Origin of the sequence: Mesorhizobium sp. INR15 (assembly GCF_015500075.1) — a bacterium.
Taxonomy (GTDB): domain Bacteria; phylum Pseudomonadota; class Alphaproteobacteria; order Rhizobiales; family Rhizobiaceae; genus Mesorhizobium.
The window spans coordinates 1-55,215 of the sequence record NZ_CP045499.1 but is presented as its reverse complement, the minus strand read 5'-3'; the positions used below and the strand labels follow the sequence as shown (position 1 = coordinate 55,215).

55 protein-coding genes, 1 tRNA gene and 12 pseudogenes (1 of these 68 only partly in view) are annotated in these 55,215 nt (G+C 59.5%); 32 read left to right on the top strand and 36 right to left on the bottom strand.

Annotated elements, in window-relative coordinates:
* Window positions 1–18, top strand: partial view of a plasmid replication protein RepC gene (gene repC, locus GA829_RS34465; RefSeq protein ID WP_195180254.1) — the end only. Its footprint begins 1,188 nt before the window's first position; 18 of the gene's 1,206 nt are visible here — the last part of the coding sequence; the start codon falls outside the window, past its left edge; it ends in the stop codon at window positions 16–18.
* 57 nt (window positions 19–75) lie between these two features.
* Here repC and GA829_RS34460 read toward each other — a convergent pair whose 3' ends face one another.
* Window positions 76–1,242 carry an ATP-binding protein gene (locus GA829_RS34460; protein WP_195180253.1) on the bottom strand — a complete coding sequence of 389 codons (1,167 nt, stop codon included), beginning with the start codon at window positions 1,240–1,242 and terminating at the stop codon, window positions 76–78.
* A 246-nt stretch (window positions 1,243–1,488) separates the two neighbouring features.
* Between GA829_RS34460 and GA829_RS34455 the strand changes: the two genes are divergently transcribed.
* Window positions 1,489–1,929: a type II toxin-antitoxin system RelE/ParE family toxin gene (locus tag GA829_RS34455; protein ID WP_308462367.1), complete on the top strand. Its 441-nt coding sequence runs from the start codon at window positions 1,489–1,491 to the stop codon at window positions 1,927–1,929.
* A 5-nt stretch (window positions 1,930–1,934) separates the two neighbouring features.
* Window positions 1,935–2,270 (top strand): helix-turn-helix domain-containing protein, encoded by a 336-nt coding sequence (locus GA829_RS34450; protein ID WP_258052447.1) that lies wholly within the window; start codon window positions 1,935–1,937, stop codon window positions 2,268–2,270.
* Between the two features lie 25 nt (window positions 2,271–2,295).
* On the opposite strand, the gene GA829_RS34445 is transcribed toward GA829_RS34450, so the two are convergent.
* From GA829_RS34445 to GA829_RS34435, 3 genes are read right to left on the bottom strand one after another with little or no spacing between them, the layout of a single operon-like run.
* The gene (locus tag GA829_RS34445) at window positions 2,296–3,444 is read right to left on the bottom strand and encodes a site-specific integrase (protein ID WP_195180251.1); all 1,149 of its coding nucleotides are present in this window, start codon (window positions 3,442–3,444) and stop codon (window positions 2,296–2,298) included.
* A complete protein-coding gene (locus tag GA829_RS34440) occupies window positions 3,441–3,827 on the bottom strand; it encodes a type II toxin-antitoxin system VapC family toxin (RefSeq protein WP_195180250.1) in 387 nt (128 codons plus the stop codon). Before GA829_RS34440 ends, GA829_RS34445 begins: the two co-directional genes overlap by 4 nt.
* Window positions 3,827–4,084 (bottom strand): type II toxin-antitoxin system VapB family antitoxin, encoded by a 258-nt coding sequence (locus tag GA829_RS34435; protein ID WP_195180249.1) that lies wholly within the window; start codon window positions 4,082–4,084, stop codon window positions 3,827–3,829. The genes GA829_RS34440 and GA829_RS34435 overlap by 1 nt, the downstream gene beginning before the upstream one ends.
* A 167-nt stretch (window positions 4,085–4,251) precedes the next feature.
* Between GA829_RS34435 and GA829_RS34430 the strand changes: the two genes are divergently transcribed.
* From GA829_RS34430 to GA829_RS37815, 3 genes and pseudogenes are all read left to right on the top strand, one after another.
* The gene (locus tag GA829_RS34430) at window positions 4,252–5,304 is read left to right on the top strand and encodes a DUF1403 family protein (protein ID WP_195180481.1); all 1,053 of its coding nucleotides are present in this window, start codon (window positions 4,252–4,254) and stop codon (window positions 5,302–5,304) included.
* 5 nt (window positions 5,305–5,309) lie between these two features.
* Window positions 5,310–6,044 carry an SMC-Scp complex subunit ScpB gene (scpB, locus tag GA829_RS34425; RefSeq protein ID WP_195180248.1) on the top strand — a complete coding sequence of 245 codons (735 nt, stop codon included), beginning with the start codon at window positions 5,310–5,312 and terminating at the stop codon, window positions 6,042–6,044.
* A gap of 33 nt (window positions 6,045–6,077) precedes the next feature.
* Window positions 6,078–6,173: pseudogene (locus GA829_RS37815) on the top strand (IS6 family transposase); the annotation flags it as partial.
* 215 nt (window positions 6,174–6,388) lie between these two features.
* On the opposite strand, the pseudogene GA829_RS34420 reads toward GA829_RS37815, so the two are convergent.
* A pseudogene (locus GA829_RS34420) lies at window positions 6,389–8,304 on the bottom strand (AI-2E family transporter).
* Window positions 8,305–8,836: 532 nt separating this feature from the next.
* Between GA829_RS34420 and tnpA (GA829_RS34415) the strand changes: the two are divergent.
* The 4 genes and pseudogenes from tnpA (GA829_RS34415) to GA829_RS34400 all read left to right on the top strand — a co-directional run.
* Window positions 8,837–9,223 (top strand): IS66-like element accessory protein TnpA, encoded by a 387-nt coding sequence (gene tnpA, locus GA829_RS34415; RefSeq protein WP_195180247.1) that lies wholly within the window; start codon window positions 8,837–8,839, stop codon window positions 9,221–9,223.
* Window positions 9,220–9,567, top strand: a complete 348-nt coding sequence (tnpB, locus tag GA829_RS34410) for an IS66 family insertion sequence element accessory protein TnpB (protein ID WP_195180246.1) — start codon at window positions 9,220–9,222, stop codon at window positions 9,565–9,567. The genes tnpA (GA829_RS34415) and tnpB (GA829_RS34410) overlap by 4 nt, the downstream gene beginning before the upstream one ends.
* 45 nt (window positions 9,568–9,612) lie before the next feature.
* Window positions 9,613–11,257, top strand: a pseudogene (gene tnpC, locus GA829_RS34405) (IS66 family transposase).
* 153 nt (window positions 11,258–11,410) lie between these two features.
* Window positions 11,411–11,815 (top strand): annotated as a pseudogene (locus GA829_RS34400) (transposase); the annotation flags it as partial.
* Window positions 11,816–11,961: 146 nt separating this feature from the next.
* On the opposite strand, the gene GA829_RS34395 reads toward GA829_RS34400, so the two are convergent.
* The 4 genes and pseudogenes from GA829_RS34395 to GA829_RS34385 form a co-directional block, all read right to left on the bottom strand.
* Window positions 11,962–12,183, bottom strand: a complete 222-nt coding sequence (locus tag GA829_RS34395) for a hypothetical protein (RefSeq protein ID WP_195180245.1) — start codon at window positions 12,181–12,183, stop codon at window positions 11,962–11,964.
* 43 nt (window positions 12,184–12,226) lie between these two features.
* A complete protein-coding gene (locus tag GA829_RS34390) occupies window positions 12,227–13,393 on the bottom strand; it encodes a sensor histidine kinase (protein WP_195180244.1) in 1,167 nt (388 codons plus the stop codon).
* 731 nt (window positions 13,394–14,124) lie between these two features.
* A pseudogene (locus tag GA829_RS37810) lies at window positions 14,125–14,250 on the bottom strand (IS110 family transposase); the annotation flags it as partial.
* Between the two features lie 582 nt (window positions 14,251–14,832).
* On the bottom strand, window positions 14,833–15,315 hold the full coding sequence (locus tag GA829_RS34385) for a DUF982 domain-containing protein (protein WP_258052446.1): 483 nt from the start codon (window positions 15,313–15,315) through the stop codon (window positions 14,833–14,835).
* A 286-nt stretch (window positions 15,316–15,601) separates the two neighbouring features.
* On the opposite strand from GA829_RS34385, the gene GA829_RS34380 reads away from it, so the two are divergent.
* Both GA829_RS34380 and GA829_RS34375 read left to right on the top strand, forming a co-directional pair.
* Window positions 15,602–16,006 carry a host attachment family protein gene (locus tag GA829_RS34380; protein WP_195180242.1) on the top strand — a complete coding sequence of 135 codons (405 nt, stop codon included), beginning with the start codon at window positions 15,602–15,604 and terminating at the stop codon, window positions 16,004–16,006.
* Window positions 16,007–16,090: 84 nt separating this feature from the next.
* Window positions 16,091–16,594: a hypothetical protein gene (locus GA829_RS34375; protein WP_195180241.1), complete on the top strand. Its 504-nt coding sequence runs from the start codon at window positions 16,091–16,093 to the stop codon at window positions 16,592–16,594.
* 141 nt (window positions 16,595–16,735) lie between these two features.
* Here the strand turns inward: GA829_RS34375 and GA829_RS37090 are convergent, their stop codons facing one another.
* Window positions 16,736–17,230, bottom strand: coding sequence for a hypothetical protein (locus tag GA829_RS37090; RefSeq protein ID WP_258052445.1), 495 nt, complete (start codon window positions 17,228–17,230; stop codon window positions 16,736–16,738).
* Between GA829_RS37090 and tnpA (GA829_RS34365) the strand changes: the two genes are divergently transcribed.
* From tnpA (GA829_RS34365) to GA829_RS37710, 11 genes and pseudogenes are all read left to right on the top strand, one after another.
* Entirely contained in the window at window positions 17,219–17,632 is a 414-nt protein-coding gene (tnpA, locus tag GA829_RS34365; RefSeq protein ID WP_195180240.1) for an IS66-like element accessory protein TnpA, read from the top strand. The genes GA829_RS37090 and tnpA (GA829_RS34365) overlap by 12 nt on opposite strands.
* Window positions 17,629–17,982, top strand: a complete 354-nt coding sequence (gene tnpB / locus GA829_RS34360) for an IS66 family insertion sequence element accessory protein TnpB (protein ID WP_195180239.1) — start codon at window positions 17,629–17,631, stop codon at window positions 17,980–17,982. The genes tnpA (GA829_RS34365) and tnpB (GA829_RS34360) overlap by 4 nt, the downstream gene beginning before the upstream one ends.
* A 69-nt stretch (window positions 17,983–18,051) precedes the next feature.
* Window positions 18,052–19,167 (top strand): annotated as a pseudogene (gene tnpC, locus GA829_RS34355) (IS66 family transposase); the annotation flags it as partial.
* Window positions 19,168–19,224: 57 nt separating this feature from the next.
* Window positions 19,225–19,976, top strand: a protein-coding gene (locus GA829_RS34350; protein WP_195180238.1) for an IS5 family transposase whose coding sequence is annotated in 2 segments (ribosomal slippage) — window positions 19,225–19,555 and window positions 19,555–19,976 — 753 coding nt in all. Because the reading frame shifts where the segments join, the coding sequence is not laid out codon by codon here.
* A 14-nt stretch (window positions 19,977–19,990) separates the two neighbouring features.
* Window positions 19,991–20,461, top strand: a pseudogene (locus GA829_RS34345) (IS66 family transposase); the annotation flags it as partial.
* Window positions 20,462–20,772: 311 nt separating this feature from the next.
* Window positions 20,773–20,976 carry a hypothetical protein gene (locus GA829_RS34340; RefSeq protein ID WP_195180237.1) on the top strand — a complete coding sequence of 68 codons (204 nt, stop codon included), beginning with the start codon at window positions 20,773–20,775 and terminating at the stop codon, window positions 20,974–20,976.
* Window positions 20,977–21,106: 130 nt separating this feature from the next.
* A complete protein-coding gene (locus tag GA829_RS34335; protein ID WP_195180511.1) occupies window positions 21,107–21,322 on the top strand; it encodes a hypothetical protein in 216 nt (71 codons plus the stop codon).
* Between the two features lie 500 nt (window positions 21,323–21,822).
* A complete protein-coding gene (locus tag GA829_RS37085; protein WP_258052442.1) occupies window positions 21,823–22,146 on the top strand; it encodes an ATP-binding cassette domain-containing protein in 324 nt (107 codons plus the stop codon).
* 23 nt (window positions 22,147–22,169) lie between these two features.
* Complete coding sequence (locus tag GA829_RS37080) at window positions 22,170–22,481, top strand: oligopeptide/dipeptide ABC transporter ATP-binding protein (RefSeq protein WP_258052481.1); 312 nt, start codon at window positions 22,170–22,172, stop codon at window positions 22,479–22,481.
* Between the two features lie 106 nt (window positions 22,482–22,587).
* Window positions 22,588–22,836 (top strand): ATP-binding cassette domain-containing protein, encoded by a 249-nt coding sequence (locus tag GA829_RS37075; protein ID WP_308462373.1) that lies wholly within the window; start codon window positions 22,588–22,590, stop codon window positions 22,834–22,836.
* 17 nt (window positions 22,837–22,853) lie between these two features.
* On the top strand, window positions 22,854–22,910 hold the full coding sequence (locus GA829_RS37710) for a hypothetical protein (RefSeq protein ID WP_374940456.1): 57 nt from the start codon (window positions 22,854–22,856) through the stop codon (window positions 22,908–22,910).
* Between the two features lie 248 nt (window positions 22,911–23,158).
* Here GA829_RS37710 and GA829_RS37070 read toward each other — a convergent pair.
* Window positions 23,159–23,432: pseudogene (locus GA829_RS37070) on the bottom strand (IS5/IS1182 family transposase); the annotation flags it as partial.
* Window positions 23,433–23,587: 155 nt separating this feature from the next.
* The gene (locus GA829_RS34320) at window positions 23,588–24,127 is read right to left on the bottom strand and encodes a DUF2937 family protein (protein ID WP_195180235.1); all 540 of its coding nucleotides are present in this window, start codon (window positions 24,125–24,127) and stop codon (window positions 23,588–23,590) included.
* A gap of 771 nt (window positions 24,128–24,898) precedes the next feature.
* On the opposite strand from GA829_RS34320, the gene GA829_RS34315 reads away from it, so the two are divergent.
* Both GA829_RS34315 and GA829_RS34310 read left to right on the top strand, forming a co-directional pair.
* Entirely contained in the window at window positions 24,899–25,399 is a 501-nt protein-coding gene (locus tag GA829_RS34315) for a transposase family protein (protein WP_195180234.1), read from the top strand.
* A 96-nt stretch (window positions 25,400–25,495) separates the two neighbouring features.
* Window positions 25,496–26,218, top strand: a complete 723-nt coding sequence (locus GA829_RS34310; protein WP_195180233.1) for a hypothetical protein — start codon at window positions 25,496–25,498, stop codon at window positions 26,216–26,218.
* Window positions 26,219–26,243: 25 nt separating this feature from the next.
* Here the strand turns inward: GA829_RS34310 and istB are convergent, their stop codons facing one another.
* Window positions 26,244–26,999, bottom strand: a complete 756-nt coding sequence (gene istB / locus GA829_RS34305) for an IS21-like element helper ATPase IstB (protein WP_195180232.1) — start codon at window positions 26,997–26,999, stop codon at window positions 26,244–26,246.
* 14 nt (window positions 27,000–27,013) lie between these two features.
* Window positions 27,014–28,198, bottom strand: a pseudogene (gene istA / locus GA829_RS34300) (IS21 family transposase); the annotation flags it as partial.
* Between the two features lie 401 nt (window positions 28,199–28,599).
* On the opposite strand from istA, the pseudogene GA829_RS34295 reads away from it, so the two are divergent.
* Window positions 28,600–29,547 (top strand): annotated as a pseudogene (locus GA829_RS34295) (IS630 family transposase).
* Window positions 29,548–30,473: 926 nt separating this feature from the next.
* Here GA829_RS34295 and GA829_RS34290 read toward each other — a convergent pair.
* From GA829_RS34290 to GA829_RS34280, 3 genes are all read right to left on the bottom strand, one after another.
* Window positions 30,474–30,611, bottom strand: a complete 138-nt coding sequence (locus tag GA829_RS34290) for an EncA/B family entericidin (RefSeq protein ID WP_195180231.1) — start codon at window positions 30,609–30,611, stop codon at window positions 30,474–30,476.
* A gap of 289 nt (window positions 30,612–30,900) precedes the next feature.
* Complete coding sequence (locus GA829_RS34285; protein ID WP_195180230.1) at window positions 30,901–31,365, bottom strand: hypothetical protein; 465 nt, start codon at window positions 31,363–31,365, stop codon at window positions 30,901–30,903.
* An 11-nt stretch (window positions 31,366–31,376) separates the two neighbouring features.
* Complete coding sequence (locus GA829_RS34280) at window positions 31,377–31,595, bottom strand: helix-turn-helix domain-containing protein (protein ID WP_195180229.1); 219 nt, start codon at window positions 31,593–31,595, stop codon at window positions 31,377–31,379.
* A gap of 171 nt (window positions 31,596–31,766) precedes the next feature.
* Here GA829_RS34280 and GA829_RS34275 point away from each other — a divergent pair, with 171 nt between their 5' ends.
* Window positions 31,767–32,174, top strand: a complete 408-nt coding sequence (locus tag GA829_RS34275; RefSeq protein WP_195180228.1) for a hypothetical protein — start codon at window positions 31,767–31,769, stop codon at window positions 32,172–32,174.
* Window positions 32,175–32,373: 199 nt separating this feature from the next.
* Here the strand turns inward: GA829_RS34275 and GA829_RS34270 are convergent.
* Window positions 32,374–32,464, bottom strand: a tRNA-Ser gene (locus tag GA829_RS34270).
* 115 nt (window positions 32,465–32,579) lie between these two features.
* On the opposite strand from GA829_RS34270, the gene GA829_RS34265 reads away from it, so the two are divergent.
* Window positions 32,580–32,732, top strand: coding sequence for a hypothetical protein (locus GA829_RS34265; RefSeq protein WP_195180227.1), 153 nt, complete (start codon window positions 32,580–32,582; stop codon window positions 32,730–32,732).
* A 60-nt stretch (window positions 32,733–32,792) separates the two neighbouring features.
* Here GA829_RS34265 and GA829_RS34260 read toward each other — a convergent pair.
* From GA829_RS34260 to GA829_RS34240, 5 genes and pseudogenes are all read right to left on the bottom strand, one after another.
* Window positions 32,793–33,489, bottom strand: a pseudogene (locus GA829_RS34260) (IS6 family transposase).
* A gap of 242 nt (window positions 33,490–33,731) precedes the next feature.
* Entirely contained in the window at window positions 33,732–34,073 is a 342-nt protein-coding gene (locus tag GA829_RS34255) for a hypothetical protein (RefSeq protein ID WP_374940448.1), read from the bottom strand.
* A gap of 138 nt (window positions 34,074–34,211) precedes the next feature.
* Window positions 34,212–35,347, bottom strand: a protein-coding gene (locus GA829_RS34250; protein ID WP_374940362.1) for an IS3 family transposase whose coding sequence is annotated in 2 segments (ribosomal slippage) — window positions 34,212–35,077 and window positions 35,077–35,347 — 1,137 coding nt in all. Because the reading frame shifts where the segments join, the coding sequence is not laid out codon by codon here.
* Window positions 35,295–36,938, bottom strand: coding sequence for a pilus assembly protein (locus tag GA829_RS34245; RefSeq protein WP_258052441.1), 1,644 nt, complete (start codon window positions 36,936–36,938; stop codon window positions 35,295–35,297). Before GA829_RS34245 ends, GA829_RS34250 begins: the two co-directional genes overlap by 53 nt.
* A 548-nt stretch (window positions 36,939–37,486) precedes the next feature.
* Window positions 37,487–37,771, bottom strand: coding sequence for a hypothetical protein (locus GA829_RS34240; protein WP_195180226.1), 285 nt, complete (start codon window positions 37,769–37,771; stop codon window positions 37,487–37,489).
* A 52-nt stretch (window positions 37,772–37,823) separates the two neighbouring features.
* Between GA829_RS34240 and GA829_RS34235 the strand changes: the two genes are divergently transcribed.
* Window positions 37,824–39,068, top strand: coding sequence for an IS701 family transposase (locus GA829_RS34235; protein WP_374940447.1), 1,245 nt, complete (start codon window positions 37,824–37,826; stop codon window positions 39,066–39,068).
* Window positions 39,069–39,370: 302 nt separating this feature from the next.
* Here GA829_RS34235 and GA829_RS34230 read toward each other — a convergent pair.
* A pseudogene (locus tag GA829_RS34230) lies at window positions 39,371–39,553 on the bottom strand (IS110 family transposase); the annotation flags it as partial.
* A 235-nt stretch (window positions 39,554–39,788) separates the two neighbouring features.
* Here GA829_RS34230 and GA829_RS37705 point away from each other — a divergent pair.
* From GA829_RS37705 to GA829_RS34215, 3 genes are all read left to right on the top strand, one after another.
* Entirely contained in the window at window positions 39,789–40,514 is a 726-nt protein-coding gene (locus tag GA829_RS37705) for a spore coat protein U domain-containing protein (protein WP_374940446.1), read from the top strand.
* Between the two features lie 21 nt (window positions 40,515–40,535).
* On the top strand, window positions 40,536–41,246 hold the full coding sequence (locus GA829_RS34220) for a plasmid pRiA4b ORF-3 family protein (protein ID WP_258052439.1): 711 nt from the start codon (window positions 40,536–40,538) through the stop codon (window positions 41,244–41,246).
* A gap of 260 nt (window positions 41,247–41,506) precedes the next feature.
* On the top strand, window positions 41,507–42,907 hold the full coding sequence (locus GA829_RS34215) for an ISKra4 family transposase (protein WP_195180223.1): 1,401 nt from the start codon (window positions 41,507–41,509) through the stop codon (window positions 42,905–42,907).
* A gap of 615 nt (window positions 42,908–43,522) precedes the next feature.
* Here the strand turns inward: GA829_RS34215 and GA829_RS34210 are convergent.
* The 12 genes from GA829_RS34210 to GA829_RS34155 form a co-directional block, all read right to left on the bottom strand.
* Complete coding sequence (locus tag GA829_RS34210; protein ID WP_195180222.1) at window positions 43,523–44,416, bottom strand: c-type cytochrome; 894 nt, start codon at window positions 44,414–44,416, stop codon at window positions 43,523–43,525.
* A gap of 18 nt (window positions 44,417–44,434) precedes the next feature.
* Complete coding sequence (locus GA829_RS34205) at window positions 44,435–45,193, bottom strand: cytochrome c oxidase assembly protein (RefSeq protein WP_195180221.1); 759 nt, start codon at window positions 45,191–45,193, stop codon at window positions 44,435–44,437.
* A gap of 529 nt (window positions 45,194–45,722) precedes the next feature.
* Window positions 45,723–46,322: a cytochrome c oxidase subunit 3 gene (locus GA829_RS34200; protein ID WP_195180220.1), complete on the bottom strand. Its 600-nt coding sequence runs from the start codon at window positions 46,320–46,322 to the stop codon at window positions 45,723–45,725.
* Window positions 46,315–48,255: a cytochrome c oxidase subunit I gene (ctaD, locus tag GA829_RS34195; protein WP_195180219.1), complete on the bottom strand. Its 1,941-nt coding sequence runs from the start codon at window positions 48,253–48,255 to the stop codon at window positions 46,315–46,317. Before ctaD ends, GA829_RS34200 begins: the two co-directional genes overlap by 8 nt.
* On the bottom strand, window positions 48,252–49,232 hold the full coding sequence (coxB, locus tag GA829_RS34190; protein WP_258052438.1) for a cytochrome c oxidase subunit II: 981 nt from the start codon (window positions 49,230–49,232) through the stop codon (window positions 48,252–48,254). Before coxB ends, ctaD begins: the two co-directional genes overlap by 4 nt.
* A 5-nt stretch (window positions 49,233–49,237) precedes the next feature.
* Window positions 49,238–49,777 (bottom strand): c-type cytochrome, encoded by a 540-nt coding sequence (locus GA829_RS34185; protein WP_195179918.1) that lies wholly within the window; start codon window positions 49,775–49,777, stop codon window positions 49,238–49,240.
* A gap of 16 nt (window positions 49,778–49,793) precedes the next feature.
* Window positions 49,794–51,620, bottom strand: a complete 1,827-nt coding sequence (locus tag GA829_RS34180; RefSeq protein ID WP_258052431.1) for a PQQ-dependent dehydrogenase, methanol/ethanol family — start codon at window positions 51,618–51,620, stop codon at window positions 49,794–49,796.
* A 61-nt stretch (window positions 51,621–51,681) separates the two neighbouring features.
* On the bottom strand, window positions 51,682–52,806 hold the full coding sequence (pqqE, locus tag GA829_RS34175) for a pyrroloquinoline quinone biosynthesis protein PqqE (RefSeq protein ID WP_195179920.1): 1,125 nt from the start codon (window positions 52,804–52,806) through the stop codon (window positions 51,682–51,684).
* Window positions 52,803–53,099 (bottom strand): pyrroloquinoline quinone biosynthesis peptide chaperone PqqD, encoded by a 297-nt coding sequence (pqqD, locus tag GA829_RS34170; protein ID WP_195179921.1) that lies wholly within the window; start codon window positions 53,097–53,099, stop codon window positions 52,803–52,805. The genes pqqE and pqqD overlap by 4 nt, the downstream gene beginning before the upstream one ends.
* Complete coding sequence (pqqC, locus tag GA829_RS34165; RefSeq protein ID WP_195179922.1) at window positions 53,096–53,854, bottom strand: pyrroloquinoline-quinone synthase PqqC; 759 nt, start codon at window positions 53,852–53,854, stop codon at window positions 53,096–53,098. Before pqqC ends, pqqD begins: the two co-directional genes overlap by 4 nt.
* Window positions 53,851–54,789, bottom strand: a complete 939-nt coding sequence (gene pqqB, locus GA829_RS34160) for a pyrroloquinoline quinone biosynthesis protein PqqB (RefSeq protein WP_195179923.1) — start codon at window positions 54,787–54,789, stop codon at window positions 53,851–53,853. The genes pqqC and pqqB overlap by 4 nt, the downstream gene beginning before the upstream one ends.
* Window positions 54,790–54,910: 121 nt before the next feature.
* Window positions 54,911–55,006: a pyrroloquinoline quinone precursor peptide PqqA gene (locus GA829_RS34155; protein ID WP_195179924.1), complete on the bottom strand. Its 96-nt coding sequence runs from the start codon at window positions 55,004–55,006 to the stop codon at window positions 54,911–54,913.
* Window positions 55,007–55,215 lie beyond the last annotated feature (209 nt).

Genomic DNA, 55,215 nt, shown 5'->3' with positions numbered 1-55,215 from the left:
GCGAGAATGACGGGTTAGAATGAGGATGCATCCGGTCGAGGCAGGGAGGAAAATCGCGTGAAGGCAGCTCCGCAGTCAGGCAAGATCCACCAGAGCCTTCGCGAGCGCGCCCAGGGTTTTCACTTCCACGTCATCCTTGAGGGGGAAGCTTTCGGCACCGGGATAGACAATGAGGCGACGCGCCGGATTGACGTCCTCACAAGCCAGGTGAAAGCCCTTTTCAACCCTCGGCGCCAGGTTGCGCTTGATCTCGATCGCCCAAGGACGTTTGCCGGGAGCGGCCAGAAGAAGGTCGATCTCGGCGCCGGCAGCGGTCCGATAGAAACTCGCCACTGTACGCGCAGGTGCGACAGAAAGAAGATTTTCGATGACGTAGCTCTCCCAGCTGGGCCCGACAACGGGGTGTCCGGAAAGGCCGTTGAGATCTTGGATGCCCAGCAGGGCATGCACGATGCCGCTGTCGCGCACATAGACCTTCGGCGATTTTACAAGTCTCTTGCCGGTATTGGCGTGAAATGGAGGTAGCCGTCGTACCAGGAGAAGATCGACGAGAAGATCGACGTAGGATGTCACGGTCGGTGCGCTGACGGACAGGCCGGAGGCCAGCCGGGAAGCGTTCAAGAGACCAGCCTGATTGTGGGCGAGCATGGTCCAGAGCCGCTCCAAGGTCTGTGCAGGGATACGCGGTCCGAATTGCGGGACATCGCGTTCGAGGTAAGTTCGTATGAAGCTGCGCCGGAACGCCATGCTGTCGGCATCGGACGCTGCCAAAAAGCTGTCGGGAAATCCTCCTCTGAGCCATAGACGCTCCGTGTCCGCTGCTCCGACTTCCAGGACATCGAGCGGCGTCATTTCGACATATTCGATGCGGCCGACAAGGCTTTCGCCGGACTGCCGGAGCAAATCCATAGAAGCTGACCCCAGGAGCAGGAACCTGCCGGTGCGGCGACCGCGACGGCGGCCCTGGTCAATCAAGCCGCGCAGCTCCTGGAACAGTTCCGGCACACGGTGGATTTCGTCGAGGATGACCAGACGATCTTCGTAGGCCTTGAGAAAGAGGACGGGATCTGAGAGCTTGTTTCGATCTTCGCGCGACTCGAGATCGAGGTAAAGCGCGCCGGTCTCATCGCCGATTTCCAGCGCCAAGGTGGTCTTGCCGACCTGCCTTGGGCCGATCAAAGCAACCGCCGCCTGTCGTCCGAGCGCTTGCCTGACCAATGGTAGTGCTCTGCGAGATATCATCCTCGTAGATTAAAGGTAGGACTTTCAATTTGCAAGGGTACCGATCTAAATTTTGACCGATCGACCGCCTCGAATATCTCATTCGAATGGAGGAAGCAGGGGAGGGGAAGGTTCAAGGTCGGTGGACCCTAACCGTCATGTCGACATTTCCCGTTTCGATCGACATGTCGTCAAATCATGTCGACGAAATCGCAATCTCTCGACATATTTCGATCCCAGCAGGACCGTCGTCCAAACGCGGAGGCTATGAGCAAACGATCCTTTGAAAACGTCGATGCGGTGATCGCTCCGGCATTGACTCTGCCCCGCCAGCATCTCATATATAACCCATTGGGTCATAGGAAGTGCATGCAGACCGTCGCCGAGACACCGTTGTTCATCAAGCAGGCGGCTGAGCTGTTCAGCGACGATGAGCGGAAGGAACTGATCGACTTCCTCGCAGCTAACCCGCAGATCGGTGACGATATACCCGGCACAGGTGGCGTCCGAAAGGTTCGGTTCGGCGCCAAAGGCAAGGGCAAGCGCGGCGGAGCACGTGTAATCTACTATTGGTACAGCGACGATGCACCAATCTATGCGCTTCTTGCTTACGGCAAGAATGAGAAGGTCGACCTGAAACCCGACGAAGCCAAGGCAGTTGCAGCATTCGCTAAGGCGATCAAGGCAGCCTACAGGAGCAGGACATGAGTGAGATGACAAAATTTGGCGGGGATCTGATCCAGGCCATGTCCGAGGCTCTGGCCCATTCACAGGGCAAGGACGTCCCCGGCATCAAGGTGCACAACGTGGACGTCGGTACGGTCGATGCGAAAGCCGTCCGCAAGAAGCTCGATCTTACCCAGGACGAGATGGCGACTGTGCTGGGCACCAGTCCGTCCGGCTACAAGAAATGGGAACAGGGCAAGCGACAACCAAGCGGCGCTGCGCGCACCTTGCTTCGCATCATGGAAAGAGAGCCGGCAGCCGTGTTGCGTGCCTTGTCTATCGAGGAAGCGTCCTCCGATGCCCGCAACGCTGCAGCGAACTGACGGCAGGGGAGGGGACTTTTTATCTCTACAGCCCTGAAGCCTTGGTGAGATTGACCCGGAATCGGTCGCGGCGGCGCTGGTATTTACGGGTCATCTCAGCCGAGGCATGGCCTAGCTGCTTTTGCACATGGCGTTCGTCAACCTCTGCCGAAGAGGCGAGGCCGGCGCGCAATGAGTGCCCCGAGAATTTTTGGCCGCGTTCGCCTTCCGATAGATCGCCACGCACACCGGCGGCCAAGGCGGTGCGCTTGACCAGCCGCGCCACCTCCTGGCTGTTCAACCGCTCGGCGCCGATTTTCTTGCCTTGCCCGGTCGCCCTTCGAAACAACGGTCCGTGGGCGATGCGTGCGAATTTCAGCCAGGTCTGCAGCGCAACGACCGGGCAGGTGGTATCGGCAGAACCGCGGCCAATCTCGACCTCGCGCCAGCCGGTCTTTCCACGCAGCGTCACGAGCACACCTTTGTCGAGAACCTCTATCCAGCCGCAACCATTTTCCGTCTGGTCGCGGTCGACATCGAGGCCGACGAGTTCGGAGCGGCGCAACCCGCCGGCAAAACCCAGAAGCAACATGGCGCGGTCGCGCAGGCCGCGCAGCGTGCCACGATCGAGCGTTTCCAGCATGGCAATGAGATCTTCTGGCAGGATCGCTTCCTTCTGCCGGGGAGGGGAGGCGTGGGTGTTACGAATACCGGCCATCACCGTCGCTATGTGCCGATCCTTGCGGTCGAGCGGCTGGCCGCGTTGGGTATAATTCCATGAGAGCGAGGACAGCCGACGTTCGATCGTCGATACCGTTTTTTTGTCCCCTGAGGCCGTGCCAGCGGCCAGCGCGGTGATGTAGAGCCCGACGGTCTGCGGATCGGGCGGCAGCACTTCCAGATTCTGCCGCCGGCACCAGGCGCCAAAATGTTTCCAGTCGGCGGCATAGGCGCGGCGTGTGTTGGCGGAACTGGCCGCCTCGACATAGTCGCGCGCCCTGTCGGCAAGGGTTTCCAGATGCGCAGGCAGGCGACTTTTATCACCAGACCATTTCGCCGGCGAGGGAGGGGAGGAGGCATCAGCGGGTGGCTCCTCTGGCGCGCGGCCCATCTCCATGACGATGTCGACGACGTCGGGCAGGTCGTTGGTCTCGGAAGTCGTCGACGATCTTTGAGCGTAGCCAGCTTTGCTCATGCCGCCTCGATATCCGTCTGGGAGAAGTCGTTACCGATGAACAGCAGCGGTTCGTCTGCCCGCTTTGCCAAGGCGTAGGAAAGGCAATCGGCAAAATTCAGGGCTGCCGAATGCCGGCCCTTGCCGTAGGTCAACCAGGCCTGGGTCGCCAGATCGACCAGTTCGGAGTCGATAGGGATGACGTCGGCCTCGATCTTGCGGAGCCACAGGTCGATCTCGGCCAGAGCGTGTTCACCGCGCCTGCTGACCAGCACCATGCGTGCCTCGAGCACGCACGTCGCCGGGATGAGGCGAACAGGATCGACGACCAGCGCCCTTTCGAGCGTCGTGGCTTCAGGCTCGTTGCGCAGGATCGCGACGATGGCGGAGGTATCGATCACCATCAGTTCGGAATTCCGTGTTCGTCGTAGCCGATGATCTGCTCGTCGCTGCGGCGGTCGAGTTCGGGCAGCCGTGCCACGCGCTCGCGGATGGCGCGCAGCTCACCAAGCAGACGTTCTTGTGCCATATTGCTGTAGCCCATGCGGTGCAGACGCTCGGAGAGCGCCTGGTGAATGGCTGCGGTCTTGGAGAGGCCCTGGCGGCGGGCGAGTTCGTCGGCGAGCGCGACGGTGGCCGGGTTTTTGATGTTGAGGGACACGAGAGGCTCCAAAAATCTACCTTTGGAAGGATTTCTACCCCAAAAAGGAGCATCTGTCAAAACGAACGATAATGCAACATTATCGTTCTTTTATCCCGCACGACGGGCGCAGCGCTTTTTGTCCGTTTCTGTTGCCAAAAGCGCCGCCATGATTCATCGTGCTTTCGATGATTCTGCGTCCCAAACCCTTTTCGCGCCACCACGGCACGCTTGCCGGTGCCGCTTCGACCGCGCCGACGGTACCCGTGCCGAATTGGCTGCGCCGGGCCATCCCCAATGCGCAGAGCCCTGCAGGGAAAGGCTTTGGGCCAAATGCCCTTGAGGACGTCGCGATCGCCGCCGGCGCCGCCATCGGCGTGCTCGATGTGGCGGTCCGCCGGCAGGAGCGGTGGGCCGGTGCGTGGCGCCAGCGCCTGGCGCTTTCGGCGGCCGCGGCAACGGCAAAACAGCTGGGACGCGTCGAGGACGAAGCCGCCTTGCGCGACGCCGTGCTGCTCACTCGACCGGGCGATTTTTTTTCCGTCGGCCCCGCAGGGCTTTTGCTGATTGCCTGGCGCCGGCTGGCAGCCCGGCCTGGGGACGAATTGCTGACGGAGAAAAACCTCGCTGCGGTGCTGGAAGAGTTCGGCTACGCCCCGGATGATGAGGTGGTCAGCGATCTGGCGGATGATCTCCGGCAACTCGCGGCCGGCGTCGGGATGGTCGGGACGCTGACCGGCGCGTTCATGGCCGCTGAACGACACGGCTTTGCGCGCGCCGTCGGGGCATGGCTCGCCGACGCCCTGCTGGCGCAACGGCTCGGTTGGGCACACGCAGTGCCGCTGCTGGGCGCCGAAGCGGCCTTGGGCGCAAGCGCCCGCCCGCGTCAATCGCCAGCCAGTTCTGTGGTTACAGGCATTGAGACAAATCCTGAGCGTGCCAAAAGTCTGCTTGCCGCTCAGGCGCGCGCGGCACTGCGCGCCATCGATCTTTTTGGCGACCTCGGGCGTCCTGCGGAAAAACTGCTCGCTGTCGCGCCAAAGCTCAGGGCCAAGGGAGCAGACACGGTCGTCGACCGGTTGCTGAATGAAGATGCGCTGGTCGCATCACGCGGGGGCAAAAGAGAACAAAAAAGCGGCATGAGCGATCGTGGCCTGCGCCGACTGTTCGATCGGCTGGTCGAGCTCGGCGCCGTGCGTGAGCTGTCCGGCCGTCCGACCTTTCGCATTTACGGGCTCTGACGACCATGGCGGAGGCAGCGCGCAGGCGAGGCGGGAACCGGTCAGATGACCGTCGATCGGGCGAAAGGAGATCAGCTGACCAGCTGTTTGACCGGGAACTGGATCATCTGCCGGCGGAAGCCCGCTGGCGCGAATGGATGCATCGGGTTGAGGCAACCATTTTTGCCGCCAGCGAGCCGGTCGGCCGCGAACTGCTCGCCCGCATCGTCGGAAAAAATTGCAGCATAGATTTGCTGATCGACGACATCCGCGAAGAACTGCGCGGTCGGCCCTACGACCTGGTCGCCGTCGCCGGCGGTTTTCGGCACCTGACGCGGCCGGCCTATGCCGACGCCATCCGTGCGGCGGTTGGCCGCAATGAACGCACGGGCGATCTAACGCAGTCCGAAGTGCTGGTGCTGATGTGCGTGGCGTATTTCCAGCCGATCACCCGTGCCGAGCTGTCCTCCTTCTTCGGTAAGGAAATCAGCCGCGACCTAATCGGCCATCTGCGCGGCGCTGGCCTGATTGCCTCCGGGCCGCGCAGCCCGACGCCCGGCGCGCCCTATACCTATGTCACGACCAAAGAATTCCTGCTCGAGTTCGGCCTCGACACGCTACGCGACCTGCCCGATTTTGAGGCACTCGAGGATGCGGGGCTGCTGTCGAAGGAAAAGCTGCTCGCCGGGGATATTCCCGCAGGTATCGTCAACGGCGAAGAAGGGGCAGAGGACGCCGACGTTGAGAACCAATTGTTTTGAACTGGTCGCTCCAGTGTTGCGTGATCTTGGACCGGACTGCAGAGCTTCGTTTCAACCTTCTCCGCTGTTCGCAACCATTTCGTTCCACCTCGCTCCCTTCGCTCCGCACAGTCAACCCACCTCCATCGCCTCGACGTCGGAATGGAAATCCGTCGCGGCCGCAGTCACCTAAGGCCGCACCCGAGAGCTCGGTGCGTCTATCCAGAGTTTACGTGGCATTGCCGTGAGAGCTTCGCCCAGCACGAGACGGTGAACCACTCCAATCGCGAATATAATCGCGACGCTGTCCACGTCAGCTCAGCCGACGGCTTCAATTCTCTTACCTTGTTCCGGCCCCAGCTTAGCTAGCTCCCCGTCTCGGCCGCAACCTTCTTGGCGACAGCCGGGCGGCGGCGGAGGCGACGTTTGGCGGTCACTTTGAGTGCCACCGGCGCAGTCTTCGACAGCGCGTCCATGGCAGCACTCACCATGCCATGCGCGATAAAATCGGCATTAATGTCGGTAGCGAGCTTCTCAGCTACCTCCTTGTCGCTATTGCCGCTCTCCGACCAGAAGACGATGCCAACTCGCAGCGCCGCCTTGGCGCGCTTTAGCCGGCGCACCAGAAAGCGGGCGTGCTTGACGGAATCGCGATTGAGGAAACCGACCACGACGGTGTTGACCCCGCCGAGTTCCAGGCGGCGAATGCTCGCCGGTTCCATATCGGCAAAGCTCGCCTTGCCCACCCTGGCGCCCTGCACTTCCAGCACCTGCGCAAGCATTGCGGCGGCGGCATCGTCGAGCACACCGCGGCCGCCTACGCACAGCACCGACAGGCCGGTGCCGTCGGGCAGTTGGGGTTCGTCCTCGCCTTCCCCGCCCGATGCGGTGTCCTCGACGTCAGGTTCATCCTCCTCGTCCGCCTCCTCCTGCGCGCTGTCGTCTAGGTTGTCCACCAGCGTCAGCGCGCTAGCCGCCACCTGCCGCCTTTGCTGGTCACCCATAACGCCACGGACGCGATCCTGCTCGCCGAGCAGGAGAGCGGGAATGGCCACCTTGCCGTAGAAGTCGACCAGATATTTTTCCTCGAGGATCTCCTCGGCATGGTCGGTGGCTTCGTCCGGATCTCCGGCAAGCAGCCGCTGCTGGCGTGAGGCTCCAGCACCGGCTCGTTGCCGAATAACACGTCGAGGAATTCGAACTGTGGCACGTGGCGGCCGAGCACCACCAGACACACGGTAAGCGGCGTCGACAAGACCAGGCCCAGAGGTCCCCAGAGCCATGTCCAGAAAATCGCGGCAACTATGATCGCGAGTGGCGACAGTCCGGTGCGCGACCCGTAGAGCCAGGGTTCCACAACGTTGCCGGTGACCAGTTCCATCACCACGAACAGCGCCGCCGTCCACATCAGTAGCGACCAGCCCGGCGCCACGGCCAGCGCCAGGAACAGGGGCAGCAGCGCGCCGATGACCGGGCCGATATAGGGAACGAAGCGCAGCGCAAGCGCCAGCAACCCTCACAGTAGCGCATTGGGAATGCCGAGGATCCACAGTCCGATCGCAATCGGGATGGCGTAGACGATGTTGACGACCATCTGCATCAGCAAATAGCGGCCAACCCGCTTGCCGGCATCCTGCAGCGCCTGCGTCGTCCGGTGAAGGTCGCCAGAGCCTACAAGTCGGATGAAGCGGTCGCGCAGGTCCTCCCGCTCCAACAGCATGAAGATTACGACGATGATGATCAGGCCGGCCGACGCCAGCGGACTGATCAGAGGGCTGACAATGTTCTGCAGAACTTCCAGTGGCCTTTCGCGCGCGACGATCTCTACCGGCACCGGCTCTCGCTTCTGTGTGTCCGCGGCGGTGGGCGCCGAAGGCTCCTGCTTGTCGATCTCCTGGCCGACACGTTCGATGACACTGCTCAACCTGGGAACGATCCCGCCACCGACGCCGGTGTCCTTGAGCGAGCGGACTTTGGTCAGGATGTTGGTCTGGTAGACCGGGATGTTCTGCGCCAGTTCGCCGACCTGCGAGGCAACGATGAAACTGAACAGCCCAAGTGCCGCAAAGGCGCTGAGCACGCTCAGAATGACAGCTATCAGGCGCGGGATGCCGGCGCGTTTCAATGCGGAAACCACCGGCGCGAGCGCGAAGGTCAGAAGCAGCGCGATGGCGATCGGCAGGAAGACCTCGCGGCCGAAATATAGCGCCGCAACGGCGGTGACGATGGTCGCAACCGTCGGCAAGGCGGTACGCGGATGGGCTGTTCCGCCGGAAATCATATTTCCTAGTCCGCGGACGGACGAGGAAACGCTCTTCCCGTTGTTATCTGTCACTTCGCACCTCGACGTTTGCCTAGTCTGACCTCAGCTAACAATGTTAGCAGACGTATGGATGGAGATGCAGTTTCTTTCCCGTCCCTGAAGCACGCTGGCCCCCTTCATATAGATAAGTTCGCAATAGCCGATCTCCCCAGCGTGATCGGAAGCGGAAGCTCGTGATGTCCCCGCCGGGACGGCGGTTGCGGTGACCTCGTTGTTTCGGCTGAGGACAACTCTTCCGTACCTCGTTCACCACGTTGAGGCACCCGACCCGAACATCATCATGAGGCATTCGACCTCGGAAAGGACCATGACCCCGGCGATGGCAGAACACTTACAACCCGCAACTCAATCGGCATAAACACCAGCCCAGCCGGGAGCCTGGTTTGGGGCTCGTCCAAGCGTCGTTGCACACGTTGAGGCACTTCGAGCCGGGTACGCCTCCGAGGGCGGCCGCCTTGCGGTAATTTTGATGTCGTAGCTGACTGTCGGTATGGATATCCTTACTGATAGTCGTCATGTGAGCCGCCTTGAGATCGTGGAGACCGGCCGCCGTCGGCGATGGTCTGATGCGGAGAAGCTGCGGATCGTTGAAGAGAGCTTCTCGGGTCCTCGCCTGGCATCGGCGACGGCTCGTCGTCATGGGATTTCGAACCAGCTCCTGTTTGCGTGGCGCAAGGCGTATCGTGAGGACCGCCTTGGCGACATCGAGGGATTCATTCCCGCAGTGATCGTGCCTGAACGTCCTGTACGGAGCGGGGACTCGGGCTGCGGGCGGATCGAGATCGTGGTGGCGAACGGCTGGCGCGTTTTGGTGGATCGCGACGTTGATGTCGAGGCTCTGATGCGGATCGTGCGCGCGCTGGAGCAGCTTGGATGATCCCGGTTCCCAGTGGTGTGCGGGTGTGGCTTGCGACGGGCTACACTGACATGCGTCGCGGCTTCCCGGGCCTGTCGCTGCAGGTGCAGGAAGTGCTTCGCCGAGATCCGCTGTCGGGCCATCTGTTTTGCTTTCGAGGTCGCAGAGGCAATCTGTTGAAGGTAATCTGGCATGACGGCCAGGGCGCCTGCCTGTTCACGAAACGGCTGGAGCGAGGGCGGTTCATCTGGCCGAGCCCTGCCGACGGCGCGGTGACGATCTCGACGGCGCAGCTCGGTTATCTGCTGTCCGGGATCGATTGGCGTAACCCGCAGAAAACATGGCGGCCGACGCGGGTTGGCTAGCATTTAGCTTTTGAAATCGCAGGAAAAGTCTGATTCACTGGCTTCATGACGTTGAAGCCGGATGATCTTCCTTCGGACCTCGCAAGCGCCCTGGCGGCGCTACGGGCCGAACGCGAAGCACGGTTGCAGGCCGAGGCGATGGCCGCCCGCGCGCAGGCGAAATTGTCGGATACCGAGGCCCTGATCGCTCATCTGCAACTCATGATCGAGAAGCTGAAGCGCGAGAAATACGGCCAGCGGTCCGAACGCACGGCTCGGCTGATCGAGCAGATGGAACTTCAGCTCGAAGATCTGGTGACTGCGGCGAGCGAGGACGAGCTTGGCGCAGCCACTGCGGCAGCGAAAACCCACAGCGTATGTGCCTTCACGCGCAAGCGGCCGGTACGCAAGCCCTGGCCGCAGGACATCGAGCGCGAGCGGGTCGTCATTGATGCTCCCGCCGCTTGTACCTGTTGCGGCGGATCGCGGCTGTCGAAGCTGGGTGAGGATGTGACCGAAACGCTGGAGGAAATCCCGCGCCGCTTCAAGGTGATCGAGACGGTGCGCGAGAAGTTCACCTGCCGCGATTGCGGTAAGGTCAGCCAGGCACCGGCGCCCTTCCATGCCACGCCCCGTGGCTTCATCGGTCCGCAACTGCTGGCGACGATCTTGTTCGACAAGTTCGGCATGCACGCCCCACTCAACCGCCAGAGCATGCGCTTGAAGGCCGAGGGGATCGATCTGCCGCTGTCGACGCTGGCCGATCAGGTCGGCCACGGGGCCTTCGCCGTCATGCCGCTATTACGCCTGATCGAAAACCATGTGTTTGCTGCCGAGCGGCTTCATGGTGACGACACCACCATCCGTATCCTGGCGAAGGGCAAGTGCACAACCGGGCGCATATGGACCTATGTACGCGATGACCGTCCCTTCGCCGGGCCTGCGCCGCCGGCCGCGATCTATTACGCCTCGAGTGACCGGCGCGGTGAGCGTCCCCAGAAACATCTGGCTGGGTTCGCCGGCATCCTGCAATGCGACTGTTACAGTGGCTTCGAACCTCTGTTCGACCCGCAACGAAAGGATCACGCCGGCTTTTTGCTACGCCCATGCGCGCCGGGGATTCTTCGAGCTGGCCGATATCGAGAAACATGCCCGCAGCGGCAAGAAGGGCAAACCGGTCTCGCCGGTCGCGCTGGAAGCGGCCAGGCGTCTCGACGCGCTGTTCGAGATCGAGCGCGCCATCAACGGCTGCAGTGCCGACGAGCGGCAGGCTGTGCGCCAGGAGAAGAGCAAACCGCTTCTCGACGACATGCGCGCCTGGTTGCTCTGCGAGCGCGAAACCCTCTCGCGCTCAGCCGAGGTGCTGAAACCGATCAACTACATGCTCCGGCGCTGGGCCGATTTTGCCCGGTTCCTCGACGACGGCAGAATCTGCCTTAGCAACAACGCAGCCGAACGAGCACTGCGGGGCATTGCTCTGGGGCGGCGCAACTGGACCTTCGCTGGCTCCCAGCGAGGTGCCGACCGCGCTGCCGTCATGCTCACACTCATTACGACGGCCCGCCTCAACAATGTCGATCCGAAGGCCTGGCTCGCCGACGTCCTGGCTCGTATCGCCGATCTTCCCACTTCGCGTCTGCACGAATTGTTGCCTTGGGAATGGCTGCGTCTGCGGCGCGCCGGCACGATCCTCGAACAGCAAGCCGCCTGACCTTCACAAAACACCATCATAGAACCCAGCATCGCTCGCGCGAACCTACATCTCCTGCGGCCCTCAGCGTATGCGTACCGAGCCGGGAACATGATGCCGGCAAGGAAGGAAAGAAATGCTTGACCATTAGCCGCAATTAAAGGGCCGAGACACAGATTGTCAGACCGCAAGCGACACATTGCCGTCGATAAGGATGGGCGCCTGTTGATTGGTTGCGTCTCCACCGCCGATATCTCCGACAGTCCCGACGCTCAGGCGATCCTGGATGGTATCCGCAAGCGCTGGCCCTGGGTCAAGCATCTGATCGCCGACGGCGCCTATGACCGGCTGAAGCTCATGGACAAAGCCACCTATCTCGACTTCGTGGTCGAGGTCATCCGTCGATCCGACGACCAGAAGGGCTTCCAGATACTGCCCCGCCGCTGGTCGTCGAGCAGACCTTCGGCTGGACGACAGATGGCACGGCACCGCCTCGTGCGCGACTACGAGCAGCGCATAGATGTCTCGCAAGCCACGATCCTTGTCGCAATGGGCGCCAATTTCATCCGCAGAAACGCTCAGGTCTCTTACCCGAATTCAGGCTTTCGCAGCCTGACGCCTACACCGACGCCCACCGCTCGCCTTTGACTGCACTTCTCGGCGGCCGAGGTTGGCGATGGCGTATGCAGTCATGCCGCAATAGCGGCTTGTGATGGAATCTGCGGTCAAGAAAACCGCTTCCCCTTAAGCCCGACAGGCTTCAGCATCTCCGCCTTCTCATGGATCGTCGCCAGTGTCTCGATCCAGGCGCCAGCTTTCACCGGGATTTCCTCGCGATCGTTCAGCCATGCGTTCACCAGGGACACATCGCAGCCAAGGCAGCGCGCGAGCGTACTGGGCGTCCACCGGATGATGGATAGGCATTTGCTGAGGCGATCGGGGGTCATGAACTCCTCCTAGGCTATCGCCGTCCGACCGGGCGCGGGCGACCTACACGGCCGCTATGACTGAACTGAGCGGCACATCCAACGTGTAGACAAAACCTGAAGGCTCATAGTTTAGATGCACCTGGCCATTCAATTGAAGGCCTAGGGATTCGATCAAGCGGGTTCCGAAGCTTCGTCGGGTTGGCGGCTCGACGGTAGGCCCGCCTCTTTCGGTCCAGACAAGCCGGAGTCTTTGCTTCGTTTCGTCGACTGACCATGCGACTTCCACCCGTCCGGCAGGGTTGGAAAGCGCCCCGAATTTGGTGGTGTTGGTGCACAGTTCATTGAAGGTCATTGCAAACGCAATAACGGCACCGGAGGTAATTTGGATGTCAGGCCCGTTGAAGTGAAACCGCCTGCCACCGTGGCTGTCATATGGATCAGTTGCACCGCTCAAGGTATGCGTGAGACTGGCATTTGCCCAGCTGACCTGCATGAGCAGGTCGTGCGCTCGTCCCAAAGCGATCAGCCGACCCTCCATGGCCTTCTGCCCCTGTTCGATACTCGTCGCAGCCCGAAAGCTTTGCGATGCGATAGCGCTCACCATGGCAAGGGTGTTTTTGACGCGATGATGCAGTTCCGCCAGAATAAGCTTCTGAAGCTTGTCGGCGGCCTCGCGCTCCTTAGCGTCGATGCCGGCTTGCGCGAGCAAGGTCTTGGCATCGATGCCGGCTTGTTCTAGCAATAGGCGAAGGCTGTCATTCTCCGCCGACAGGACGGCCTCATGCGTCGAGGGATCAAACGCCTCGTTCGAGGCAGCGATTGTCGTGCTCGGCACAATTTTTAATGCTCCCAACCCGATCATAGCCTGCAACTGCTCGGTCATGTCCTCAACACTGAGCGGCTTACCAAAGAAGCGGCTGTCTGCTGGCCTTTCGGTTTCCGACGGGTTCACCAGACCGGAAACCAGTATGATCTTGATCGCCGGCCATCTATCATGGACGGCGTGCGCGAGTTTCAGACCGTCCATGCTGCCCGGCATCTGAATATCAGTAAACAATAACGAAATGTCCGAGCGCGCCTCGAGAATGGAGAGTGCCTCGTCGGCATTGACCGCTTGGACCGCAGTGAACCCCGCATCCTCTACTATGTCCACCGCACGCATGCGGAGCACCATCTCATCTTCCACCACAAGAACGTTTGTCGTCGAAATGGTAAAACTGGATGACATGCGAGGGCTCCTGTTAATGTAAGGAGCCAGGAACGATTTCCGCGCCAATTGCTCAGTGGCGTCGAGAAAGGTTACGGACCCATCCTCTATCGGCCGGTCGGTAAGTCTGCTGCGCCTTAGCGACAAATCACAACAACCAAAACGACAAACGGTTCCTGCCATACAAATTATAATTGAGCGGCCAGATTTGCCGCGCTCTGGTCCTTCGCGACGCTTACTCGCCAGCAGCTCGGGCGTGGCGCCGTGTTTGCGTTCGCCCCGCAAGGGCGCGCTTAACGAAGTGAGCCTGATTTGCCGCCAATAAGCAACATCGTTGATATCGGACCCGTACTGCAATTGGTCGCTCTATTGCGTCCCGGATGCCGGGACGGCGGGCTCGCTGCGATTTTCGTTTGGGTTTTCTCGGCGAGCCTACATCTCTTTGTTGTCGAAATCCCCGCCCTGGTGGTCGAGCGGCTGGCAAACGAACGGTGCTGATCAGCCGCATCGCCGTGAGCGTCTGACTTGGCAAGTGCGCCTCCGAACCAAGGATCATTGCCGAACTTAGGCGTAAGCGGGCACCCGCCGCAATACGCGTGGTGTTCGGGACGGGGCCTCCGTCCTTATCGTTCTATCATGCGCTGCGGGAGAGGGGATACCGGCGATCTCGATGCCCGCCATGCCAAGGCAGCGCTGATGGCTTGCTGCTGCGAAGCCTGTGCAAGGTAAACCTTCGATGCATAATCACAGCCTGCGGGAACGAGCAGCCCGAATGTCTTCATGATTCTGCGGATCTGGTTCGAAAGCACGATGGTGATCCTGACAAGCCTGGTGCGTGCCGCCAAGAGCGGGCGGCTCATCATGCTGTCGAACCCTTTGCGAGTTTCCATGACGACAACCGCGGAAAATCTAAAGCCCCTCCTTTGGAAACCCAAGAACCTGGTCCGAGCGATCGAAGCCGAGTCATAAACGAGAGGCTCGCGGTTCTATTAGCCCAATTCATCCGGCATATGAGAAAAAACCGCAGAACATACCGTGAGTTTTATCGCCCCTGACCATACTTGAGGCACGGCTGTTTCGCCCTCAGTTCCAAATCAACCAATCCTAGCGCAGCAGTGGCTATGTGGGCCCTGGGCAAGACTCCTTGGCGAAAGCCTGCGCGCCTACTACAAAGGGTGATGAAAAATTCACAACCTGTATATGTAGTCTACCATCCGCCAATGGACGGCTTCCCATACCTGGCGGTCGTTCTGGCACCTGACGGAACTGCGATCGCAACGCGTTTCGACACGGCCGAAGAGGCTTCTGCATTCAACAATCAAACGGCTATGAGGCTGCACGGCGACGCCATCAGGCACTGAACGCCAACCTACCGAGATTGTGGGCCTAGCCCGGAGTCCTCACCGTCAGCCTAGAATAGGCGGCGCACTCCTTCCAGCACATTGCCAGATTCCGGCGTCTCAGCGCTGCGCCTTCAATATGCTGGCCTCTCGCAGCAGGGATCCACGGTCAGTACCGACCATATCGATCAGTTCGCGCGCCTGGGCTTCCGTAATCCCGGTTTCGCGCGCTAGGAAACGGATGAGAAAGTCTTTTTGCTCCTCCCTGTGCCCACGATCCCGTCGTTTCTCGTCGGCGATGTATGACGATTTTGGCTGTTCTACCGAACGCGGCGATGGAGCGTCCTCGTTGTGATGCACGCCTTGCACGCTCAGCCCTGCCTCCTCCGCAGCTGCCAAAAACGCCTGCCGGGCATTTTCAACATCGTCCTCCGAAGCCAATGAGCCTGTGCAGGCCTGCAATGCGCTCCGGTATATCGATCCGTGCTCTTCCGGCCACTTCTCCATCAGCAAGATCGCAGCCTCGGATGCACTGGACAACCTGCGAAGTTCTCCATTTGGCAACTCAACCGTCAGCGGAATCCTGAAAAAAGCATCGTGCATCGGGTCATCCCTGTCCCACCATCTCTCAGCGAACGGGGCGCGACGACATTCGTTCCAGCGCGACATGTAATGCGGCCTATCCGTCCAACACCAGGCAGCTGATGCCGGATCTCACAATGGCCGTGCTACTTGGGGGTGCGGCCGGTCGGCGCGGCCCAGGCGGCCGGGCGTCGATAAAAGGCTCAGATCCAAGCATCCATTGGCAGCTTGGGGCGTTAACACTGTCGTCAGTAGGCCCCCCAAACCGATTAGCCAAGGGCTGGCACAATCTCGGAGAACATTACACATGGATATTCCTAAAGGCGCGACCGTTGCTGTGGCCGATGGCGAGAGGCTCAAGCTGTTCCGCAATTCAGGAGACGAAGCCAATCCAAAACTGACGGCCTCGGTCGTGGAAGACGTGGCAAACGAGAACAAGGGATCCGGTGCGCGTCATCAGAGCAGCTCCGCCAATCCGGACAACAGTCAAATCGAGGAGGACAGTTTCGCAGCCGGAACCGCCGATCTGCTCAACCGACAGGTCCTCGGCGGACAAATCGCCAACCTGATCATCATCGCCGCTCCTCGAACGCTTGGCGAACTGCGCAAGCACTATCATCAGAAATTATCGGACGTTCTGATTGGCGAAATCGCCAAGGATCTCACCGGCCATTCGGCCCAGGAGATCGAGAAGGCAGTTGCCAGCGCCTAGGCGCATCATCGACAGGAACTCAAATCTGCATCGCGCCTGCGCTATGATGGTCTTCGCGCCTGCGCCGAATTGAAGGACTTTATCATGACAAGATCCATTGGATGGCTGGCAGCAGCAGTGCTTTGCATTGGAGCGCCTGCTCAGGCCGCTGACGGCGCCTTTCTGAAATCGTTTGCCGGCAACTGGGTTGGAAAGGGCACGGTCAAAGTCGACGCCGATTCCCAACCCATCAAAATCAACTGCAAATTTGCATCTGACGCAACGCAAAGCTCATTGGCGCTTAACGGCAAGTGTACTGGTTACGTGGTCTTCTCGCGGGCGATCGGCGCCGACGTGAAGACGAATGGCAAAACCTACACGGGCATATACACCGGATCGAGCACCGGCCCGGCCGGCCTCAGTGGCAGTCGCTCAGGCAACGCACTAATCCTCGGCATCCATTGGGCAAAAGAAGTCAATGGCGACCGTGCCGCCCAGCTAAGGCTGGAAAAAGTTGGCGACAATGGGATGCGATTGACGACGATCGATAAAGACCCGGCAACCGGCAAAACCATTGTTATCAGTCGGATTGATCTCAACCGATCCTAGCGTATTTGGTTGGCCAAGATCCGGCGCCTCGCTAGTGGGAAGACGGGGCTGCCGCGCCGACTATTACGTGAGCTCGTAGTAAAAATCGCAAATCAGATCCGCGACTTTGACGGCTTCAAAGTCAGTCATGTGCGCGGCTGTCTAAACAGCCACGGCCTCCATATCGTCCTGATCGATTGCCAGAAGATCCAGTATCTTTGCAAGCTTGAACTTGAGCTCCCGGTCCCCAGCAAATTCATCGATAGTGACGTGCAAAATGTTCACATTTGCGTCGATCAATCGCGTTTGTATGGTGTCGGCAGAGGCTGCTAGCGTGCGAATTGCCGCGAAAAAGTGCTCTCGCGCATTGGCGTATTTATCGTCCATTTTGGTACCTTCAAAGGTGAAAAGCTGCGCCCTGGACGTGATGCGCGAACCGGGACTTACGCGTTTGGCATAGGCGGAGTCAACAATGGCGGCCTTCCCGTACTGGTCAGTTTGAAATTCATGGCTTTGCGAATTAACGGCCGGGCTTCGCGGATGAACGTAAGCGCCACGCCGCTCCCCTCGTGCCGCGATTGATGTGAATGTGCCAATAATCCCCGATCGCGAGAGACGGAGGGTCCGGTGGGAGCAGACGGCAAAATGGACGTCCATTTGGACGTCCCGACAACTGGCTACGCAGGCCGGCTCGAGGTTCTGGAAGGTCCGACGGGACGGCGGATTCGCTCGGAGGCTGATAGAGCCCGGATTGCGGCCGAGAGCCTGATGCCGGGGGTTCAGGTTGCTGCGGTCGCGCGCAAGCATGGCGTGACCCGCTGGCAGGTTTACGATTGGCGGCGTCGCCTTCGTCAGGGACGACTGGCGCTGCCAGAAAGCATGGCGCCGATGTTCGCGCCGCTGATGGTGGAAGAAGTATCGGCGCCTCAACGGACGATGCGGCCACCGAAATCGACCCCGGCGAAGGTGGAGATCGTGATCGACGGCATTGTGATCCGAACGGCGGTTGATCTCGAGTATCTGCCGCAGGTGATCCGTGCAGTGCGGGCCTCGCGATGATTGCACCGGGCGCCGATCTGAAGATCTACATGGCGACCCGTCCGGTCGACTTCCGTCGCGGCCTGGACGGGCTGGCGGCGGCGGTGCAGGAGATACTCGGCCTCGATCCTTACGCCGGCGCGGCCTTCGTCTTTCGGGCCAAAAGGGCTGACCGGATCAAGATTCTGGTCTGGGATGGCACTGGAATTGTGCTCGTTCACAAGCGGCTCGAGGGTTCGAAGTTCGTTTGGCCGCAGGTTCGCGACGGGGTGATGCGGATGTCGCCGGCGATGTTCGCGGCCTTGTTCGAAGGGCTGGACTGGAGACTGGTTCGCCCCGAGGGGGCCCGGCGTCCGCAGCTTGCCGGATGAGTGTGGCACAGTGACTCAGGCGCGTTGTCTCCGGTGGCTTTGTCGGCGCTCATGTGATTGATTTGGCGCATGAATCTGATGGTTCTCCAGGAAGAGAACGAGCGTTTGCAGGCGCTCCTGGTCCAGACGCAAGCGGCCTTGGCCGAACACCAGGCTGCTTTGGCTGAATCCGAAGAGGCGCGCCGCCGCCTGGAGGTCATCGTCGGTCAACTCAACCACGAGAAGTTCGGCGCCAGGTCCGAAAAGCTGCATCCCGATCAATACCACCTGCCGCTCGAAGACATGGCGATCGCGCAGGGTATGCTCGATGCCGCGCAGGAAAAGGCGCAGCGGATCATCCAGGGCCGTTCGGACGACACCTCCGGTTCTCGCCGGCGCAACCGCGGTCACTTGCCTGCCCATCTGCCGCGGGTGGAGCGGGTCATCGAGCCCGAGAGCACGCTGTGCCCGTGCGGCTGCGGCGAGATGGCCAGGATCGGCGAGGACGTGAGCGAACGGTTGGACGTGATCCCGGCGCAGTTGCGCGTGCTGGTCACGCGCCGCCCGAAATACGCTTGCCGCCGCTGCTCGGGCGCGGTTGTGCAGGCCCATGCGCCCGAGCATGTGGTGCCTGGCGGCCTGCCGACCGAGGCGCTGATCGCCCAGGTCATCGTCGCCAAGTTCGGCGATCACTTGCCGTTCTACCGGCAGGCCGAGATCTACGCTCGCCAGGGCATCCAACTGGATCGCGCGACACTGGGCAATTGGACTGGCCGGGCCTGCTTCCATCTCAAGCCCATCGCCAGTCACATGAGCTGGCATCTGGCTGGCGCGGATCGTCTGTTCATGGACGAGACCACCGCGCCGGTGCTCGATCCCGGGCGCGGCAAGGTCAAGAAGGGCTTCTTCTGGGCGATCGCTTCCGATGACCGCGGCCATGGTGGCCAAGGCCCGCCCATCGTGCTGTTCCACTATGCGCCGGGGCGCGGCGGCGAGCATGCCGAACGCTTCCTTCAAGGCTTCGGCGGACAGTTCCTGCAAGTTGACGCCTATGAGGGCTATGACCGGCTGACACGCCTGGAACGGCCGCGAGGGCCGTGGCTGCTCGTCCATTGCTGGAGCCACCTGCGCCGACGTTTTGTGAAGCTGGCGCGCACCACCAAGTCCCCGATCGCCGAAGCCGCCGTGCGCCAGATCGCCACGCTCTAAGGCTTGTTGAGATTCAGGATTCCGCCTGAGATTGGATTGTGATTCAAGCTTTGGATGGAACGATTCGTGCTGACGGATGCCCAATGGGCGAAGATGGAACCGCATTGTCTGGGTAAACCAGCCGATCCCGGGCGAAGTGGTGGTGACAATCGCCGGTTCATCGAAGCGTTGCTTTGGATTGTGCGGACAGGAAGTCCGTGGCGCGACCTTCCAGCCTTCTTCGGGAGCTGGAACACGGTTTTCAAACGATACCGCGATTGGGTCAAAGCTGATGTTTTCATTCGGCTTTTCGAAGCCTGCTCGGATGAGCCGGACATGGAATACGCCATGGTTGATGCCACCATCGTCAAGGTCCACCGCCATGGACAGGGCGCAAAAGGGGGACTCAAAGCCAGGCCATCGGCCGCTCCAAAGGCGGCATGACAACCAAAATCCTGGCGCTCACCGATGCACTTGGCAATCTTGTGCGCTTTGTTCTTTTGCCCGGCCAGCGGTTCGATACGGTGGGTGTCGCACCGCTCATTGATGGTGTCTGTTTCGGCGGCTTGATCGCCGACAAGGCCTTCGACAGCAACACCATCATTGCCGACCTCAATGAGCGCGGCGCCAAGATCGTTATTTCACAGCACTCACGTCGGACTTTTTCTCTGCCGCTTGACAAGGAACTCTACAAATGGCGCCACCTGATCGAGAATTTCTTCTGCAAACTCAAGGAATTCAAGCGTCTCGCCATGCGAGCTGACAAAACCGACCAGAGCTTCGCAGCCTTCATCAATCTTGCTGCTGCCGTCATAAATTCACGATGAATCTCAACAAGCCCTACGCCGTCGAGGCGACGGTGCGCGGCATGACGCCACAAGCTCGGCTCGCCGCGCGACAGCAGTACTCCACCCCGATCATCGCCGCCTTGAAGCCGTGGTTTGAAAAGCAATTGTCGATGATCTCTTCGGGCTCAAAGCTGGCCGAAGACATCCGCTATGGTCTTGCCCATTGGGAAGGGCTCACCCGTTTCCTCGACGACGGCCGGCTCGAGCTCGACACCAACCCAGTCGAAAACGCCATCCGACCACTATGCTTGACCAGAAAGAATGCTCTGTTTGCTGGCCATGAGGTCGGCGCCGAAAACTGGGCGCTGCTCTCATCCATCGTGGCCACCTGCAAGCTAAACGACGTCAATCCCGTTGCCTACCTAGCCGAAACCCTCGACGCCATCATCAACGGCCATCCACAGAGCCAGATCGAGGAACTCATGCCCTGGCGATTCCGGAAAACGTCAAGCCCAAATCCATAGGCGATCGGCGAGGCGCTTACGTTTGAACGACAAACAATTGGCGCTGCCCAAACAGCTGACAGCTCGCGCGCTTCCGCCCAGTGATGCCTGCTTCTTTGACAAGCTCGTGAACTACCGGGCCGTCCCTCGCTCTTTGCAAATCGGGTTCGTCAGCCATCGGGTGGCCCTACCACAAGGGGTCGGTTCATATGTCTTTGTTAATAGACGCGTCTGGCCGATTTTGTCTACTGAACCGTCGCCTGCTTTCGAACGGCATAGGGGCGATTGAAAGAGTCGATCGCTTTCGCCCTAGCGCAAAAGGGGAGGTGGCCATGCCATTCACGGGAATAGCGGAACCGGAACAGCTTGGCATGCTTGGCCAGGCGGTGGAGGAGTATTGTCTCATCCATGGTATTTCGGACGTGCAAGGCCGTGACGATGCCGCTTGGCTAATCATGTCAGCATATACGAACGGCGCGAATAGTCTGGACGAACTGTGGGCGGCGCTTGAGACTGAAGAGCGTCGCCAAGCTTAGGCGTGTTACGCCTCCTATGCGCCGTGCACTTTCGGCTGTCTCGGGGACATGGGCCAATACTCCTGGAACGGCTGGACGGTGTGCGAGCTTACGGATAAAATGCTGTTGACCGACAGGATTTACGGCACCGATGGACAGCAAGCGGCTCGACCACAAACTGGACTGCAAAGCGTGCGGGACGATCCTGTTGGACATCCCAAACAACGCGGGGGAGCACACGGCCATTCATTGCAGCCAGTGTGGCGCGTATCTCGGGGAATGGGGAGAACTGCAGGATGATTTTCACAAGCAGGCCGGAGACACGCAGGCCTTCGACCTGAACCACGGCAATATCGTGAAGAAATAGTCCCATCAGACGTAGCGGATCGCTTCTGGTCGAATATCCCGCGGCAGAGCGCTCCGTTGCGTGCCTCGCCGCGCAAATGCTTCAAGCGAGCATGGTCTGGGCTTGGCCCGCCAGCGTAGTTGGCAGCAGCCTTATGGGCCGCGGTGGCATCCCAGGACCGCTTGCCATAGTTGCCACGTCTCGATAGCATTGATGACGGCCCAGCCAACATGGCGTGCCTTTCTTGCCCATGAGGTAAGAGTTTCGGTGTCGCGCTGGCAAGGGTTATGGCTTGTGGCGATCGACCCGTTAGGAACCGGCGTGGGCATGGCGGCAGCAGTGAAGCCAATGGACGACAACGCCGGTGACACGACGAGCTTTGGCAACTGTGCATCGCTCGTGAGAAGCCGCCGCTATCCAAAAGAAAACGGCATCCGAACATTCAGTCGGCATATTACTCGCCCCTGGGCGAGCCCGACCATCTTGCCGCTCCTGCCGATCGCTAGGTCCGGCATATCGGCATGCAGATCGAGGAAAGCCTCATCGCGCACACCAGCCTCAATCGCCGGGAACGGCGGGCCCGGGCGCTGGACCCGATGAACATCGTCGGCATTCCGACGGCTGAGCGTCGTCTTAGGGAATATCCGCACCAGTTTTCGGGCGGCATGCGCCAGCGTGCGATGATCGCGATTGCGCTTGACTGTTCGCCGAAGCTGTTGCTCGCCAACGAACCGACGACAGTGCTCGACGTGACGATCCAGGACCAGATCCTGAAGCTGCTGCTCGATCTGCGGGATCGTCTTTCCATGGGCGTCGTCCTCGTCACGCACGATCTCGGCTCGTAGCCGCCACCTGCGACCGCTTGGCGGTGACGTATGCCGGACGTATCGTCGAAACCGGCACTGTCGCCGATGTTTTCGCGCAGCCCCGCCATCCCTATACAAGAGGATTGCTCGGCTCTGTTCCCCGTGGCCGGGCCGTGCGCACCATGCTTTACTTGATCGAAGGCACCCCGCCGAGCCTCACGGCGCTTCCCGTGGGCTGCGCCTTTCATCCGCGCTGCAGCTTCGCGACGGACGAGTGCCGGCGCGAGCGGCCGCCGTTGCTGGCGGTCCGCGAGCAGCGGATGTCGGCCTGCTTCCACCAGGAACAGGTGGCAGCCATGGAGGCGATCGTATGATTGAGCCGACCCCGATCATTTCCGTCGACGGCGTGACCAAGCGCTTCGCCGGTCCCTACTCCTTGATGAGGCGCATGTCCGGCCAACCGCAGTTGCGGTCCACGCGCTGAACGACGTCAGCCTGGATGTCCATCGCGGCGAAACGCTGGGCATTGTTGGTGAATCCGGCTGCGGCAAGTCCACACTGGCTTGTTGCCTGGTGCGGCTCTTCAATCCCGACCGCAGCACGATACGTTTCGAGGGCAGGGATATCGCCGCGCTGAAGCCGGCCGAACGCCGCAAGTTCAATCGGCGCGTTCAGATGATCTTCCAGGACCCTTATGGCTCGCTGAACCCGCGCATGACAGTACAGTAGCGGAAGTTTCGCAGCGTCTGGGTGTCAGCCCGCATTCGCTTTACGCGTGGAAGAAGAAGTTCCTGAAGCCTTAAGGTTCGGGTGATACGGCCCTCCCTGAAGTGGTCACCACTCTCGGTCGGGCTGTGAATGGTAGCCGGTTGTGGCAAGCGTGCTCCAGGATGGGGGCGGCGAGCGCGTACATTTCCAGCCGAAGCTCAACCCATTTTGTGTTGTTCATCGCCGGATTGAGCATTTCGTTGTTTCGTTGCCTCTCAAAGCCGGAACGAGATCATGGTAGCCAATGCCACCCAGACAGGAAGTTGGTGGCGAGTTTGTCCTAGCCGGTGGCGATGCGGCGGAAATCCTTGAGGCGGCAAAAGGCGTTCTCGATCAAGTCTCGTCCACGGCATCGCTCTTCGTCGCAGCAGATTGATCTCTTTCGATTGTGCGCTGTCCCGGAATTAAAGGCGTGGTCTTACCCTCGCGCAGCGAACGGCGGGCGCTGCCTTCACCTCGCTAATGTTTCCTATCGTCAACATTAGCGCGCAGGGGCGGCCGACGACGTCTGTGAGTGTATGGACCTTCGTTGTCCAGCCGCCGCGCGAACGGCCGATGACTGGCATTGGACCCATCAACTTCAGATTCTCTCCTGTAGCTGCATACGGGGAACGTTCCAATCATCACATAGTCGACCGCACAGGTTATGCGGCCGGCCAGATGCACGATTTATTTGAACCTTCGGGTTCCGAGTCGCTAACTAGCTTATCAACTACCCCGTATGGCGACGCCGTAACCTGCTCGCGCGCCACCCCCAACGCAGGGCAGCTGCAAGCAAATAGATGGCGCCCGCACCGAACAAGAAGCCAAAGGCCGCCCAGACCAAACCGGCGTTGGTCATTGGAACGGCGGGCCGGAAATCCTGCCACGTGCCAGCGAACGTCGTCTCATCGCTATAGCCCAACACAAAGGGCTGCATCAGCGGCGGGCTCTCTGAAAAGGCGTTCTGTTGTCTAAGCAGATTTTCATAGCGAACAATCGTGGCGCGCATACTACGACCGCGGGCTTGAAACAATGGCTCTGGCGCTTTGTCGTGGAGGTCGAGCGCCTGCTTGCGCGATAGCCCCGCGCTCACAGCATCACGATCAAACTCAGAAACAACATGGCCGAGTTCTTCAATCGCTCCGCCCAGTCGCTGGCGGTATTGTTGCGCCAACTCGGGCATTTGCGATGACCCGATGCCTAACGCCAACGCAACAGAGAAGATGAGACTATGCCTGACGGCCATTTCCAACCTTGCGGTGGTTTCCACGAATTCCTGCGCAACGCACCTTATGGCTTGCAGCACCGGGGATCATTCTTCAGAAGATCCAGAGCGAGCATGACGCGGCTTTGCAAGCTGTGACTGAGTTCCTTGAGCCGCTTGCCCATTCTTCATCCATGAGTATCTCCCTTCGGTTGGTGATGGTCTGCTGCTCAACGTCATGGCCTCCCCTTGCGTTCCGTTTTATTGAATGCAGCGTTACTGGATCGTCAGGGTCGTTATTCGGTTGACTAGGAATCGCGGTAAACGAGCGCATTCGTTCAAGGGGTACGAGGCTTTCGTTGCGCCCCGGGCAAACAGACCATCCTGTTCGACCAGTTCGCGCGGCCTACCTTCTTCCCCATGTGTCCCTTATCGAGCACGACGATCCGGCCCATGCTGGCAATCGTTGACAGGCGATGGCAATCACCGTCTTTCCCGCCATCACCAGATCGCTGCATCGGCATCATTGTACTATGCTTCTTTTGGAACAATCATCCTGTCCGAAAGTTGTGACGAGGTCGGGTTTCCCTCAAGCCCGATCGATCAACAGAAGGCCCGTCACGGTTCGTCCGTGGCGGGCTTTTTCAGTTGGGTCAATGCGCTCGGCTGCGAGGTGCCCTCCGGCACATCCCACCGTGTCGGAAGCGGTGAAGGCGCGGCTTGGCCTCGTTCTTCAAGTCGATCCACATCTGAAGCGGCGCGGAACGCAGGCTCTGACTCACTTTTGATGACATTCGGGTTTGGTTGGTACCGATTTCAGACAGAGGAATCAGTGCTATGGGCCAGACCCTCCGGCCATCGACCCTCGTCCCTCGCGGCTTTGTGGTCGATGATGCCGCCAGTGCCGCCGACGCGACGCTAATCACGGTCCGTCCCTTAAGTATCGCGAGCGCCTGTCCGGGCTGCGGAACGAGATCGGTGCGGATCCACAGCCGGTATCCGCGGCGCTTGGCGGATCTGCCCATAGCGGGCAAGCCTGTTCTGCTGGTCGTGATGGTACGCCGGTTCCACTGCGACGCGGTGCTTTGCGGCCGGCGAATCTTTGCCGAGCGCTTTGACGGGGACGTCCTCGCGCCATGGGCCCGACGAACCGCTCGCCTCGATGATATCGTCCACCATCTTGGGGTTGTTCTCGGCGGGCGTCCGGCAGCGAGCTTCGCCCGGAGGGATGCGTATGCGGTTTGCCATTCAACTCATGATCGACGGCGGCGACGCAGCCGACGAAACGCAAGAGATTATCAGCTTCGACCGAACAGACGGTGCGCTGTCGATCGATGAACTCGGTCTGACGCTGGAAGAAGCGAAGAAGGCCCTTGCTGCGCTCCAGACTGCGATCACCGGTGCTCAGGTGATCGACGCTGCCGATGCCAAGCGATGGCCGGCTTTGTCGCGCCTGTCGTGGCAGCGTTGCCCGAACGCGTTACTCCCGATCTGCTTGCGCTCGAGGCGCGCTGGGCGTCACTTGCGGCCTACGGTATCACTGCCGCTTTGCTGGCCGACGTATTGCCGATCGACGGGGCCGTGAACGCGTCGACTATCAGGAACGACGCGTTGCGCGTCGCCGAGCGCCTCGAAGCCGAGCTCGGCCCCGAGCAAGCCATGTTCGCGAGTGGATGCCAGGCCGAATGGAACAAGATGCCGATCCCAGGACCGCCTGTAACGATAGGCATCGATGGCGGCTACGTACGCAGTTGGACCGATAGACCGACCAATTTCGAGGTGATCGTCGGCAAATCCGTGCCCGAAGAAGGACCGATACGTCGATTTGGCTTTGTGGCGGGGCACGACGACAAGCCGAAACGCCGTTTGCACGAACTTCTGGTGAGCCAGGGAATCGCGATGAACCAGGAGGTGACGTTCATGTCGGATGGCGCCTGCAATCTGCGCGACCTCCAATATTACATGCGTCCCAACGCGGAGCACGTTCTCGACTATTTTCACATCACCATGCGCATCACGGTCCTCCAACAGATGGCGGATTCCGACGAAGCCGGCCGTGGATTCCGATCAATCACCGGCCACCCATTCCGATTTCATTCCGGCCGGGATTCCGATTTGAAGCCGGCCACCTTTGGACATCACCTGGGTCGTTGTTGAGGTTTGGTTCGAGTTTCGTTTCGGGTCAAGCCTGAACCGCTTTCGGCAGGGCGATGGCCCGCTGTTTTCGCATGCTCTCGCCGGTCAGTTCGATGCGGTAGGCATTGTGCACGAGACGATCGAGGATGGCGTCGGCGATGGTGGGATTTCCGATAATCTCGTACCAGCGATCGACGGGCACTTGGCTGGTGACGATGGTGGAACGCCGCTCGTAGCGATCCTCAATGATCTCGAGAAGGTCACGGCGTTGATCGTCATTGAGCTTTTCGGGGCCCCAATCATCCAGAATGAGCAGATCGGTCCTGGCCAGCATCTTCAGCATCCTGGCGTATCGGCCGTCGCCCCTTGCCAGGGCAAGCTCAGCAAAGAGCCGGGGGGCCCGATGATAGGCGACGGAGAAGTCCTCGCGGCAAGCCTTGTGGCCGAGGGCGCAGGCAAGCCAGCTCTTGCCGGCGCCGGCCGGGCCGGTCAACAGGAGCCCATGACGCTGTCGGATCCAGTCGCAGCTTGCGAGTTTGAGGAACAGGGAACGATCAAGACCACGTTCGGCACGGAAGTCAGTATCTTCGACCTGCGCGTCATGGCGCAGCCGGGCCGCGCGGGCACGGGCCTCGAAGCGCTTCTGGCGCCGCACTGTTGCTTCGTGCTCGAGCAGGATGGCGAGCCACTCGCCATGATCGAGGGCGCGGGATTCCGGCTGCGCATCAAGGTCCTGGAAGGTTTTGGCCATACCGTGCAGGCCGAGATCGCGTAGCATATCGAGGGTGGGATGGGTCAGCATGATCTTGTCTCTCGTTAATGGAAGTAACCGGGACCACGCAGATTGGCGTGATCGATGATGGCGCCGGGGCCGGCGGCCGGCCGGGTGGCTTTGTGGTTGGCAATGAGCGCTGCAATGCTCTTGCAGGTGAGCCCACCGATCTCGACGGCGCGGGCCGAGATGGCCTCGGCGTGATCGCGATGGAGATCGCGATAAAGACGCAAGATGCCCAGGCATGTCCGGAAGCCCTGCTCGGGATGCGGCCGGTTCGCCAGAATGGCGATGATCAGCCCCTCGGTTTGCGGCCCAATGGAAGCGGCCCATCGCCGGAAGCGGTCCGGTGTCCACTCGGCATATCGGCGGTGGGAACTGGGCATGTGCTCAGGGTTTGTGCCGTAGCGCCGGCCGCCATAGCGGCGCTGGTGAATGGCAATGCGCTTGCCACGGTGGAAGATCTCGATCGCCCTGCTCGTCGCGCGGATGTCGACCTGCTGGCGGATCAGGCCATGCGGCACGGAATAGAAGAACGCCTTGAACTCTACGTGATAATCGGTGGCGACACGGGCCAGGCGCCATTCGGCAAACTCGTAATCCTGGGCGGGAAGGCTTGCCAGCACAGGCCGTTCCACGGTCTCGAACAGATGGCGGCGGCTGACGCCAAGGCGGCGCATGACATGGTCGTTGATGCGATCGACGGCCCCGGCGATCGCATCATTGGCCTCGGCCAGCGAGAAGAACGTCTGCCGCCGCAGCCGGCCGAGAATGCAGGTCTGGGCAAAGCGAACCCCGTTCTCGACCTTGGCCTTGTCCTTTGGACGCCTCGGCCGGGCCGGCAGAACGCCGACGCCATAATGCGAGGCCATCATGCCGTAGCTGCGGTTGATCTCCGGATCGTAGAAGGAGGCGTGGTTGACGCCGGACTTCAGGTTGTCCGGCACGATCAGGCGGGGAACACCGCCGAAGAAGTTGAACATGCGCACATGCGCGCCAATCCAGTCGGGCAGTGCCTGCGTCCAGGTCGCTTCCGCGTAGGTGCAGCCCGATGCGCCGAGGACGGCGACGAAGATCTCCGCCTCCCGGATCTCGCCGGTCAGCGGATCGACAATGGCGATCTTCTTGCCGGAGTAATCCACGAAGACCTTGTCGCCGGCGACATGCTCCTGCCGCATGGTCGGCGACAGCCGCTTCTCAAAGCTGCGGAACAGGTCGCAGAAGCGGCTAATATGTTATGCCGAACATATCACCTGTTATGTTGCGGTCGGATTTATGTTTCGGCTGCGGGGAATGAGCCAAGGCTCTCGCTGATTTCCTTGGCCTGTAACTGTAACCGCGCTAGGCAAGACAGGTCTTGCCGTGCAGGCCGCTCGCGATGCGGCTGCGGCGATCATGTCGTGCCTCGATAGAATGACGCCGCGCGAGAGCGGCGGTTTTTTTGACCGCACCGGGGATCGCTTGCCTTGGTGAGCGGCACTACGCGTAGGTAATTGTCGCGTACTTACCGGCTCGACAGAATCAGCTACCGCTCAGCTAGAGCATAATCTGATCTGATTGAATCGCGAGGGATTCCCATCGGCGAGAATATCTGATTCATGATGCCTGCTGGATATGGAGGCCAGCAGGCATGGCTAGACCCATATCGGAGGATCTGCGTTCGCGGGTGATCGCAGCGGTTGAGGGTGGGCTGTCGCGGCGGGCGGCGGCGGATCGTTTTGGTGTTGCCGCTGCAAGCGCGGTGCGCTGGGTCCGCGAATGGCGAGAGAGCGGCGCGACGCGGGCAAAGCCCCAAGGCGGTGACAAGCGCTCCCAGCGGATCGAGGCCTATCGGGATACGATCCTGGCGGCGATCGAAGGTCGGGACGACATCACGCTGGTCGAGTTGGCTGAGTTTCTCAGAGCGGAGCATGCGGTCATGTTTGCACCGAGCACGATCTGGCGCTTTCTTGACCGTCACTCGATGACCTTCAAAAAAAACGGCGCACGCCAGCGAGCAGGATCGGCCCGACGTGCTCGCGCGGCGTCGCGCCTGGTTCAAGGCCCAGCCTGATCTCGATCCCGAACGGTTGGTCTTTATCGACGAGACCGGCGCGTCGACGAAGATGGCTCGCCTGCGTGGACGGGCAAAGCGAGGCATGCGGTGCCGGTCTCCGATCCCGCACGGGCACTGGAAAACGACCACTTTTACAGGCGCATTGCGCCTGACGGGCATGACGGCGCCGATGGTCCTCGACGGACCGATGACGGGTGAATGGTTCGCCGCTTATGCCGAGCAGGTACTAGCGCCTACGCTTCGAACTGGCGACATCGTCATCCTCGACAACCTGCCGGCGCACAAAGTCACCGCCGCACGCCAAGCAATCGAAGCGACGGGCGCGCGAATGCTCTTCCTGCCGCCTTACAGCCCTGACTTTAACCCGATCGAAAATGCCTTCTCGAAGCTGAAGTCGATCCTCAGGAAAGCCGCCGCTCGCAACATCCCCAGCTTTGGGACGCAATCCGAGACGCGCTGCCAAGCTTCACTCCCGAGGAATGCACCAACTACTTCAGCGCCGCTGGATACGAGCCAGAGTGATCAGATTCTGCTCTAGCGGGGTCCCAACCCCGTGAGGCCGGCGCCAGCTTAGGCAATCTCCCTCCACGCTACCGGCGCCGGCCGCTGAGATGCAAATGTTTTGGACAATCTTCAAAACGCTGATCTATGCGGGCGTAGCCGTGGCTGTATTGGTCGGCTCTGCCGCGTTTGCGTTTCTACATGAGCGAGATCTACTATTCGCATGCCATGGCGGTCGCGTGCATTGCGGAGCAGGCTTGGTTGCGCTCGGACTCAAAACGGCTGGTCTGACCGCGTCGTATTCATAACTGGCGTCGTGCTGGCGCTGGCGGCTCATTGAGAAGCGCGGCCCGGCTGCGGGGGATAGAGGAGGTACAACCGGGCCGCACCGGATTTTTGCTGGTCCGGCGGCCAGAACATTACTGATTCCTAATGGATGCGCAACCATCTCCGCCGCCGCTCGTTTATCTATGCCAGAATGATCCCTGGCACTCCAGAAACCTGCCCGCCGGTACCACCTGGCGGGCTTTTTCGTTGACGGCGGGAACTTTCGCGCTGGTCCCGAGTTGTTCTGGTGGACCAACCAGTCCCCCCTGCGGTCCAGTGCACTAAACAAGCCCTGCAGGCTCCCGGCCTGCGGGGCTTTTCAATTCGGCGTCGGCTTGATATTGGTCGACCGAGGTTTTGCAAAAGGGAATGACGATGAAGAAAACCTTACCAGAAGCCGGGTGATCTTGAAGCGCGGAAAGCTTTCGAAGGTTTACGGCGCTTAAGCAGATTTCTGGGCCTATTAACTAAAAAGTTCGTTTGTCGACGCAACCCCGTCCTTCAAGAGACTCTGGCTTTGTTGGGCTTGCATCGGTCCATGCGACTGACAAGGCTCAGTAGGGCCAGACCAGGCCGTCAGCAGAGCTGTTTCATTCGCTGACGTCTGAAGCGCTGACATATCAGTTCTCGACGGTCTCATCGACAGCTCTCGCAGTGGATTTGACATCCTTGCCGACACCACGAACAGTGTTGGCGCAGGCCGAAAGAGCCAAGGCGCACGCAAGAATGGCAATCGGCACGGTGCGTAGCAGTTTCATGACGGAGTCTCCCTTTTCGACAGAGCAACGAAAATTCGGGGTGACTGGTTCCATGAACTCGCGCGAAAACACCAATCCGGTCAAGACGGCAGGCTTTATGATCATCGCCGCACGACCTGAATCGCGGCGTATCGTCGGGACGGAACAAGCTCAAACCGTAAATCGCTACTCCGCCACCGATCCATTGTCGGTGAATGGGCTATGCGCTCGGCACGCACTGCACCGACCAGCCGGGCGGTGTTGGCTGCTTCCGATATTCGGCGATTGGGTTTTAGTTCAATGAAGGGGTCTAATTCAATGTGGCATCCGCCAGCTTCAGGATGTTCAACCCGTCCATAGTGATCCTAACCCAGAACTGACCAACTACATCATCTTCCCAAGCCGCCCAACCGCGCAGGCTCATGCGGCGACATACGTCAATCATATGCGCAGGAATATCCGGGTAATGCCGGCGCTCGCCAGCAAGGAACCTAAGCGCCGCGATCTGCGGCTCGGTTAGCCGAACGACCGGCTTTCGCAACACATAGCCACTAGCTCGGACCTGTGCCCCGAAATCGGTTAGCACGATGGTGACTTTGCGGCGCTTGCCGATCCGCATGTCGGCCATGCCGAGCATCTGCAGTTCCTGATATGCAACGATCTCACGGTACTCCAGCGCATCCATATTGACGCCGTTCTTGGATGCGGTGAGTCGGTCGACAAACGCTATCTGGGCTGGCGTGAGTTTGTGGATCGGGGTGGGCTTGGAGCGCACTCGATACCGCTTCACGTCCGCAACTTCACGCCTGTTCCGTTGATGAACTCGATGCCGGCCGCCTCGAGCGCTGAGCGGATGGCGGCAAGGTTGTTGATTGAAGGTATTCTCCGGCCCTTCTCGAAGTTGCGAATGGTGCTTTCGCTTAGGTGAGAGGCCTCCCCAAGCTGTGTCTGAGACCAATCCTTTAAGCCCCTGGCCGCACGTGACTGTTCTGGCGTTAGCGACATTAAGACATCCCGATATTGATGGCTTTTCGTCTACCATAAACGAAAACCGTTGACACTCTTAAAGATTCGCGCTTTGTGTGAATGGTAACGATTTTCGTGAATCAGGAGAAACAAAATGGATATCTACGACATCGCCGCAGGCGCCAAGCTCGCAACGAGCACGCGATTGACATGGAAGACAAGGTCAACACCATGCGCGATCTGGTGCGCACGCTGAGCGTGTTCGGTAAGCTTCTCAAGGACGCCGGTGATCAGAGCGCATTTCAGCGCGTTGTGGGTATGGTGCAGGACGCCAACGAAGATCTTGAACAGGTTCGCAGCGAGATATCGGACGCGACCGACCTTGACCGGATGCGCTCGCCGCTGGTCTGGAGTCTGAAGCAGATTCCCTTCAATCAGAAGCGCGGCACTGGGATGCACTTCAACGACGGCGGCGACGTGTTCCTCGAATGGCAGCACGGCGATGGTCGCCGCACCGGCACGCAATACGCCGCTGTCATGAATTACGTGCGGGACGATCGAGGCAGCATCGCTTCCGAGACGCCGGTCAAGCCGAAGAAAACGAAGGAGGCCGCCTGAGCCGCCGCCCCCACAAACGGAACGGCCCGCTTCGGCGGGCTTTTTGTGTTATGTTAGGCGTGCCGCTACGCGCAACAGGGCGGCGTGCCATCTGTTTGGCTTGATTCGTTCGACCCTGGCCGGTCGGCAGATGGCACTCTTCGGCAATCTCCAACCACGCGCGGCTTGTTCCCGGTTATATCAATGAAATAAATGAATTTGGCGGAGAGGATGGGATTCGAACCCACGAGAAGCTTTTGACCTCTACTCCCTTAGCAGGGGAGCGCCTTCGACCACTCGGCCACCTCTCCGTTGCGCCGCTGGATAAAGAAAAGCGTCGTCACAATCAACAAGCCCGCGTCATTAATATGGAAAAATACGGCGGCGCCTCAAGGCGTTACTTCCCCAACAACCAGGAGATTTTCGATGGCTACCAAATCCAGTGGCAAAAACGTCCGGCTTTCCGACAAGGAGGCTTTCAACATCGCAGAGCAAACCGAGGTCTCGCCAAAGCAGGCGAAGGACCTTGCAGCCGAGCACGGCAAGGAGGAAGCCAAGAAGTTCAAGGCCGAGGAATAGTTGCCGCGGTGGCGTCGCCTTAACCGCGCCCAGGACGCGATAGTTTCTTCGGAGCGAATTTCACGCCTCAATCGACAAGCAGATTTCCCGCCAGGTCGTGATGGCGTGGGCACGGAGTTTGCGATGATCGGCGGCGGTCAGGTGTTTTCGATGAAGATGGAAAAGACGAAGCACTGGCATTGTCGCGCTGACTTGAACCGCATCATGCGTCGCTCTCGTCGACGCACAGGAAGGTGTGAATTCTCGGCGCGGTTGTTGAGGCCTTGGTGTGAACGATGCTCGACACCCGGCATGATCTCCCGCTTTGCTGCATCGTAAGAGCGCAGCTTGTCCGTTACCATCACGCGTGGCGTGATGCCCTGGCTCTTCAGCAGCTTTCGCATCAGCCGAAGAGCGGCCTTTCTGTTTTCGCGGCTTTGCAGCAGAGCATCGAGAACGTAGCCGTCAGCATCAACGGCGCGCCACAGCCAGTACTTCTTGCCTTTGATGGAGACATCTCATCGAGATGCCACTTGTCGGCAAAGTTACCGCGCGAGCGTCGCCGGAGTTCATGGGCGAATTGGCGGCCGAACTTTGCGGACCATTCTGCGACAGTCTGAAACGAGACATCGATCCCGCGCTCGGCAAGCAGGTCTTCAACGTCACGCAGGCTCAGCGGGAACCGATAATAGAGCCATACCGCATGGGCGATGATCTCGGCAGGAAAGCGGTGCCGCTTGTAGCGCGCTACCGTGTCCGCGTTTGAAAGCTTTGTCATCACCCGCGGATATCACTCAGATCAATGCATATCCGTTAAGGCGACGCCACCCTGGCCGAGGCTTTGTGGTGACCTTGGCCGGATCCAAACTCATCGCCGGCCCGCCTTTTTCGGGCGCGCTTACTTCGATCGCCTCATTCCAATTCGTCGACTCCCACGTCGACGCCAAGTACGAACGCGACGAGGCCATGGTGCAACATAACGTACAATTATCGGGGCGTCTCGCGGTAGACCTTTGCCGGTCAGCTGACGATGCGCAAATTGGACAGTTCGTTGCCGATCGCTTTGAAGTCGTCGGCCAGGGTGGCGCCTGTCGAGTTCCAGAACAGCTTCTTCGCCGTCTTGCCGGTTGGGTCCGCCGGATCTTTGTTGAAGCGGGAATCGGACGAGCAGGCTTTCAGAGCGTCTATTTGAGCTTTCTCAGCCGGGTTGGATGCATCAAGGTCAAGCCCAATGGTCATGACCATGATGTTGGCAGCCTTTGCGTTGTTGCAAAGCGTGGTGAAATACTCGTTCATCGCCTTAGTGTAGTTGGCGTTCGAGTAATCCGCCTTGCTGACAATACTGCTCGTGCCGAGGAACATGCGGCCATAGCTGTAGGTGTTGTTGTAAGGCTTGATGTACCCAAGGGCTGAGTAGATGGCTTTTGCTCCGGCAAGATTGAGGTGGTCCCGCTTGGTGAGACAGTTTGGCGGCTTGGCTAAGGTGGATCGGGGTTGTTTCTACGCCGCCAATAGCTCCGTCATTTCTGCGATAGCATAGACCTCGTCGGGCGTCCTGCCGGAGAAGGTAGAGTGCGGGCGCAGCCGATTGTAATAGTCAATCCAGGAACCGATGCCTTTGCGCGCCTCGCTGCCGGTCTCGAAGGCGCTGAGGAAGACGCATTCGTATTTGAGGCTTCGCCATAGCCGCTCGATGAAGACGTTGTCCATCCAGCGGCCGCGCCCGTCCATGGAGATGCGGATCCCAGCGTCCTTCAGCGTCGACGTGAAGGCGAAGCTGGTGAACTGGCTTCCCTGATCCGTGTTGAACATGTCGGGCCTGCCGTAGCGGGCGATCGCCTCTTCAAGCGCGGCAACGCAGAAGTCGGCATCCATCGTGTTCGACAGCCGCCAGGCGAGCACCTTGCGGCTGAACCAGTCCATGACGGCGACGAGGTAGAGAAAGCCGCGCCGCATCGGGATATAGGTCACGTCGGCGCACCAGACCTGGTCCGGCCGTTCGATCGCCAGGTGCCGCAGCAGGTAGGGATAGATGCGGTGCTGAGGATGCGGCGTGCTGGTCTTCGGCGCCTGGTAGATCGGCGATAAGCCAATCTTGCGCATCAGCCGCCGGACCCGCTTGCGGCCGACGCAGCAACCCTGACGCCGCAGATGCCGCGCCATCTGTCTGGAGCCATACCAGGGCATTTCCATGAAGGCCTCGTCGATGACGCGCATCAGTTTGAGGGTCTCGGGCGTCTCGTCGACGGGCTGTCGATAGAATGACGCCCGCGAGATCGAGACAAGCTCGCACTGGCGGCGGATCGAGAGCCGTGGGTGATCGGGATTGATCATCATTCTCCTCCGATCCAGGCTCAGCGATCGAAGGTCTTGGCCAAAAAATCCCGCTCGACCACGAGCTGGCCGATCTTGGCGTGAAGCTTCGTTACCTCGGCTTCCCGGCCGACCTGCGCATCCGCGGCCTTGTCGTCGAACGCCTTGGCCAGGTTCTCGATGGCCTGCCGCTTCCACTGCGTGATCTGGTTGGGGTGAAGCTGATGCTTCGTCGCCAGTTCAGAAATCGTCCGCTCGCCGCGGATCGCCTCAAGCGCAACCTTGGCCTTGAAATCGGCCGTAAACCGTCTGCGTGTCTTCATACTGGATCGTCCTCTTCATCGGGCGATCCACCTTATGCCCCTGTCTCAAAATCCGGCACCACCTCAGATCATTGCCGCCATAGTTCCAGTTGGTGCCGGAGTAGCTTTGCGCCGTTACCGACGTTGGCGTATAGTAAGTGTTGGCGCCATCGGTGAGCACGATGAGCACCTTGTCGTTGCCCTTTTCCGTCTCTGGTCTGCCTCCGGTAAAGGGAGCGGTGCTGGAAAGGGTTCTCCAGCCCCAGACCATGCCTTGGGGCACGTTGGTGGCGCCGCTGTCCGCCATGGCGTCGATGGCCGACTTGACGGTGGTTGCACCAGCCGACAACGATACATCGGTCAGCGGCGTGATCGGCGTGGTGCTGCAGCTCGTATTCGGTCCGGCATTCATGCCGGAAGCTGGAGTAACAGTGGTGCCAACATTGAAATATTTGGGCATATAGCGCTGGCGCTCGGCATCGGTGCCGGTTGAAATGTCATCTTCCCAGTTGTTGTTGGCGGGTCGAGATGAACTGTCGGTATTGTCGGTTTCATCGGGTGCGAACATCGGCACGAACAGGGTTGCAGGTGTCGAGGTTGAAGCCGCCGTATCCTGAACGTTGTAAGGATAAGGACGAGATTCGACACAACCGCCCCAGGAGGCGACGCTGGCATAAGTCGCCGGTGTGGTGGTTGTATTGCAGGTTTTGTTTTTGCCTTTTCCTGTGCATGTCGTCGTCGATGAGCTCGCCGTCACCATGCGCTTCATCTGGCTGTAGATTGAAAAACGCGTCAACGGCTGGTCTTTCTGGGTCGCATCCCAGCCGCTGCCTTTCGCGTACCAGACGCCGCCGACATTTTGCGCGTATTTGGTCGACGAGTAGCTCGAACTCATGGTCGTCCAGTCGAAATTCTCATGTTGAATTGGTGATACTCCGGCAGTATCCATCCATGTCGCGTCGGCATTGGTCGGCCCGACATTGACGGAAGCGGCAAACGGAACCAGGCTGAACTGAACCGGTTTGCTGACCTGCTTCATCTGCTGTGCCTGACCCGCAAGCTGGTCGACCAGCTGCTTCGCGGCATCCTTGAGAAGGTCGAACCTGACCTTGTTCGAGCCGTGACCGAGTTCGGCCATCGAACCGGAATTGTCGAGCACCAGCGAGACTTCCAGCGTATTCTTCAGCCGAACTTCGGAGCACGCCGAAAAATTGATATCGGTACTGTTCGCCGAGCCGTTCAACAGCTTGACCGCCACTGGCAGGAAATAGGGCTGGTACGTCATGGCGGCGCAGAGCTTCAATGTGCCGCCACCCGTATTGTTGTTAGGCAGCGTAACGGACAGCGTCGCGTTCGCCGGACTGATGGGTCCGAGATTGGCTTCGAAGAAACTCTTGGCATAGGCCTTGACGGCAGTGTCGCTGGCACCGGTAACGATCTGCTGGGCGGTGGCGATCCCGGCGGCATCCAGCGCATTCAACGTGTCCTGCCGTTGGCGCGTCAGTTCGGTGTAGTCGACGCCTATCGCAAGGGCACCCATCAGCGGCACCATCGCCAGCACTGTCATCAGTGCATAGTTGCCACGCCTGTCGCTTCCGAATTGTCTAATCATACTCCAGATGCTCCGCCGACCCAATTTGAATCGCCAAATTCCCACAAAACATTAAATTTCAGGTTGGTGAGATGTGTCCAATATCAACAGCGCTTTTTGATGCCTGTTAACCAAGGGGCGGGGCCGGTAGGCCATATCTACATCAAGACATGGCGGGCCAAACCCGCAGTTCGCCGTAAGGGGATGGGTGTAACCGGTTCGAAGCAGACGACTAATTCCGCAAACCCTGCACCCCAGCGATATGGGCGACAGGGGCGGATTTTCTGATACGAAGCGCGAGCCATGGCCTAGAGAAAATTCAGTGCCGACAACGCGATGCGTGATGCGTGATCGGATAGGAGCTTTTCAGCGTTTGGTGCGAAAGGATCGGCGACGGCCTCGCGCACCAGTGCAGCCAAACCATTGGGACCTGTCAGGTCGTGTGAAGCTCCGCATATAGAGGGTTTTTAGATTGGCGGCGCGGTAGCCGCCGAACGAGATGCGCCATGGTGCGAGCGCCGATAAAAAACTGTTGGACGAAGCCTAAGCTCGACTTTGTACGTTTTTGGTCAGGTCCAGGTCCAGAAGAGGCTGTTGGTTGCGATGTGGCTGAGCGCCTGATTGAGGGGCAGGACACAGCCGCCCATATCGTCGATGTCTTCCCATTTTCGCCGGTGTGACCAGTAGGCGATCCTGACCTCATCGCCTCTGCCGGTCGGCTTGAGACGGGCGATCGGCGCCTCGGTTGCCAGCAGGTGCAGGTGGTAGGCACCTTTGTCCTTGTACCAGCCAACGCCGCCGCCATTGGCCTCGTCGAACGCTTCGATGCGCAGGGCCATGTCGTCCTTTTCCATTGTGCAATCATAGCTGCCGCAGCCCCGGGCGGGCCTGGTCATGGGAGCTTTGTTGGCGCCGGGCAAGCGGACCGTCAGCTCCTGCTTGCGCATGACCGGCCGGGCCGAGGCGGCCAACTTTGCAAGCTACCACCAGATCCTCAACCGAGCCTGCTGGAGCCCCCGTGCCATTGCCAGGCGATTGCTGGGCCTCCTGGTCGAACGGCTCGTGCCCGATGGCCCCATCGTCATTGGCATGGACGACACCATCGAACGCCGATGGGGACGCCGGATCAGCGCACGGGGCATCTACCGGGATCCAGTGCGCTCCAGCCATGGCCATTTCGTCAAAGCCAGTGGCCTGCGATGGTTGAGCTTCATGGTGCTGACCCCGGTGCCATGGACGAGCCTGGTAAAGGCCTTGCCGGTCTTGACCCTGCTTGCCCCGTCCGAGCGATCCGACCATCAACGTGGGCGGCGCCATAAGCTGCTGACCGACTGGGCGCGGCAGGGCGCACTGCAACTCTGTCGCTGGCTGCCAGGGCGCCGCATCATCTTCGTGGGCGACAGCAGCTTTGCCGTCCATGAATTGGCCCATGCCATCACTGCCAGGGCAACGCTCATCAGCCGGCTGCGACTGGATGCCAGCCTGTTTGCGCCACCGCCAAAGCGGACCACGCGCACCGTCGGCCGGCCAGCGCAAAAAGGTCCAGCGCTACCAAAGCTCAAGACACTCCTGTCCAATCCCGCCACGACTTGGGCCAGGATCATCGTGTCCGCCTGGTATGGCCATGTCGACGGTAAGACGCTCGAGATCACGTCTGATACCGCTTTGTGGTACAGGCCCGGCACCCCGGTAATGCCTATCCGCTGGGTGCTGGTCCGGGACCCCGATGGCAAACGCGCCCCTCAAGCCTTCTTCAGCACGGACATCACACTCGAGCCCGCCGACGTCATCGCCCTGTTCGTCCGCCGCTGGCAGATCGAGGTCACGTTCGCCGAGACCCGTGCCCACCTTGGCGTTGAGACCCAGCGGCAATGGTCCGACAAGGCCATTGCACGAACCACCCCGGCATTGCTTGGGCTCTACAGCTTCATATCGCTATGGGCCTGCGATCTGCTCACCGGCACCACCACCCCATACGCCGCAGCGTGGTACCGAAAAACCAGCCTGACGTTTAGCGACGCCATCGGCGCCGTCCGCCTCGCAATCTGGATCGGCGACATTAATCAACACTCCCCGCCAAACCGGGAACGACAAAATATCCCGCCAGAGCGCATTCTGCGAATGGCGCAAGCCCTGTGCTTCGCCACCTAAACGTACAAAGTCGAGCAAAGAGCCCTCTCTGATTGGGGTGGGTGAGGTCAAGGTGCTCCTTTACTTTTTTTCCTGGGCCGTTCCGCAGGTCACTCGCTTCTCTTCGCGGTCGGCGCCTTTGGCCGCCGCATGATGGGGTCAGGAGAGCGAGGCGTCTCAATCTGTTTCACGACCTTGCCCGGTTTGGCGGCAGGTTCGGGACTCTCAACGAGATCGCCTCGCCCATCGTCCCCACGGAACGATCCGGGCATCGCCCGTTCGGGCGAAAGCTCTGCTTGTGCTCCTTCGATGTTCTTGGCCGTTCACGCCGCCAGGGCGGCAGGCTCCTTTCCAAAGCGGAATTCGGTCGCGTCGGCCCACATGCGGTGCAGGATGACCGCCAGCTTGCGGGCCACGGCCACGCGCGCCCGCGCCATGCCGCGGCGCTTGGCTATCGCCATGCCCCATGCTCTCAGGCTCGACCATTTCTTCGAGCGCACGAGCCAATTATAACGCCCGAGCCTCGCGACTTGTTCGATAGTCGTTGGAAGGGCACTTTGAGAAGCGAAAAGAAATTGCGCGATCACCGTGGCATCGATCGCTTCAAGTTGACCAACCAGTGCATCGGCTGGCGGCACCGATAGTCTGGACTATCAGCTTTACCTGGACGCTGCCAGAACCAGCGTCTGAGGGTCTGATCCATGGCCTTACCGTAAGGCCGTATGTCCTCCTGTGGTGAGGATGGGCTCGGCTCGTCCGAGCAACCCTCGGACGCGCAGTGGAGGGCGAGCCACCTCATCGGCAGAAGCCGACATACGGTCTTACGCCTTACCAGGCCCGGGGCCCCCGGTTTTCGGTTTGACGATAGGCTTTGGTGGAAGTGCCTCCGGAAGCAAGCTGATTTATGGAGGGCTTTTGGTGGACAGTCGGCGTCGGCGTCGCCGCCTTCCACCCACCTGCGACAGCCAAGTGGAGATCCGATATCGCTACAATGATGGCCAAGGCTGCAATTTCGGTTTCGGCACCATTGCAAAACCAGGTTTTAACGTCACGGCAACAATCCTGAAAAATTGCCTGCTTGTCACTCAGAACGTCGATTTCGGATCGACTGGGGTTTTAGGTAGGAATGTTGATGCCACCAGCCAAATCGTTGCCACGTGTTCGCCGGGAACGAAAAGAGCTGCGTTCGATCGAGATCGACCACTTCCATGCAAGGACGTTTTTCCAACTTGCTTGCCGGCCGTGCCATCCCGTCTAAACTGCGGCATGGACATCAAAGGGTTGGTTTTCGAGATTCTGGCTTGGCTCCAGGTCCAGCTTGCTGAACTTGCGCAACTTTGGTCGCTCTATCAACTCGCGATCATCCTGGCGCTTTTCACCTTTGCTAGGCTAGCGGCAAGTCGGGTGGAACTTGGGAGCATGAGGATTTGTGGGGCATGGTTAAACGAAGTATGCCGTCCCCGTTGAATTTCGATGGGATCGGCGGGTGTGAAGAGCGCAAAACGGGCAGCAAGGAAAACTGTCGGAAAGGCGGCAGCCTCGGAGGATGAGGTTTTCATCCTGCAGTTCCGCGTCTGGCTAAATAACGTGAACCCGATGGTGTGGCGTCGGGTTCAGGTTGCCTCGACGACGACGCTGCGCGAATTTCATGGCGTCCTTCAGGTCGTGATGGGATGGGAGGGCATCCACCTTTACCAATTCATCATTCACACGGCGCGGTACGGCTCGTGGGAGACGGGTGCCCGTTCCCCGACCATGACGCTTGGCGAATTGAAGCTGCGCAAAGGCAGCCGGTTCCTGTACGAATACGACCTCAACATTCCCTGGAAGCACGAGATCCGGCTGGAGGAGCGCCAGCCAGTCAAACCTGGCGCTCACTATCCGGCATGCAAGGGAGGAGACGGCGACTGCCCGAAGGAAGACTGCGGTGGGCCGGAAGCCTGGATGTGGCGGCAGGACAACGCCTTCGGCTACGAGACAATGAACGACCTGGAGATCACGACGGATTTTCTGCGGGAAGTCGCCGAAACGAAATCCCTTGCCGTGCTGGACGATCCAGACCACGCCGAGGAACTTCGCGCCTCGCTGGGGAGGCTGAAGGAGCGCGCAAGCTGGCTGGGAGACCGCTTCGAACGCCGGAAAACGAATGAATGCCTGCAACAGGGTGAACATCTCAACCTTATGCATCAGCAGATGTGAGGGTTCTGGCGTCTCGATCTTTCGAAAGCAGGTCGACCGCCAGGGGGCCACATCATCACCGCGATCGGGCTGGATCTCCGTAAGCAACGCTCGTGCGGCCGGATCCGCAACCCTGATCGAATTTCCGGCGCAGGAGCACGGCGGTAACCCGTATTCGATATCACTGTTTCCAGCACGGCCGAAGAGCGCAAACGGATGTTTTGCAGGCATCAGGTTTTCCACTTCGGCCATTCTGGAAAACTCGATCTTGGAGTGATGACATGCGGGCGCGACTGGTATTGCAGATGATGGACGACAACGGCGTGCCGCTCGCAACCGAAACGGTCGCCTATCTGGTGAAAGAGACGAAAGGGGCTGAGGACCTCGGTCTGTCGCTATCTGAGGCGAAGACCCTTCTGGCGAAGCTGCAGCAGGCGCTGGTGGAGACGCAGGTGGAATTGTGGCTCCAGGAAAACCGCGATCTTGATGGTCGCCGCCTGCGCAGCAAGGGAAGTTATCCCGTCACTTTCCACACTCTGTTCGGCGACGTGCGGCTGAAGAGCCCGCGCTATTACCTGCCCCCGATGGCCACAGGAAACGGCCCCACAACAATCTCACCTCTACGGAAACTGATCCCCGACCATATCGCGCCCGAACGCCTCTATCTGGAGACCCGATGGGCCTCGCTCGTGCCCTATGCTGCCGCAGCCGAATTGCTGGCCGACGTTCTGCCGATCACTTGCGGCGCCAATGCCACGACGGTTCGGCAGCATGCGTTGCGCTCGGCCCGCCGTATCGAGCGGGAGCTGACGGAAGAAAGAGTCTCCTTCATGCAGGATGCTTGCCCGCGCGACTGGATGAACCTCCCCATTCCGGATGGCCGCATCGTCATAGGTCTGGATGGCGGATACATCCGCGACCGCAAAGACCGGAAGAAGAACTTCGAGCTGATCGTCGGCCGCTCGCTGCCCGAAGACGGTGATCCACGCTACATTGGTTTCGTCCACGGCTACGACCGTAAGCCGCAGCGGCGCATCCTCGATCATCTCAAAAAGCAGGGCGTGCAGGCGAATCAGGATATTACTTTCATCACAGATGGCGGCGACGAGGTCCGATCGCTCGCCGAGATGATCGCGCCGGCCAGTGAGCACGTCCTCGACTGGTTCCATATCACCATGCGCATCACGGTCCTTCGCCAGTTCGCGCAGGGACTCGAAAATCACGACGAGCAGGCCGGACAAGACATGCTTGAAGCTCTACGCAAGATCAAATGGTATCTCTGGCACGGAAATACGTACCGGGCCCGCGACGAAATCGCCGACTTGCAATTCGATGCGGAAGGCATCGACACAGACTATCCGAATATGCGCAAGTTCCTGACCGCTATCGGTGAGTTCCAGGTCTACATCGCCTCCAACAGTACGAGCCTGATCAATTATGGCGAGCGCTACCGGTCCGGCGAACGCATCTCCTCGGCTTTCGTCGAGGCGACCGTCAATGCCGTTATCTCCAAGCGGTTCGCCAAGAAACAGCAGATGCAATGGAGCAAAGTCGGCGCGCATCTCTTGCTGCAAACCCGCACCCAAACCCTTGACGGCTCCCTGCACTCGACCTTCCGGCAATGGTATCCAGGCATGGTCAACGACAGTCAGGAGCACAGAGTAATAGCCAGTGCCGCATGACCGCCCCACAAATCCTTATGCTCCCCAATATGGTAGGCGAACTTGATCAGCGTCGACAAACGTGAACTCAGTTTCAGCGAGTCGTGAAGCCGTTGCGAAATCGTTGCGAAAAATTCACAAACGGTATCTTCTTTCGGAATGCCGACAAGGCTTTGGCGCGGCGTCGGTCATGCCATGCGAGACGAAATCGGTATTTATGTCGGCGGCCAGCCTGTCGGCATCGAAAATTCCAGACCTTACCTGAGCCACTGAGTTCAAGTCGTCTATCCCATTTTGCCGCTTAGCGCGCCGACCCCGGCCACGGCACGGTGGGCTTTTTCACTATTCGACCCGTGGCGGGCTGGCACCATTGCGAATGGTGTGGTCGAACGTTCGCTGCTTTCCGCGCTCTTCGGTTAAGTTGATCCAATCCGGCTGGCGGCCGACCGCGCTCGTCCCAAAGCCCTTGACATCAACGGCCCATTACCAACGTCCGGAATCTAGCGAAACCCCCGACTAAAGTGATGATTGGCTAAGCATGCAGCCATGGAGGTGTGACGTTGACCCCCTCCTGTTGAAAACAGTGGATGGGGTTTTTCGTTTTTGGGTTCTTACGAAGCCAACTTGGACTGCGGCCTATTTCAAATTCAAGAGATAATCGGCGACTGCCTTGCGATCATCATCCGTCCAATGTGAAGTTTCGTCGGAAATCACCAATCCCATTTCGCCGCCCACCTTGCCGGCGTTGGGAGTTAGACCTGTTTTGAGGGTTTCCGCGAAGCTGTCTCTCGTATAACCGTCCTGTAGCAGTGCAAGCACTGTGAGTGGTGGCGCTTTTCCTCCGGGACCGCCGCCGGAATTTCCGGTGAACCTCTTGCCGCTAGTAACCGCACCGAGCGCGTTGAGCGGCGAGTGACAGGCCACGCAATGCGTGAGGCCGTTGGCAAGGTAAGCGCCGCGGTTCCAGGACGCCGAATGGGACGGATCGTCGTGATAGCGATGCGGTGAGAAGAAGAGGTTCTTCCATCCAGAAACCAGAAGCCGAATATTGAAAGGGAAGATCACTCGATTGGGCGGCGTCGTGTGGGCAATCGCAGGCGTCGCCATGACGGCCGCGTAGAGATCAACAACGTCTTGATCGCTCATCAGCGTCAAATCATTGTAGGGGAAGACGGGGTACAGATTTCCCCTTGGGCTATTGCCGTTGCTCAGCGCATCGGAAAATTGCGCGAGCGTCCAGTTTCCTATGCCGGTTTGCTTATCCGGCGTGATGTTGGGCGGATAAAATGTTCCAAACGGTGTCGTCAATGGTTTGCCGCCGGAAAGTGCCGCGCCGCTGTTTTCGTGGTCCGTGTGACACGAACCGCACCCGGCGAGACGGATTATATATGCGCCGCGGGCGGCGTCGCCCGCCAGCGCCAAGTTGCGTGGGGGTCCCGTGACGGGCTTCAAAAAATAGGTTGCTGTGGCCAACCCCAAAAGGGCCACCGCCGCGATCGACCATTTCCAGCGGGCGCCTATATTCACCATGATGCCTCGGGCTCGATGCTATCTGACATGGGTGCGACTGTTTCCCAACATACGCGACAATGCCCAGATGGTGCTGCCGAGATAGACGAAAGACGCAGGGATGCACATCAGCACGCCGGCCAGTACCTGGTCGTCAAGCCCATTGCCGGAATAGGCAGCGTAAAGCGGATGAGGAGCAAACATAATCAACGCCGAAAGGAACGAGCCTTGTATGCCGACCAATGAGACGAGGACGACCGCCATTGCTGGGCTGAGGCGTCGCTTGCCACTGGTGAGTACCACGCGCCAGAAAAACGTGGCGGCCACCAAAAGCGTGACGTGTTCACAAACGTGGACGGCTTCGTTGCCAAGAGCCCAATCATAGGCCGCTGGAATGTGCCAGAACCACATCGTGACAACGAAGAAGCCTGCGGCTATCCAGGCGGCAACCTCCTTGTGGGCTGCTTGTTTCATGCCCGGGAATGCGGCGATTGCCTGCCCGATATAACGCCTGGTTGAAATTGGAAACGCTCGCAAAATGACAAGATGGCTATTCGAATATGCGAGGAGCGGCGCAACCGCGAGAATGAGCAGCAGATGTTGAAACATGTGGACCGAAAACAGCTCTTCCGAAAGCGCGTCGACAGGTGACAGAAGTGCTAAAACAAGAGCTAGAACAGCAGCAAAAAACGCCAGCACCCTAGGCTTGCTGACCGCCCATTTCGGATGTCGGCTCGAGAGCATTGTCACGAGCCCCGTCAGATACAGCGCCATCAGAATGGCAATCAGCGTCTCCACCAGTGGATCTCCAAACCATGAAGTCCAGAGGGCCGAGCCGGATTCGCGAGCAAATGCGGGGCTGGCGATTCCCGCCACTGCCGCAGTCAGAAAAAGGGGACGACGCATGGCGAGACCAGATAAGGGACGAGCAGCGCGAACAGAGCGCCGGCGAGAAAGATGGAACTCGAAACAAGGCCGCAAAGCCCAAGGAATCGGGTTCGGCCAGCCCCCGCCGTCAATGCCTCATGATGGTCACCGGGAGCTTCCGCTCGAGTAAGCCGCCATGTTCGGTGCGCGGAGAACAATCCAAAGAGACAGATTGCCACTGCAATCACCGCGATGATTGCAGTGGGCACAGTGAGGAACGGTATGATCGCAGCGGCGGGGGCTTTAGGGCAACGATCGCCGTTTAGAAAATATGAAACCAGCAATTGCAATAGCCACGCTCCCGGTGCCGCGAAAAGCCCCGCCAGGACCAGACGGTAAGGCGCGACATGGCGCAGAGGCGCAGGGTGCTGAACTCGCTTGGCAAGGGGGTGCAGCGCGCTCATGAGAATTGAGGGACCACATAGGCGGTGATGAAGACAACGATCCATACCACATCGACGAAGTGCCAGTAGAGCGCGCCAAGTGCGATATGCTCGTGATGCACGCCCCTGAACCGGCCCATAAGCGTCCAGACCAGAAGCATCGTCAGGATCAGTAGTCCCACCGCGACGTGCGCCATATGCACGCCGGTGAGAATGAAGAACGCGGAGCTATATGCACTGGTCGAGAGCACGATGCCTTTTCCCGCCCATTCGAAGGCCTGAATGATGATGAAGGCGGAGCCAAGGATTATCGTCCCTGCCAGCGCCAGCGCAAATCTGAGGCTGTTCCCGGTCTGCCGGAATTGGCTTTGGCCCCAGGCGACCACGAAGCTGCTGGCGACCAAGATAACGGTGTTGGGGATCACGAGCTTCAGGCTCGGCGGTCCCGATGGCGGCCAGGGACCGGTCTGCTGCGAGCCGAGATAGACGTAGCTGAAAATCAGATAGACAAACAGGATTGCCTCGGTCGCGATGAGGCAGGCCATTCCCCACCACGCGGTGGAAACAGTTCCGGACCCGCCAACCGGTAGTGTTTCGCTGGCTGTTCGGTCAGTCATGGATTTCGACCTCTTCCAATGCCGCGTGTGGCTCCGGCGTCAGCCATAGTGCCAGAACGCCGAATTCGCATACGGCGCCAAGGGCGACCAACCAGATGACTTGCGCCAACAAACCGAAAAACAACCCCGTCATGCCGACCGAGAGCAAGAACGGCAGAATGCTATCACCGGGCATCTTCAATACGACATTGGGCTCGGCATCGAGCGGTGTCACACCGATTGTCTCCTTGCCTTTATCCAGGACCATTCCGTCACGAACGGCATCGCCGATTATCGACCTCTCTTCGGTCTCCTTAAGGCGATCCTCCCACAGCGGATAACGCGAGGCGACTTGAGGAATCGTCGCAAAATTATAGACAGGCGGCGGAGACGTGGTCGCCCATTCAAGGGTTGGTGCGTCCCATGGGTTGTCGCCTGCCGGCGCACCGGATTTGAGACTTTTTGCAACGTTGATCAGGAATAGAAAAACACCCACGGCGAAGACAAACGCGCCGAGGGTCGACAACATGTTCAACCATCCGACGCCCATGTCCGCTGGATAGGTATAGATACGTCGAGGCATGCCCATCAGACCAGTTACATGCATGGGAAAGAACGCGGCGTTGAACCCGATGAACATGGTCCAGAAGGTCCATTTGCCCAGCCGCTCGTCCATCATCCTGCCGCTCATTTTTGGGAACCAGAAATGCAGCCCGCCGACGACCGGGAAGACATTTATCCCGAGCAAAACGTAGTGGAGATGAGCGACGATAAAGTAGGTGTCGGTCAATTGCCAGTCGAGTGCGACCGATGCCGTCATGAAGCCCGAAACCCCGCCGATGACGAACAGCATGATAAAGCCGGTGAAGAAAAGGAATGGCGTTGTGAATTGAAGTTTGCCCGTCCAGATGGTTGCGATCCAGGCGAACACGGCGATCGCGCTGGGAATTGCGATGATGAAACTCGCTGCACTGAAGAACGACAGGGACATTACCGGAAGCCCTGTCGCGAACATGTGATGTACCCACACGCCGAAGCCCAGGATCATCGTCGCCACGGTCGAGATCGCGACCAACGTATAGCCAACCAGTGGTCGACGGCAGAAGACCGGGAGTGCGTCGGAAACGATGCCCATTGCTGGCAGGACAAGCGCATAGACCCAGGGGTGGCCAAATATCCAGAACAGGTGCTGCCAAAGCAAAGGCTGACCGCCGCCTTTAACGTCAAAGAAATGGGTGCCATATCGACGATCGAGCCAGAGCATGGCGCAGGCGAGGCTGACCGCTGGAACCGCGAGCAAATTTGCAGCCGAGGCCGTGAGCGTGCCCCAGACAAGTATCGGCAGCCGGTTGACGGACATTCCGGGCGCACGACATCTCAGAAGCGTCACGATGAAATTCGCTGAACCCACCACGGTTGAAATGCCGAGAAAGACCAGTCCAAGCGCAAACACGTCCATGTTGATGCCTGGGTCGTATTCGAGGCTCGTGTTTGGCACGTATGCGAACCAGCCACCATTTGGCGCCTGACCAAGCGGAAAGCTGATGTAGAGGAAAATGCCCGCAAACAGAAAAACCCAATAGCTCAAGGCATTCAGTCGCGGAAAAGCCATGTCGCGCGAACCCAGCATCAGCGGCCAGAGGTAGTTGGAAAAACCCGACAGCATCGGCAATGCATAGAGGAACATCATGGTCGTGCCATGCATCGAGAAAAGCTGGTTGTAGGCATCCGGCGATAGAATTTTCAGGTCCGGCTGCGCCAACTGGACCCGCATCGCCAGCGCTTCGATCCCGCCGATCACCAGGAAGAAAAACGCTGTGCACAGATACCGAATTCCGATGGTCTTGTGATCAACGGTTGCCAACCAGCCGTACAGACCGGGAGCTGTTTCCCAGATATCGAGCAGTTTCTGGCGCGTGGAGGTAACTTCCATATTGGGCTGGACGGTGGTCATTTCAGCCCCTCCAGATAGGTGGTGACGTCGTCGATCTCACTGGCGAGCATATGGAGTTCCGGCATCTTTACGCCCGGCTTGATGGTCTGCGTGTTGTTGATCCATTTTGCCAGATTGGCGGGCGTATTGGTCATCAGACCTGAAGCGATCGTCTCGCGGTCTCCGAAATGCGACAGGTCAGGTCCTAGAATGCCTCCGGCGGGAGTACCCCTTATCGTGTGGCAGGCAGCGCAGCGCACCAGGAATGTCTTAAGGCGCGGATCATCCCCTGATCCTGCGGTTGGCAGAAGCTGCCGGTCCCACCAAGCCTCGAAATCGGGTTTCGACAGCACGCGCACATTGAACGCCATGTTGGCATGCTGGAGACCGCAGAATTCGCTGCATTGACCGCGAAAGTCGCCGACCTTGTCAGCCTGGAGCCAGGTGACATTGGTGCGCGACGGGATCATATCCATCTTGCCGCCAAGCTTCGGCACCCAGAAGGAATGGATGACATCCTTGGAGGTGAGATTTATCTGGACCGGCACGCCCACGGGGATCACAAGTTGGTTGGCGGTGATGAATTCGCGCGCAGGATTTGACGATCGATATTTGACTGCCCACCACCATTCCTGGCCGATGACATCAATGCTGAGCGCGCTGGCCTGTGCCGGCTGACTGATCGAACTCACCGTAAGGAGCGTCCATACTGCCGAGCCAACGAGAAAGACTGTCGAAATTGCTACGCCAAATCCGATCCATCGAATGGCCGTACGATCATTGACCGGCGTTATCGCGAGATCGTGCGCCCGCCGTCCGCGCCATAGGGCCACGACAAGCAACACGCCGACAACAATGCAGACCGCGATCGAAATTGCCGTGAGGCCGAGGCCAAGGCTGGCAATGGCTCCAGCAATCGGGCTTGTCGCGTCGAGATAGCCGAGTGGAGACCCGCTGCAACCGGAAAGCGCAACGGTGAACAAAAAGAGAGACGCCACGCGCCTCATTGCTTTTGTCCCGCCGGGGCTCCCTGTCCCTGGTCAGCCGCCGCTTGCTGCTTGCCGTCACCCGACGAGGCGCTGAATGTACCGCCCAACGACTGCAGATAAGCGACCAGTTGCCACAAGCTTTGGGGAGGCAGAGCGTTACCCCAAGCCGGCATTCCTTGAGGGCGCCCCTCGTAAATGCTCTTGTAGACATCTATCGGGGTGCCGCCATAACGCCAGGCCGTGTCCGTGAGATCCGGTCCCATCCCACCCTTGGCTTTATAGCCATGACAACCCGCACAGTTCATCGACGTGAAGAGTTTCTTGCCTTCCTGGACAGAGTTAGGATCGTTAGCCAATGGATTCGCGGTGCTGGCACTCAGAGTCGGCGACCTACCCGCGCTCAAGCCCAGGGGGACAACCGCGGCAATTCCTTCCGGATAGGCGACGTCTATTCGATTCTGCGACTGCCTCTGTGTCATAATCAGCCATCCCGTCGCGCCTGCGCCGACAGCCAGGAGGATGAGCACGGCGATAAGAATGCGACCGAGTGACATGGCGAATTCCTGGCGGTTACTGCTGCTGAGTGGCCGCTCCAACGGGGATAGGAGTGGCGTCGGCCGCTGTCTTGACTGTGTCGCCATCGACGGAAAAAACATAGATCGTATTGCCGCGCGGCAGGAAGCCAGGCCGCTCCTTCTGCACCATCGCGGCACCTCCCACTCCGGCGGCAACAGCCACATACTGCCGGTTATCAGGCCCAATATAGGTGATCGGCTGTCCAATGATGCCCGAGCCGAGTTTTTGCGACCAAAGAACTTTGCCCGTCCACGCGTCTAGCGCGCGGAACCATCCATCCGTGGTGCCGTAAAAGATGAGATTGCTCGCCGTGGCAATGACGCCACTCATGACCATGAATTTCTCTGGGACTTCCCAGATCTTCTTGCCATGAGCTGGGTCCCAGGCGATCAGGCCGCCCCAGTTTCCATCGGGGCCGTCCACTGAAAACCGCTCCATCTCCATGCCATCATAGGGCGTACCGGAAATGTAGGAGACTTCGTGGTCCGTCAGGCCCATACAGATGTTGAACACACCGACATAGAGTAAGCCGGTGTTCGGACTGAAGGCCGGCGGCTCCCAGTCCTTCTGCCCTATGTCGGGTGGACAGACCCTGTCGATCTTCACACCGGGCTTGGGCTCGCGGGCCGGATCTACGATCGGCCGTCCAGCCTTCTTGTCGAAGCCGGTGGACCAGTTCTGATAGGCAAAAGTATTGGCCAGCAGCACTTCGCCGGTGTTGCGGTCGATCGTGTAGGCATACGTGTTGCGGTCGAAATGCACCAGAGTCTGACGCATCTTGCCGTCGATCGGCATGTCAAGCAGAACCGCTTCGTTGACGCCGTCATAGTCCCATTGGTCATGCGGGGTGAACTGATAGGCCCACTTGGCCATTCCGGTCTCTGGATCCCGCGCGAACATCGCGCTGGTCCACAAGTTGTCGCCGGGACGCTGGGCCGGCACGCGGGGACCAGGATTGCTGGTGCCATAGTAAATTGTCTTGGTCTTTTCGTCATAGGACACGAACCCCCATGAAGCACCGGCACCCGTGTTCCAGGCGTCCACTGGCCAGGTTTTGATCCCCAGGTCCTTACCCTTCATCCAGTCGTAATAGGGTTTGAAACTGTCGCCGATACGGACATCCGTGTCCGGGCCGACAGCGTGCGCGCGCCAGATTTCCTTCCCGGTGCCGACATCCAGGGCGGCCAACCACCCATTGACGCCCATCTCACCGCCGGAGTTGCCGACGAATACTTTGCCGTCGGCGGCAAAGGCCGATTGGGTCATGGTCACGCCATGTTCCAAGCTATCCAAGGCCGTCCGCCAGACCTCTTTTCCTGTCGACGCATCAACAGCGACAGTGTGGTCGTCGAGGAGATTGTAGATCAATTTACCGTCGGCATAAGCCCAACCCCGAAGAACGGCATCGCAGCAGGCCTTGCCAATTGCCTGGGGGGAAGGATTGGGGTCGAACTTCCACTTGATCGAAGGTCCCGGCTTCGAAAGATCAAGCGCATAGGCCGTGTTGGGATAGGGCGAAACTACATACATCGTATCGCCTACTACCAGCGGCGCGCCCTCATGACCGTATTGCGTGCCGTCCGAGAATGTCCAGGCCACCTTCAGCTTGCCAACATTATCGGGGGTTATTTCTTTAAGAGGGCTAAACCGGGTGTTCGCATAATCGCGTGCCTGACTTGTCCATTCGCCGGGCTTGCCGGCGCCGGCAAAATTTGCCGTGGCGTCCGAGTACGATTTTGGTATCCCCGCCGTAGGTGCTGATTGCGCTTGTCCCGACCCTGTCATGGCAGCTAAAGCCGCTATGGTCAGTAGAATGCGCATGCAACCCTCCCCGCCTTTTCGGATTAACGCCGTGTGGCCTGAACGGTTGCATGCGTTTTTGCTATTTTGAGGGAGGTTGTTGGGCTATGCGGCGATAGACGAACGGGCTGATGTCTTTCTCGCCCGGCACAGCCCCTGACACGGCATTCCTGACCAATATTTCCATACGGGAATGGATGACCGATTTTACGCAAGCCGGGTCTGTTGCCGCGGCATCCCCCGCGATTGCCATCGCTTGGCAGCGACAGCCGCCCCAATCGATTTCGCGCCGATCGCAAGTGCGACAAGGCTCCTGCATCCAGTCGACGCCGCGAAACGCATTGAATGCCGGCGAGTCGCGCCAGATTTCCATGAGGCCGCGGGACCCGAATCGCTCGAAGGAGAGCGACGGTATCGTCTCCGCTGCATGGCATGGAAGCACCGTGCCGTCGGGTGTGACAATGAATGCGTCGCGCGCCCAGCCCCCCATACACGGCTTCGGAAAGGTGGCGAAATAGTCTGGGGTGACGAAGTCAATGTTCATGATGCCCGCCAGCCGCTCGCGCGCCGTCGCCACGATGTCGACCTGCCTGTCGACCGCAGCGCGATCAGGCATCAATGCACCGCGGTTGGTCAACGCCCATCCGGCGTATTGTACATTGGCGATCTCGAGGCGCTCGGCATCAAGCGAAAGTGCAAGTTCAATGAATCCCGGCACCTCTTCGATATTGTGGCGGTGGATGGGTGCGTTGATGGTCAACGGCAAGCCCGCCGCACGAGCGCGTCGCGCGGTGGCGAGCTTCTTCTCGTGGCTACCCCGATGATTGCCGATACGCTCTGTGGTCTCCGGTCTCGCACCCTGAAAACTGAGTTGCAGATGGTCGAGCCCAGCTTCAGCAAATGCCTCGATGCGGCCATCGGCAATGCCGACGCCCGCAGTGATTAGGTTGGTATAAACGCCTTGGGCGGAAAGCCTGGCTATGATCTGCTCGAGATCCCGGCGCAGCGTTGGCTCACCGCCTGACAAATGTACCTGAAGAACGCCAAGTTCGGCGGCCTGCTCGAACAGCTCCAGCCAGGTCCGCGTATCGAGTTCGCGATTAGCCTTCAGCAGTTCGACCGGGTTAGAGCAATAGGGGCATTGCAGGGGGCAGCGATGTGTTAGTTCCGCTAACATGCCGATAGGAGGTAGGAGGGGTGCGCTCATAGCTTGACCAACAGCTGGTCGGACCATCCCTGTAGGAACGCGATGACGTCGGTCGCAACGTCCTCCTCCTGCGCGTCATACTCGGCGGCAAGACCGGCGATGATCTGAGCGACCGAGGAACGCCCATTGCAACGCCGCAATATGTCGAGACTGATCTCGTTCGGCCAAAAAACCTTCTCGGGCGACAGTACGGCGAATGCGCTTCGGACGGGATCGAACTGAATGCGCACGTGTTTTGGCAGGAACGGAACAGAATGTGGTGCCAACAGCGCTCTTTTTCGCAGCTCCGTCATGGCGAAAGTTCCAGACAGAAGGCGCCGGGCGGTATGTTTGTCTTCTCGCCATAGGCATGCTGAAGAGCGTCTAGCATCGCCCAAAGGAGATCGCATTTGAATACGAGGGCATCGACCACCTGCTGCTGTCGCTCCGGCGTGGTGGCATGTTTGAGAACGTATGCCAAGGCGAAGTCGGCATCGCGCGTAGCCTGTTCGGGACGTCGCGTGAAATAAGCCAGCGTGTCCTCGGTGACGTAATCGTATTTAGCCAGCATTGCCGGAACTCGCTCGCCGATTATGGCCGGCGAGAACATCTCCGTCAGTGACGACGCGACCGCCTCCATTAGCGTCCGGTTCGTGCAGAAAGAGAGATAGGCACCGACTGCGAAACGTGTTGCCGGCAGCGCCAGCCGTTCGCTCTTGACGACGTCAGCGTCGAGACCGAGGGAGGTTGCAAGATGCAGCCATCGCTTTATACCCCCACTCCAGCCGTCCGCTCCGTCATGATCCTCGATGCGCCTGCGCCATGCAGCACGAAAGGCGGGATCCTCGGCACGGGCGAGGATCATCGCGTCCTTGCGAGGAATCACGGCTTGGTAACAAAAGCGGTTCAGCGCCCATGCTTGCATCTCCGTTTTCGAGAGTGCGCCGCTGATCATCTTTTGATGAAAAGGGTGACGGTGGTGGTAGCGTTCGGCCCCTACTTGTCTCAGCAGAGCTTCGAGTTTTATGGCCGACAAGCCTCCTTTAGCCGCGCGGTGGAAATCGCTCAAAATTCTATCTCCATTCCGTCGCGGGCCACTTCCCACCCTGCTGCCCGAACTGACATGTATTCGGCCGAGTTCTCATCAAGAACAGGGTTGGTGTTGTTGATATGGATGAAGACCCGGCGACTGATATTCAAATCGGCCAGAGCGGCGATGGAACCTGCGTTGCCCGACATCGCCAGATGGCCCATCCGAACTCCGGATTTATGACTGACACCGGCGGCAATCAACTCATTATCGGCATGGACCGTGCCGTCGAACAACAGGCAATACGCGTCGGTGAGCATTGCACGCAGGACGGCATCGATGCTCGCACAGCCTGGGATATAAAAGACCGCGCCGCCAGCGGTGCCACCAGCAACGCGAATCCCAATCGTGTCACCGGCATTCGAGCTGAAATTCGCATGCGGGTGCTGTCTGTCTTCCAGGTAGAGTGCGATCTTGCCCGATACAGGAAAGCACTCAACCGTCACACCCGTCTCAAGTCCTTCAGCATCGCGGATCGCCACTTCTTCCGCTAGCGGCAGTAAGCGTCTTGGGACAAGTTCCGGATCTAGGACGTTAAAGATAGAATTCGCGTCCAAGGCCGCCAAAACTTGTACCGTCGCATAAATAGCAAAGGGCTGCCGCTCTCGCAAACTGAGCAAGCCGGCGATATGATCGACATCGGCATTAGTGAGTACCACCGCACGGATCGGCGTCGAGCGGAGCTGCGAATTCACGGATGGCTGCAACACCGCCGTCTCCGCGATCTGCTGTCTGATATCGGGTGAGACGTTGAAAAGGACCCAAGCCGCCCCATCGGCCGAGACGGCGGCGCTGGATTGTGTACGTTTATGAATGCCTGCCAAACCAGAACGTGCTGCGCGGCTTAGGTAATAATTACAGTTCCATTGCGGCAAGCCACCGCCTGCGGCAGATCCGAGTATCTTCATGCGCATCAGGACGCCACTCTATTAGAGCAGTCGAATGAATTTTATAGCATTCTTCCGCTGAACGCTAACAGGCCCTTCGACATGGAAGGGGTAGCGCGCCCCGGTTTGGAAGGGCGCGCTTTACTGGCTATTTCTTCGAAGCAATCTCCGCAGGCAAATAGCGCGATATTTCAAAGCCCGCTGCCACCTGGCACATGGTCGGCTTCTTCCAGGTCTTCTTCATAGCTTTCTCCTTTTATACCAAGCGCGTCGGAGTCTGCCGTCACCAACCTAACGATACTTCATGGTGAGGGTTTAAGTGGTTATAAGGCCGTGAGCGGCTTTGCGTTGACACAACGTCGTGATGCGAATCCGGTTCCTCTGGAATTAGCATACGAACTCTTTTGCAACGGGCCCTGGCTGGCGCCTCTCAAAGAGCCCCGTGTTCTCCAA

Excerpts from the sequence above, each read along its gene's own strand:
- GA829_RS34390 (WP_195180244.1), bottom strand. The coding sequence starts at position 13,393 with ATGTCATCCAGTTTTACCATTTCGACGACAAACGTTCTTGTGGTGGAA.
- GA829_RS34460 (WP_195180253.1), bottom strand. The coding sequence starts at position 1,242 with ATGATATCTCGCAGAGCACTACCATTGGTCAGGCAAGCGCTCGGACGA.
- GA829_RS34455 (WP_308462367.1), top strand. The coding sequence starts at position 1,489 with ATGAGCAAACGATCCTTTGAAAACGTCGATGCGGTGATCGCTCCGGCA.
- GA829_RS37085 (WP_258052442.1), top strand. The coding sequence starts at position 21,823 with ATGCAGATCGAGGAAAGCCTCATCGCGCACACCAGCCTCAATCGCCGG.
- GA829_RS34340 (WP_195180237.1), top strand. The coding sequence starts at position 20,773 with ATGCCATTCACGGGAATAGCGGAACCGGAACAGCTTGGCATGCTTGGC.
- tnpB (WP_195180239.1), top strand. The coding sequence starts at position 17,629 with ATGATTGCACCGGGCGCCGATCTGAAGATCTACATGGCGACCCGTCCG.
- GA829_RS34210 (WP_195180222.1), bottom strand. The coding sequence starts at position 44,416 with ATGGTGAATATAGGCGCCCGCTGGAAATGGTCGATCGCGGCGGTGGCC.
- GA829_RS34245 (WP_258052441.1), bottom strand. The coding sequence starts at position 36,938 with ATGATTAGACAATTCGGAAGCGACAGGCGTGGCAACTATGCACTGATG.
- GA829_RS34335 (WP_195180511.1), top strand. The coding sequence starts at position 21,107 with ATGGACAGCAAGCGGCTCGACCACAAACTGGACTGCAAAGCGTGCGGG.
- GA829_RS37705 (WP_374940446.1), top strand. The coding sequence starts at position 39,789 with ATGGGCTCGGCTCGTCCGAGCAACCCTCGGACGCGCAGTGGAGGGCGA.
- tnpB (WP_195180246.1), top strand. The coding sequence starts at position 9,220 with ATGATCCCGGTTCCCAGTGGTGTGCGGGTGTGGCTTGCGACGGGCTAC.
- GA829_RS34380 (WP_195180242.1), top strand. The coding sequence starts at position 15,602 with ATGGATATTCCTAAAGGCGCGACCGTTGCTGTGGCCGATGGCGAGAGG.
- pqqB (WP_195179923.1), bottom strand. The coding sequence starts at position 54,789 with ATGCGCATGAAGATACTCGGATCTGCCGCAGGCGGTGGCTTGCCGCAA.
- GA829_RS37090 (WP_258052445.1), bottom strand. The coding sequence starts at position 17,230 with ATGGACGTCCATTTTGCCGTCTGCTCCCACCGGACCCTCCGTCTCTCG.
- GA829_RS34315 (WP_195180234.1), top strand. The coding sequence starts at position 24,899 with ATGGGCCAGACCCTCCGGCCATCGACCCTCGTCCCTCGCGGCTTTGTG.
- GA829_RS34200 (WP_195180220.1), bottom strand. The coding sequence starts at position 46,322 with ATGACTGACCGAACAGCCAGCGAAACACTACCGGTTGGCGGGTCCGGA.
- GA829_RS34155 (WP_195179924.1), bottom strand. The coding sequence starts at position 55,006 with ATGAAGAAGACCTGGAAGAAGCCGACCATGTGCCAGGTGGCAGCGGGC.
- GA829_RS34450 (WP_258052447.1), top strand. The coding sequence starts at position 1,935 with ATGACAAAATTTGGCGGGGATCTGATCCAGGCCATGTCCGAGGCTCTG.
- ctaD (WP_195180219.1), bottom strand. The coding sequence starts at position 48,255 with ATGACCACCGTCCAGCCCAATATGGAAGTTACCTCCACGCGCCAGAAA.
- GA829_RS34385 (WP_258052446.1), bottom strand. The coding sequence starts at position 15,315 with ATGCACGATGCTTTTTTCAGGATTCCGCTGACGGTTGAGTTGCCAAAT.
- GA829_RS34265 (WP_195180227.1), top strand. The coding sequence starts at position 32,580 with ATGGCTACCAAATCCAGTGGCAAAAACGTCCGGCTTTCCGACAAGGAG.
- GA829_RS34255 (WP_374940448.1), bottom strand. The coding sequence starts at position 34,073 with ATGTTCCTCGGCACGAGCAGTATTGTCAGCAAGGCGGATTACTCGAAC.
- GA829_RS34440 (WP_195180250.1), bottom strand. The coding sequence starts at position 3,827 with ATGGTGATCGATACCTCCGCCATCGTCGCGATCCTGCGCAACGAGCCT.
- GA829_RS34430 (WP_195180481.1), top strand. The coding sequence starts at position 4,252 with ATGATTCTGCGTCCCAAACCCTTTTCGCGCCACCACGGCACGCTTGCC.
- GA829_RS34240 (WP_195180226.1), bottom strand. The coding sequence starts at position 37,771 with ATGGAAAAGGACGACATGGCCCTGCGCATCGAAGCGTTCGACGAGGCC.
- tnpA (WP_195180247.1), top strand. The coding sequence starts at position 8,837 with ATGGATATCCTTACTGATAGTCGTCATGTGAGCCGCCTTGAGATCGTG.
- pqqE (WP_195179920.1), bottom strand. The coding sequence starts at position 52,806 with ATGAGCGCACCCCTCCTACCTCCTATCGGCATGTTAGCGGAACTAACA.
- pqqD (WP_195179921.1), bottom strand. The coding sequence starts at position 53,099 with ATGACGGAGCTGCGAAAAAGAGCGCTGTTGGCACCACATTCTGTTCCG.
- GA829_RS34275 (WP_195180228.1), top strand. The coding sequence starts at position 31,767 with ATGGAAGACAAGGTCAACACCATGCGCGATCTGGTGCGCACGCTGAGC.
- GA829_RS34180 (WP_258052431.1), bottom strand. The coding sequence starts at position 51,620 with ATGCGCATTCTACTGACCATAGCGGCTTTAGCTGCCATGACAGGGTCG.
- GA829_RS34395 (WP_195180245.1), bottom strand. The coding sequence starts at position 12,183 with ATGACCCCCGATCGCCTCAGCAAATGCCTATCCATCATCCGGTGGACG.
- GA829_RS34310 (WP_195180233.1), top strand. The coding sequence starts at position 25,496 with ATGGCCGGCTTTGTCGCGCCTGTCGTGGCAGCGTTGCCCGAACGCGTT.
- istB (WP_195180232.1), bottom strand. The coding sequence starts at position 26,999 with ATGCTGACCCATCCCACCCTCGATATGCTACGCGATCTCGGCCTGCAC.
- GA829_RS34185 (WP_195179918.1), bottom strand. The coding sequence starts at position 49,777 with ATGTCACTCGGTCGCATTCTTATCGCCGTGCTCATCCTCCTGGCTGTC.
- GA829_RS34280 (WP_195180229.1), bottom strand. The coding sequence starts at position 31,595 with ATGTCGCTAACGCCAGAACAGTCACGTGCGGCCAGGGGCTTAAAGGAT.
- GA829_RS34290 (WP_195180231.1), bottom strand. The coding sequence starts at position 30,611 with ATGAAACTGCTACGCACCGTGCCGATTGCCATTCTTGCGTGCGCCTTG.
- scpB (WP_195180248.1), top strand. The coding sequence starts at position 5,310 with ATGGCGGAGGCAGCGCGCAGGCGAGGCGGGAACCGGTCAGATGACCGT.
- tnpA (WP_195180240.1), top strand. The coding sequence starts at position 17,219 with ATGGACGTCCATTTGGACGTCCCGACAACTGGCTACGCAGGCCGGCTC.
- GA829_RS34375 (WP_195180241.1), top strand. The coding sequence starts at position 16,091 with ATGACAAGATCCATTGGATGGCTGGCAGCAGCAGTGCTTTGCATTGGA.
- GA829_RS34445 (WP_195180251.1), bottom strand. The coding sequence starts at position 3,444 with ATGAGCAAAGCTGGCTACGCTCAAAGATCGTCGACGACTTCCGAGACC.
- GA829_RS34215 (WP_195180223.1), top strand. The coding sequence starts at position 41,507 with ATGCGGGCGCGACTGGTATTGCAGATGATGGACGACAACGGCGTGCCG.